Origin of the sequence: Pantoea allii (assembly GCF_002307475.1) — a bacterium.
Lineage (GTDB): Bacteria > Pseudomonadota > Gammaproteobacteria > Enterobacterales > Enterobacteriaceae > Pantoea > Pantoea allii.
The window spans coordinates 1-57,671 of the sequence record NZ_NTMH01000012.1 but is presented as its reverse complement, the minus strand read 5'-3'; the positions used below and the strand labels follow the sequence as shown (position 1 = coordinate 57,671).

General features: G+C 53.8%; 48 protein-coding genes and 1 other annotated feature (1 of these 49 running past the window's edge). Of the genes, 18 read left to right on the top strand and 30 right to left on the bottom strand.

Annotated features, from left to right (window positions below; genetic code table 11):
* Positions 1-1,383, top strand: partial view of a thiamine/thiamine pyrophosphate ABC transporter permease ThiP gene (gene thiP, locus CMR03_RS05050; protein ID WP_096010969.1) — the 3' portion only. Its footprint begins 228 nt before the window's first position; the window shows 1,383 of its 1,611 coding nt (coding positions 229-1,611); its start codon lies beyond the left edge, outside the window; its stop codon occupies positions 1,381-1,383.
* A complete protein-coding gene (gene thiQ, locus CMR03_RS05045; protein ID WP_096010968.1) occupies positions 1,367-2,068 on the top strand; it encodes a thiamine ABC transporter ATP-binding protein ThiQ in 702 nt (233 codons plus the stop codon). Before thiP ends, thiQ begins: the two co-directional genes overlap by 17 nt.
* Here the strand turns inward: thiQ and CMR03_RS05040 are convergent.
* The gene (locus tag CMR03_RS05040) at positions 2,065-2,829 is read right to left on the bottom strand and encodes a DedA family protein (protein ID WP_096010967.1); all 765 of its coding nucleotides are present in this window, start codon (positions 2,827-2,829) and stop codon (positions 2,065-2,067) included. The two genes, thiQ and CMR03_RS05040, sit on opposite strands and share 4 nt — an antisense overlap.
* A 168-nt stretch (positions 2,830-2,997) precedes the next feature.
* On the opposite strand from CMR03_RS05040, the gene polB reads away from it, so the two are divergent.
* The 3 genes from polB to rluA all read left to right on the top strand — a co-directional run bounded on the left by polB (position 2,998) and on the right by rluA (position 9,111).
* Positions 2,998-5,358: a DNA polymerase II gene (polB, locus tag CMR03_RS05035; protein ID WP_096010966.1), complete on the top strand. Its 2,361-nt coding sequence runs from the start codon at positions 2,998-3,000 to the stop codon at positions 5,356-5,358.
* A 155-nt stretch (positions 5,359-5,513) separates the two neighbouring features.
* Entirely contained in the window at positions 5,514-8,420 is a 2,907-nt protein-coding gene (gene rapA / locus CMR03_RS05030; RefSeq protein WP_063881107.1) for an RNA polymerase-associated protein RapA, read from the top strand.
* A 37-nt stretch (positions 8,421-8,457) separates the two neighbouring features.
* Positions 8,458-9,111 carry a bifunctional tRNA pseudouridine(32) synthase/23S rRNA pseudouridine(746) synthase RluA gene (gene rluA, locus CMR03_RS05025; protein ID WP_096010965.1) on the top strand — a complete coding sequence of 218 codons (654 nt, stop codon included), beginning with the start codon at positions 8,458-8,460 and terminating at the stop codon, positions 9,109-9,111.
* A gap of 61 nt (positions 9,112-9,172) precedes the next feature.
* Here the strand turns inward: rluA and djlA are convergent, their stop codons facing one another.
* Positions 9,173-9,988 (bottom strand): co-chaperone DjlA, encoded by an 816-nt coding sequence (gene djlA / locus CMR03_RS05020; protein ID WP_063878376.1) that lies wholly within the window; start codon positions 9,986-9,988, stop codon positions 9,173-9,175.
* A gap of 182 nt (positions 9,989-10,170) precedes the next feature.
* Here djlA and lptD point away from each other — a divergent pair, with 182 nt between their 5' ends.
* The 6 genes from lptD to apaH are packed head-to-tail and all read left to right on the top strand — an operon-like array spanning position 10,171 to position 16,982.
* Positions 10,171-12,543, top strand: a complete 2,373-nt coding sequence (gene lptD, locus CMR03_RS05015; RefSeq protein WP_164484301.1) for an LPS assembly protein LptD — start codon at positions 10,171-10,173, stop codon at positions 12,541-12,543.
* A gap of 54 nt (positions 12,544-12,597) precedes the next feature.
* Positions 12,598-13,893 (top strand): peptidylprolyl isomerase SurA, encoded by a 1,296-nt coding sequence (surA, locus tag CMR03_RS05010; RefSeq protein ID WP_063878375.1) that lies wholly within the window; start codon positions 12,598-12,600, stop codon positions 13,891-13,893.
* Positions 13,883-14,875: a 4-hydroxythreonine-4-phosphate dehydrogenase PdxA gene (gene pdxA, locus CMR03_RS05005; RefSeq protein WP_096010963.1), complete on the top strand. Its 993-nt coding sequence runs from the start codon at positions 13,883-13,885 to the stop codon at positions 14,873-14,875. The genes surA and pdxA overlap by 11 nt, the downstream gene beginning before the upstream one ends.
* Positions 14,868-15,689 (top strand): 16S rRNA (adenine(1518)-N(6)/adenine(1519)-N(6))-dimethyltransferase RsmA, encoded by an 822-nt coding sequence (rsmA, locus tag CMR03_RS05000; protein WP_063878373.1) that lies wholly within the window; start codon positions 14,868-14,870, stop codon positions 15,687-15,689. The genes pdxA and rsmA overlap by 8 nt, the downstream gene beginning before the upstream one ends.
* A 3-nt stretch (positions 15,690-15,692) precedes the next feature.
* Positions 15,693-16,070: a Co2+/Mg2+ efflux protein ApaG gene (gene apaG / locus CMR03_RS04995; protein ID WP_063878372.1), complete on the top strand. Its 378-nt coding sequence runs from the start codon at positions 15,693-15,695 to the stop codon at positions 16,068-16,070.
* Between the two features lie 54 nt (positions 16,071-16,124).
* On the top strand, positions 16,125-16,982 hold the full coding sequence (apaH, locus tag CMR03_RS04990) for a bis(5'-nucleosyl)-tetraphosphatase (symmetrical) ApaH (RefSeq protein WP_063878371.1): 858 nt from the start codon (positions 16,125-16,127) through the stop codon (positions 16,980-16,982).
* Between the two features lie 58 nt (positions 16,983-17,040).
* Here apaH and folA read toward each other — a convergent pair whose 3' ends face one another.
* The 3 genes from folA to CMR03_RS04975 all read right to left on the bottom strand — a co-directional run bounded on the left by folA (position 17,041) and on the right by CMR03_RS04975 (position 20,040).
* Complete coding sequence (folA, locus tag CMR03_RS04985) at positions 17,041-17,523, bottom strand: type 3 dihydrofolate reductase (RefSeq protein WP_063881105.1); 483 nt, start codon at positions 17,521-17,523, stop codon at positions 17,041-17,043.
* 230 nt (positions 17,524-17,753) lie between these two features.
* Complete coding sequence (locus CMR03_RS04980) at positions 17,754-18,893, bottom strand: porin (RefSeq protein ID WP_063878370.1); 1,140 nt, start codon at positions 18,891-18,893, stop codon at positions 17,754-17,756.
* Positions 18,894-19,152: 259 nt separating this feature from the next.
* Positions 19,153-20,040, bottom strand: a complete 888-nt coding sequence (locus CMR03_RS04975; protein WP_096010962.1) for a LysR family transcriptional regulator — start codon at positions 20,038-20,040, stop codon at positions 19,153-19,155.
* Between the two features lie 95 nt (positions 20,041-20,135).
* On the opposite strand from CMR03_RS04975, the gene CMR03_RS04970 reads away from it, so the two are divergent.
* Entirely contained in the window at positions 20,136-21,194 is a 1,059-nt protein-coding gene (locus CMR03_RS04970) for an SDR family oxidoreductase (protein WP_063878368.1), read from the top strand.
* Positions 21,195-21,391: 197 nt separating this feature from the next.
* On the opposite strand, the gene CMR03_RS04965 is transcribed toward CMR03_RS04970, so the two are convergent.
* The 10 genes from CMR03_RS04965 to ribF form a co-directional block, all read right to left on the bottom strand.
* A complete protein-coding gene (locus tag CMR03_RS04965) occupies positions 21,392-22,291 on the bottom strand; it encodes a GNAT family protein (protein WP_096010961.1) in 900 nt (299 codons plus the stop codon).
* Between the two features lie 366 nt (positions 22,292-22,657).
* A complete protein-coding gene (locus tag CMR03_RS04960; protein ID WP_096010960.1) occupies positions 22,658-22,942 on the bottom strand; it encodes a hypothetical protein in 285 nt (94 codons plus the stop codon).
* An 84-nt stretch (positions 22,943-23,026) separates the two neighbouring features.
* Entirely contained in the window at positions 23,027-26,257 is a 3,231-nt protein-coding gene (gene carB / locus CMR03_RS04955) for a carbamoyl-phosphate synthase large subunit (RefSeq protein ID WP_096010959.1), read from the bottom strand.
* A 13-nt stretch (positions 26,258-26,270) separates the two neighbouring features.
* Positions 26,271-27,419 carry a glutamine-hydrolyzing carbamoyl-phosphate synthase small subunit gene (carA, locus tag CMR03_RS04950; RefSeq protein ID WP_063878364.1) on the bottom strand — a complete coding sequence of 383 codons (1,149 nt, stop codon included), beginning with the start codon at positions 27,417-27,419 and terminating at the stop codon, positions 26,271-26,273.
* 466 nt (positions 27,420-27,885) lie between these two features.
* Positions 27,886-28,701: a 4-hydroxy-tetrahydrodipicolinate reductase gene (dapB, locus tag CMR03_RS04945; protein ID WP_096010958.1), complete on the bottom strand. Its 816-nt coding sequence runs from the start codon at positions 28,699-28,701 to the stop codon at positions 27,886-27,888.
* A gap of 210 nt (positions 28,702-28,911) precedes the next feature.
* A complete protein-coding gene (gene ispH / locus CMR03_RS04940) occupies positions 28,912-29,862 on the bottom strand; it encodes a 4-hydroxy-3-methylbut-2-enyl diphosphate reductase (RefSeq protein WP_063878362.1) in 951 nt (316 codons plus the stop codon).
* Positions 29,843-30,313: an FKBP-type peptidyl-prolyl cis-trans isomerase gene (gene fkpB / locus CMR03_RS04935; RefSeq protein ID WP_096010957.1), complete on the bottom strand. Its 471-nt coding sequence runs from the start codon at positions 30,311-30,313 to the stop codon at positions 29,843-29,845. Before fkpB ends, ispH begins: the two co-directional genes overlap by 20 nt.
* A 3-nt stretch (positions 30,314-30,316) precedes the next feature.
* The gene (gene lspA / locus CMR03_RS04930) at positions 30,317-30,820 is read right to left on the bottom strand and encodes a signal peptidase II (RefSeq protein ID WP_063878360.1); all 504 of its coding nucleotides are present in this window, start codon (positions 30,818-30,820) and stop codon (positions 30,317-30,319) included.
* Positions 30,820-33,639, bottom strand: coding sequence for an isoleucine--tRNA ligase (ileS, locus tag CMR03_RS04925; protein ID WP_063878359.1), 2,820 nt, complete (start codon positions 33,637-33,639; stop codon positions 30,820-30,822). Before ileS ends, lspA begins: the two co-directional genes overlap by 1 nt.
* Before the next feature lie 29 nt (positions 33,640-33,668).
* Positions 33,669-34,595, bottom strand: a complete 927-nt coding sequence (gene ribF / locus CMR03_RS04920; RefSeq protein ID WP_063878358.1) for a bifunctional riboflavin kinase/FAD synthetase — start codon at positions 34,593-34,595, stop codon at positions 33,669-33,671.
* A 316-nt stretch (positions 34,596-34,911) separates the two neighbouring features.
* Between ribF and rpsT the strand changes: the two genes are divergently transcribed.
* On the top strand, positions 34,912-35,175 hold the full coding sequence (gene rpsT, locus CMR03_RS04915) for a 30S ribosomal protein S20 (protein WP_006117633.1): 264 nt from the start codon (positions 34,912-34,914) through the stop codon (positions 35,173-35,175).
* A gap of 408 nt (positions 35,176-35,583) precedes the next feature.
* Here the strand turns inward: rpsT and nhaA are convergent, their stop codons facing one another.
* The 6 genes from nhaA to tal form a co-directional block, all read right to left on the bottom strand.
* Positions 35,584-36,762, bottom strand: coding sequence for a Na+/H+ antiporter NhaA (gene nhaA / locus CMR03_RS04910; protein ID WP_063878357.1), 1,179 nt, complete (start codon positions 36,760-36,762; stop codon positions 35,584-35,586).
* 259 nt (positions 36,763-37,021) lie between these two features.
* Positions 37,022-38,164, bottom strand: coding sequence for a molecular chaperone DnaJ (gene dnaJ / locus CMR03_RS04905; protein WP_096010956.1), 1,143 nt, complete (start codon positions 38,162-38,164; stop codon positions 37,022-37,024).
* Between the two features lie 102 nt (positions 38,165-38,266).
* A complete protein-coding gene (gene dnaK / locus CMR03_RS04900) occupies positions 38,267-40,177 on the bottom strand; it encodes a molecular chaperone DnaK (RefSeq protein ID WP_063878355.1) in 1,911 nt (636 codons plus the stop codon).
* Positions 40,178-40,635: 458 nt separating this feature from the next.
* Positions 40,636-41,943 (bottom strand): MFS transporter, encoded by a 1,308-nt coding sequence (locus CMR03_RS04895; RefSeq protein WP_096010955.1) that lies wholly within the window; start codon positions 41,941-41,943, stop codon positions 40,636-40,638.
* Between the two features lie 104 nt (positions 41,944-42,047).
* Positions 42,048-42,635 carry a molybdopterin adenylyltransferase gene (gene mog / locus CMR03_RS04890; protein WP_063878353.1) on the bottom strand — a complete coding sequence of 196 codons (588 nt, stop codon included), beginning with the start codon at positions 42,633-42,635 and terminating at the stop codon, positions 42,048-42,050.
* A gap of 118 nt (positions 42,636-42,753) precedes the next feature.
* Complete coding sequence (tal, locus tag CMR03_RS04885) at positions 42,754-43,707, bottom strand: transaldolase (RefSeq protein WP_063878352.1); 954 nt, start codon at positions 43,705-43,707, stop codon at positions 42,754-42,756.
* Positions 43,708-43,913: 206 nt separating this feature from the next.
* Between tal and yaaA the strand changes: the two genes are divergently transcribed.
* Entirely contained in the window at positions 43,914-44,687 is a 774-nt protein-coding gene (yaaA, locus tag CMR03_RS04880) for a peroxide stress protein YaaA (protein ID WP_096010954.1), read from the top strand.
* Between the two features lie 70 nt (positions 44,688-44,757).
* On the opposite strand, the gene thrC is transcribed toward yaaA, so the two are convergent.
* From thrC to CMR03_RS04855, 5 genes are all read right to left on the bottom strand, one after another.
* Positions 44,758-46,041: a threonine synthase gene (gene thrC / locus CMR03_RS04875; RefSeq protein WP_063878350.1), complete on the bottom strand. Its 1,284-nt coding sequence runs from the start codon at positions 46,039-46,041 to the stop codon at positions 44,758-44,760.
* 3 nt (positions 46,042-46,044) lie between these two features.
* Positions 46,045-46,974 carry a homoserine kinase gene (gene thrB, locus CMR03_RS04870; RefSeq protein WP_096010990.1) on the bottom strand — a complete coding sequence of 310 codons (930 nt, stop codon included), beginning with the start codon at positions 46,972-46,974 and terminating at the stop codon, positions 46,045-46,047.
* Between the two features lie 2 nt (positions 46,975-46,976).
* Entirely contained in the window at positions 46,977-49,439 is a 2,463-nt protein-coding gene (gene thrA, locus CMR03_RS04865; protein WP_096010953.1) for a bifunctional aspartate kinase/homoserine dehydrogenase I, read from the bottom strand.
* A 25-nt stretch (positions 49,440-49,464) separates the two neighbouring features.
* Positions 49,465-49,589: a sequence feature (Thr leader region), on the bottom strand.
* Positions 49,522-49,596 carry a thr operon leader peptide gene (gene thrL / locus CMR03_RS25835; RefSeq protein WP_109707012.1) on the bottom strand — a complete coding sequence of 25 codons (75 nt, stop codon included), beginning with the start codon at positions 49,594-49,596 and terminating at the stop codon, positions 49,522-49,524. (Overlaps the previous feature by 68 nt.)
* A 195-nt stretch (positions 49,597-49,791) precedes the next feature.
* The gene (locus CMR03_RS04855; RefSeq protein ID WP_096010952.1) at positions 49,792-50,490 is read right to left on the bottom strand and encodes a tRNA/rRNA methyltransferase; all 699 of its coding nucleotides are present in this window, start codon (positions 50,488-50,490) and stop codon (positions 49,792-49,794) included.
* A gap of 606 nt (positions 50,491-51,096) precedes the next feature.
* Between CMR03_RS04855 and arcA the strand changes: the two genes are divergently transcribed.
* Positions 51,097-51,813 carry a two-component system response regulator ArcA gene (gene arcA / locus CMR03_RS04850; RefSeq protein ID WP_013024548.1) on the top strand — a complete coding sequence of 239 codons (717 nt, stop codon included), beginning with the start codon at positions 51,097-51,099 and terminating at the stop codon, positions 51,811-51,813.
* Between the two features lie 47 nt (positions 51,814-51,860).
* On the opposite strand, the gene creA is transcribed toward arcA, so the two are convergent.
* Positions 51,861-52,334, bottom strand: coding sequence for a protein CreA (gene creA / locus CMR03_RS04845; protein ID WP_063878346.1), 474 nt, complete (start codon positions 52,332-52,334; stop codon positions 51,861-51,863).
* Between the two features lie 195 nt (positions 52,335-52,529).
* On the opposite strand from creA, the gene robA reads away from it, so the two are divergent.
* Positions 52,530-53,396: an MDR efflux pump AcrAB transcriptional activator RobA gene (robA, locus tag CMR03_RS04840; protein WP_063878345.1), complete on the top strand. Its 867-nt coding sequence runs from the start codon at positions 52,530-52,532 to the stop codon at positions 53,394-53,396.
* A 39-nt stretch (positions 53,397-53,435) separates the two neighbouring features.
* On the opposite strand, the gene gpmB is transcribed toward robA, so the two are convergent.
* Positions 53,436-54,083 carry a 2,3-diphosphoglycerate-dependent phosphoglycerate mutase GpmB gene (gene gpmB / locus CMR03_RS04835; protein ID WP_063878344.1) on the bottom strand — a complete coding sequence of 216 codons (648 nt, stop codon included), beginning with the start codon at positions 54,081-54,083 and terminating at the stop codon, positions 53,436-53,438.
* A gap of 60 nt (positions 54,084-54,143) precedes the next feature.
* Between gpmB and yjjX the strand changes: the two genes are divergently transcribed.
* Entirely contained in the window at positions 54,144-54,662 is a 519-nt protein-coding gene (gene yjjX, locus CMR03_RS04830) for an inosine/xanthosine triphosphatase (protein ID WP_096010951.1), read from the top strand.
* Here yjjX and trpR read toward each other — a convergent pair whose 3' ends face one another.
* Both trpR and sltY read right to left on the bottom strand, forming a co-directional pair.
* Positions 54,663-54,983, bottom strand: a complete 321-nt coding sequence (trpR, locus tag CMR03_RS04825; protein WP_096010950.1) for a trp operon repressor — start codon at positions 54,981-54,983, stop codon at positions 54,663-54,665.
* Between the two features lie 44 nt (positions 54,984-55,027).
* Positions 55,028-56,947 carry a murein transglycosylase gene (sltY, locus tag CMR03_RS04820; protein ID WP_096010949.1) on the bottom strand — a complete coding sequence of 640 codons (1,920 nt, stop codon included), beginning with the start codon at positions 56,945-56,947 and terminating at the stop codon, positions 55,028-55,030.
* A gap of 270 nt (positions 56,948-57,217) precedes the next feature.
* On the opposite strand from sltY, the gene CMR03_RS04815 reads away from it, so the two are divergent.
* The coding region (locus CMR03_RS04815) for an amidase family protein (protein ID WP_244181339.1) at positions 57,218-57,671 on the top strand (454 nt) is incomplete at its 3' end.

Here is a 57,671-nt window from a genome sequence, read left to right as displayed (position 1 = left end):
CTATCCCGCGCCCTTTATCGACGCCGCTTTCCTGGCCGCCAGTGGTTGCTGCGCCTGTGCGCTATGACCCTGGTACTGCCCGTGCTGGTCGCGGTGTTTGGCCTGCTTACCGTTTATGGTCGGGTGGGCTGGCTGGCACAGCTTTGCGCATGGCTTGGTGTGGACTATCACTTCTCACCTTACGGGCTGCAGGGCATTTTACTGGCGCACGTATTTTTTAATCTGCCGTTGGCTACGCGCCTGATGCTTCAGTCACTGGAAAGCATTCCTGCCGAACAGCGGCAGCTGGCTGCCCAGTTGAACATACGTGGCTGGCATCAGTTCCGGCTGCTTGAGTGGCCCTGGCTGCGCCGCCAGCTGCTGCCCACGGGCGCACTGATCTTCATGCTCTGCTTTGCCAGTTTTGCCACCGTACTCTCGTTGGGCGGTGGCCCCCAGGCAACCACTGTCGAACTGGCCATCTTCCAGGCGTTAAGTTATGACTACGATCCTGGCCGGGCTGCATTGCTGGCGCTTATTCAGCTCTGCTGTTGCCTGATGCTGGTGCTCCTCAGCCAACGCTTCAGTAAAGCCATTCCGGCTGGCAGTCCACAGCTGCAGGGCTGGCGCGATCCTCAGGACTCCACGCTGTCACGCGTCAGTGACGCCGTGATGATTGTTTTCGCGCTGCTGCTGCTGCTGCCTCCGCTGCTGGCGGTGATTGTGAATGGTCTGGAGGGCGGGATTCAGGGCGCGTTACAGCAACCGGCCCTGTGGCAGGCCACCCTGACCTCGTTGCGGATCGCGCTCGGTGCCGGGCTGTTATGTGTGGTGCTGACCACGATGTTGCTGTGGAGCAGCCGGGAGCTGCGCCTGCGGCAGCGTAATGTCGCCGCACAAGCCATGGACAGCAGCGGTATGTTGATTCTGGCGATGCCCGGTATTGTACTGGCAACCGGCTTTTTCCTGCTGCTGAACGCGACGGTCGGTTTGCCCGACGCCCCGGATGGCGTGGTCATTTTTGCCAATGCGTTAATCGCCATTCCCTACGCGCTGAAAGTGCTGGAAAACCCCATGCGAGATATCGCTGAACGTTACACCCGCCTGTGCGGCGCACTGGGCATCAGCGGCTGGAACCGTCTGTGGCTGATTGAACGGCGAGCACTAAAGCGTCCACTGGCGCAGGCGCTGGCATTTGCCTGCATCCTGTCAATTGGTGACTTCGGCATTGTCGCGCTGTTTGGCAACGCGGATTTCCGCACGCTGCCGTTCTACCTTTATCAGCAGATAGGTTCCTATCGCGGCGCAGATGGGGCCGTGACTGCGCTGATACTGCTGTTACTCTGCCTGTCTCTGTTCACTCTGATGGAAAAATTACCGGGTCGCCATGCTGACACTGAATAATCTGACTTACCTGTATCAGCATTTGCCGATGCGTTTTTCTCTGAACGCCGTTCGCGGCGAACGGCTGGCTATTCTCGGCCCCAGCGGCGCGGGTAAAAGCACGCTGTTAAATCTGATAGCCGGCTTTCTGCCTGTCAGCCAGGGCAGTCTGACGATCGACGGTGTCGATCACACCCACAGCGTACCCGCTCAGCGACCGGTGTCGATGCTGTTTCAGGAAAACAACCTGTTTCCACATCTTAACGTTGAACAAAATCTGGGGCTGGGCTTACATCCAGGATTGAAGCTTAATTCAGTGCAACTTCAGCAGGTCGCGGCTATCGCCCACCAGGTGGGGTTAAGCGATATGCTGACGCGCCTGCCGGGTCAGCTCTCGGGTGGACAACGCCAGCGCGTTGCGCTGGCGCGCTGTTTACTCCGCGATCGCCCGCTGCTGCTGCTGGATGAACCTTTTTCGGCGCTTGACCCGGCCCTGCGCGGTGAGATGCTTCATCTGGTGCGTACCGTCTGCGAAACCCGCGCGATTACGTTGCTGATGGTGTCGCACAGCCTTGAAGATGCGCAGCAGATTGCGCCACGCAGTGTTGTCGTGGTGGACGGACGGGTTTACTGGGATGGCGCGACGGACAGACTGTTATCAGGCGAAATACGGGAAGCCGATGTGCTCGGCATCCCGCTTCGTTAGCCAATAAAGACCTGCCACAAAAGGTGGCGGAAAATCGGCATCATCGGGTGAAACTGGATGCCGATAAAGGCTGCAACGGCGACGACAAAACTCAGCGGTGCCAGCCAGCGCAGGCGTTGCGGCGGCAAATACGCCGTCGCCCAGTCGCGGGTTTTACCGCTGCGCCACCAGCGCCAGCACAGCCAGCATCCCAGCCACACCAGAATAGCAACGCCCAATAACAGCCAGATGAAATGACCGCCCCTGGCTTCTTTCGGTACATCAATCGCGACGCCTGCCAGAATACCCGGCAATAAATAGAGCGGTGGCCATAAAATGCAGCCGATCAGGTTGGGGGGCAGAAACTTACGCACCGGCAGTTCCAGCATGCCCGCCACCAGCGGGATTAACGGTCGGGTTGGTCCCACAAAGCGCCCGACCAGAATCGTAAACATGCTGTGCTGATACAGCGCATGTTCGGTCTTATCCAGTAACCCTTTGTACTTTTGCAGGTATTTCCAGCGATGGAGCGGCCCCTGAAATTTCCAGCCAATGCCATAAGATACCCAGTCGCCCAACAGGCAGCCGACGAAGCCCGCCGCCCAGGCCGGATACAATCCTATCTGCCCACTACCGACCAGCGCGCCCAGGCTTGCCATCATCACGGTTCCAGGGAGTAACAGCCCCACGAACGCTAATGACTCCAGAAATGTCACCAGCGCCACGGCAAACAGCGCCCACTCCAGCGACTGTGTAATCAGGTGTTCAACCCAGGCTTCCATATCAATCCTCAGAAAAAGCAGAAGGCTGGATTGTCCAGAGCAGACATCACAGCGTCAAGGCAAGAATTGTAGGTCAATATTGACAAAACGCACCGGCAGACACTGTATAAATATCCATGTTATACTTTTTAACCTACACTTCCGACTCGCTGTCTGCCTGGAGAATACGTGAATAAGCCCCGCGCAGGGTTTCTGCTCAGCCGTCACTGGCGCGATACGCCGCAAGGCACTGAAATTACGCTCTGGCTGGCCACCGATTCAGGTGCTCAGCGCGTCGTGCTGCCCGCGCAGGAATCGGTAACCTTTATTCCCGTTGAATATCAGGCCCAGGTGGAATCGCTGTTGCAGGACGAGCGTCAGCTGCGCATCCAACCTTTGCAGTTAAAAGATTTTCGCCGCCGTCCGGTATTTGGCCTTTACTGCCGCCAGCACCGTCAGTTGCAGTGGATTGAAAAAAAACTGCGTGAAAACGGTATTCCTCTCTATGAATCCGATATCCGTCCCCCCGAGCGCTACTTGATGGAACGGTTTATCACCGCGCCCGTGTGGTTCGATGGAGATATTCAGGGCGATTCGGTGGTTAACGCTCGTCTTAAACCTCATCCTGATTACCGCCCGCCGCTAAAGTGGGTATCGCTGGATATCGAAACCACTCAGCACGGGGAGCTTTACTGCATCGGCCTGGAGGGCTGCGGTCAGCGCCAGGTTTACATGCTGGGGCCGCCTAACGGTGATGCCAGCGCACTGGATTTCGAACTCATCTACCTTGAAAGCCGCCCGCAGTTGCTGGACGCGCTTAATCGCTGGTTTGCCGACAACGACCCGGATGTGATCATCGGCTGGAACGTGGTGCAGTTTGACCTGCGTGTGCTGCAAAAACACGCCGACCGCTACGGCATTCCATTGCGTCTTGGCCGACAGCAGGCCGTGCTGGAGTGGCGAGAACACGGTTTTAAACCCGGCGTTTTTTTTGCCCAGGCCAGCGGACGCCTGATTATCGATGGCATTGATGCGCTGAAATCCGCCTTCTGGGACTTTCCCTCCTTTAGTCTGGAGGCCGTCTCGCAGCAGCTGCTTGGTGAAGGCAAAGCCATTGATAATCCGTGGCAGCGCATGGAAGAGATCAACTGGCGTTTTGCCAACGATAAACCGGCGCTGGCGCGCTATAACCTGAAAGACTGCGAGCTGGTGACGCGCATCTTCCACAAAACCGAGATTATGCCATTTTTGCTGGAGCGCGCAGCCGTCAACGGGCTGGCAGTCGATCGCCACGGCGGCTCCGTCGCCGCCTTCAGTCATCTGTATATCCCCCGCATGCATCGGGTCGGCTTTGTTGCGCCTAATCCTGGCGATGTTGCACCAGAGGCCAGCCCCGGTGGTTACGTAATGGATTCCCGTCCCGGCCTGTATGATTCGGTGCTGGTGCTGGATTATAAAAGCCTGTACCCGTCGATTATCCGCACTTTTCTAATCGATCCCGTCGGCCTGATTGACGGCCTGGCGCACCCTGCTGACGCTGACTCCGTCACCGGTTTCCGCGAGGCACGCTTCTCCCGCACAACGCACTGCCTGCCGGCTATCGTTGAACAGATTTGGCAGGGACGTGAAACCGCAAAACAGCAGGGTAATAAACCGCTGTCGCAAGCGCTGAAAATCATCATGAATGCGTTTTACGGCGTGCTGGGCACCAGCGCCTGTCGCTTTTTTGACCCACGGCTGGCTTCCTCCATCACCCTGCGCGGTCACGCCATCATGCAGCAAACCCGCGAACTCATTGAAGCCGAAGGCTATGATGTGATTTATGGCGATACCGACTCAACTTTTGTCTGGCTCAAATCCGCCCACAGTGAAGCCGATGCAGAAGCCATTGGCCGCTCGCTGGCGGTGAAGGTTAATCACTGGTGGCGCACGCATCTGCAACAGCAATACGGCCTGACCAGCGCACTGGAGCTGGAGTATGAAAATCACTTTTGCCGCTTCCTGATGCCCACCATTCGCGGTGCCGAACAGGGCAGTAAGAAACGTTATGCCGGCTTAATTCGGGAGGCCGAAGGTGAACGTATGGTGTTTAAAGGGCTGGAATCGGTACGTACCGACTGGACGCCGCTGGCGCAGCAGTTTCAGCAGGCGCTTTACAGCCGGATATTTCATCGCCAGCCTTGGGAGGAGTATGTCCGCACTACGGTGGCGCAATTACTGGCGGGCGAGCTGGACGATCAGCTGATTTACAAAAAGCGCCTGCGCCGCCCGCTGAACGAGTATGAACGAAACGTGCCGCCGCACGTTCGCGCCGCCCGCCTGGCTGATGAACAGAACCGTAAACTGGGCAGGCCGCTGCAATACCAGACCGGCGGCCGCATTCGCTATGTGATTGCCACCGGCGGTCCTGAGCCCGTGGAGGCCCGAACCACGCCGCTGGACTACGATCATTACGTCACAAAACAGCTGCAACCCGTAGCCGAAGGCATTCTGCCCTTCGTCGAGGGTGACTTTGCTACACTCATTACCGGGCAGTTAGGGCTTTTTTGACAGGTGACGAATGCCCTGCCATCCAGTACCATAATGCCCTTCCTCAAAACTCACTGCTCTGAAATGACGTACCAGGCCCTTTTGCCTGGTTGACATGCTATTGCCTGAGAATGGGGAACACCTTCAAAAACGTTAAAAATTCGAGCAAAAATTATATGGTTTTTACATTAGGTCAGCGTTGGATCAGTGATACAGAAAGTGAACTGGGATTAGGCACCGTGGTGGCGATTGATACTCGCATGATCACGTTGATTTTTCCGGCCACAGGGGAAAATCGCCTCTACGCTCGCAACGACTCGCCGGTCACTCGCGTGATTTTTAATCCGGGTGATACCGTTACCAGCCACGAAGGCTGGCAGATGCAGGTCGATGAAGTCCGCAATGACAATGACCTGATAACCTATATCGGTACGCGCCTTGATACCCAGGAAACCGACGTTATGCTGCGCGAAGTGATGCTCGACAGCAAACTGGTGTTCAGTAAGCCTCAGGACCGGTTATTCGCAGGCCAGCTTGATCGTATGGATCGCTTCGCCCTGCGTTTTCGTGCACGTAAATACCAAAGTGAGCAGTATCGTCTGCCTGTCAGTGGCCTGCGCGGCATGCGCACCAACCTGATTCCACACCAGCTGCACATTGCCCACGATGTGGGTCGTCGCCATGCGCCGCGCGTTCTGCTGGCGGATGAAGTGGGCTTAGGTAAAACCATTGAAGCCGGCATGATTATCCAGCAGCAACTGTTAGCGGGCCGGGCTGAGCGCGTGCTTATTGTGGTGCCGGAAACCCTGCAACATCAGTGGCTGGTAGAAATGCTGCGCCGCTTCAACCTGCGCTTTGCCCTGTTCGATGACGATCGCTATGCCGAAGCACAGCATGACAGTGATAATGCCTTTGACACCGAGCAGTTGATTATCTGCTCGCTGGACTTTGTCCGTCGTAATAAGCAGCGTCTGGATAAGCTGGCGGAGGCTGACTGGGATTTAATGGTGGTCGATGAAGCTCATCACCTGGCCTGGTCCGAAGGCGAACCCAGCCGTGAATATCAGGTTATCGAAAAACTGGCCGAAAAAACGCCGGGCGTCCTGTTACTGACGGCAACGCCAGAACAGTTGGGCATGGAGAGCCACTTTGCGCGTCTGCGCCTGCTCGATCCTAATCGTTTTCATGATTTTGCCGCCTTCGTTGAAGAGCAGCAGCACTTCCGTCCGATTGCGGACGCGGTCACCTCGCTGCTGGCCGATCATGCCATCTCCCAAAGCGAGATGAATATGATCAATGAGCTGGTCGGCGAGCAGGACATTGAACCGCTGCTGCAGGTGGCAAACAGCGACCGTGAAGGCAAGCAGGACGCGCGCAAAGAACTCATTTCTATGCTGATGGATCGCCACGGCACCAGCCGCGTTCTGTTTCGTAATACGCGGAACGGTGTGAAAGGCTTCCCTAAACGTGAGCTGCACCAGATCCGTCTGCCGCTGCCTGCGCAGTATCAAACCGCCATTAAAGTGTCCGGTATTATGGGAACGCGCAAAAGCGCAGAGGCGCGTGCGCGCGACCTGCTTTACCCGGAGCAGATTTATCAGGAATTCGAAGGCGATACCGGCACCTGGTGGAACTTCGATCCACGCGTTGAATGGCTTATGGGTTATCTCACCAGTAACCGTAAAGAGAAGGTGCTGGTGATCTGCGCTCAGGCCGCGACGGCGCTGCAGTTGGAACAGGTCTTGCGTGAACGGGAAGGGATTCGCGCTGCGGTGTTCCACGAAGGCTTGTCGATTATTGAACGCGATCGGGCCGCTGCCTGGTTTGCTTCAGACGAGAACGGTGCGCAAGTGCTGCTGTGTTCCGAAATTGGCTCCGAAGGCCGTAACTTCCAGTTCGCCAGCCGTCTGGTCATGTTCGATCTGCCGTTTAACCCGGATCTGCTGGAACAGCGTATTGGTCGTCTGGATCGTATTGGTCAGGCACACGATATCCAGATTCTGGTGCCGTGGCTGGAGAAAACGGCGCAGGCCGTGCTGCTGCGCTGGTATCACGAAGGGCTGGATGCGTTTGAGCACACCTGTCCGACCGGCAGAGCAATCTATGACAGCGTTCACGCAGAGCTGATCAACTATCTGGCTGCGCCGGAAAACAGCGACGGTTTTGATGATTTCATCATTGAATGCCGCAAGCAGCATGACGCGCTGAAATCCCAGTTGGAACAGGGCCGCGATCGTCTGCTGGAACTGAACTCTAACGGTGGCGACGCCGCTCAGGCGCTGGCGAATACCATCGCCGAGCAGGACAATGATACTGAGCTGGTTAACTTTGCCCTCAACCTGTTCGACATCGTGGGAATCAATCAGGAAGACCGCAGCGATAACCTGATAGTGCTGACGCCATCGGATCATATGCTGGTGCCGGATTTTCCGGGCCTGCCAGAAGATGGTTGCACGATCACCTTCAATCGCGATCAGGCCCTTTCGCGTGAAGATACGCAGTTTATCACCTGGGAACATCCGTTAATCCGTAATGGGTTGGATCTGATCCTGTCAGGTGATACCGGGAGCTGTGCGCTGTCATTGCTGAAGAATAAGGCCTTACCCGTGGGAACGCTGTTGGTCGAAATGATCTATGTGGTGGAAGCGCAGGCGCCGAAACATCTGCAACTCACCCGTTTCCTGCCGCCAACGCCCGTGCGTCTGCTGTTAGATCGCAACGGTACGAATCTGGCCGGTAAAGTGGAGTTCGAGAGTTTCAACCGTCAGTTGAATGCGGTTAACCGCCATACCGGCAGTAAGCTGGTGAATGCCGTACAGCAGGATGTTCACGCGATTCTTACGCTGGCCGAAAAAGAAGTCGTCAGTGAAGCGCGCGCCGTCATTGACGCGGCGCGGCGTGAGGCAGGCGAAAAGCTGGGGGCCGAGTTATCCCGTCTTGAAGCCCTGAGAGCCGTGAACCCCAACATCCGTGACGATGAAGTCGAGGCGTTAGAAAGCAATCGCCAGCAGGTGCTGGAGAGTCTGGATGAGGCCAACTGGCGACTGGACGCGCTGCGTCTGATTGTGGTTACGCATCAATAAGTTCAGGGCCGCAAGGCCCTCTTTTTTGGAATAACCTATGGAACCCTATAATCCGCCGCAGGAGCCCTGGCTGCACATCCTGTATCAGGATGCCCACATCATGGTGGTGAATAAGCCCAGCGGCCTGCTTTCGGTACCCGGCCGGCTTGAAGAGCACAAAGACAGCGTGATGACGCGGATTCAACGCGATTATCCCGAGGCTGAGTCCGTGCACCGGCTGGATATGGCGACCAGCGGCGTGATAGTGGTTGCCCTGACAAAAGCCGCCGAACGCGAGCTTAAACGCCAGTTTCGCGAGCGCGAACCCGCGAAGACCTATGTGGCCCGGATCTGGGGCCATCCGGCCAACGAGAAAGGCGTGGTGGATTTACCGCTGATTTGCGACTGGCCAAATCGCCCGAAACAAAAAGTGTGTTTCGAGACCGGCAAGTCGGCACAAACCGACTATCAGGTGATTGAATATCGCGAAGATAACAGCGCCCGCGTTGTACTGAAGCCGATTACCGGGCGGTCGCACCAGCTGCGCGTGCATATGCTGGCGCTGGGCCATCCGATTCTGGGGGACGGTTTTTATGCCCATCCGGAAGCAAAAGCCATGGCAGAGCGCCTTCTGCTGCATGCCGAATCATTAACCATTACGCACCCAGCGTTTGGTAATGCCATGACCTTCAGGCAGCCTGCCGATTTTTAACCCGCGCGTCATGCCGGGTATTCGCGCGCCCTGGCCATTCGCCCGGGCGCGCATCAACCGCTTACTTAAACCCTTTTTCTTTGCGAATCAGATCGTAAGCTGACTGAATGTCCTGCGCTTTCTGTTTGGCCATTTCCATCATTTCTGGCGGCAGGCCTTTCGCCACCAGCTTATCCGGGTGATGTTCACTCATCAGCTTGCGATAGGCGCGTTTAATGGTGGTGGCATCATCCGTCGTTTTCACGCCCAACACATTGCAGGCATCCGAGAGCGTCGGGCCACGTTGCGCCTGTTGAAAGCCACCCTGTTGCGAGTAGCTGCGGCCGCCACCGAACTGCTGGCCCCCTTCCATCATGCGCAGAAACTGGTCGAACTGGCTGCGTGAAATCCCCAGTTCTTCACCAATCACATACAGCACCTGACGTTCATTGGGATGCAGTGAGCCATCGGCAAAGGCCGCCTGAATCTGAATTTCCAGAAACATCCTAATCAGATCAAAACGGCCGAAGCAGGCGCTGCGTAATTCACGCAATTTATTACGTAACGGATACTCGCCCTGTTTGCCTTCACGAAAAGCACGCTGAGCAGCCGTTCGGGCCTCTCCGTGCAACTGCATGCGATCCATAAACAGCGAGGCAATCTGGATATCCGCTTCGGTTACGCGCCCTTTGGACTTGGTTAAGTGCCCCATGACCTGAAAAGTCGTACTGAAAAACAGTGACTGCCGGGTCTGATTATTTGAGAAGTAAGCCTTGCTCTGCGCACCGCGAACCTTATCAAATCCATGCCCAACGATCAGACCAATTACAATTCCCCAAAAGCCTGCGCCGGACAGCAATCCAAGCACTAAACCTATAACTTTTCCCCAGTAGCGCATAAACTCCTCAATTCGCCATGCTTACGGCTGAAAATTGCATTATCATACCTGTCATTTATCTCAGCGCCTAACGGCAGCGCGGACAGAAAAGGATTAACACTGGCACAACGCCAGGCAGTGCGTTAGTCTCTGACCCGATTGTCGGCATGATGCCAGTTTTCATGGAATTTTCGATACCGCGTATGAAAAAACATATACCTACTCTGCTGGCCACCATGATCGGCGCAGCCATTAGCCAGCAAGCCTTCGCCGACGATTTAATGTCGCAGTGTATGTTGGGCGTACCCAGTTACAATCGTCCCCTGGTTAACGGCGATCCTAATCAGCTGCCCGTTACTATTCACTCGGATTCACTGAAAGGCAACTACCCTGACGATGCGGTATTCACAGGTGATGTGGATGTTAAGCAAGGCAACAGCCGCATGCTGGCAGACGAAGTCCAGCTTCATCAACGCCAGCCCGAAGGGCAGACGGTTCCCGTCCGTACTGTGGATGCGCTAGGTAATGTGCACTACGATGACAATCAGGTCATCCTGAAAGGTCCGAAAGCCTGGTCAAATCTTAATACCAAAGATACGAACGTCTGGAACGGCGATTATCAGATGGTAGACCGCCAGGGGCGAGGCACTGGCGATCAAATGAAGCTGCGCGGAGAAAACCGCTACACCATTATGGAAAACGGAACCTTCACCTCCTGTCTGCCTGGCAGTAACAGCTGGAGCGTTGCTGGTTCTGAGATTATTCAGGATCGTCAGGAAGAGGTTGCTGAAATCTGGAATGCGCGCTTTAAGCTCGGTTCGGTTCCCGTGTTCTACAGTCCCTATATGCAGCTGCCGCTGGGCGACCGCCGCCGTTCAGGCTTCCTGATCCCCAACGCCAAATACGGCAGCAGCAACGGTTTTGAATTCATTCTGCCCTATTACTGGAATATCGCGCCGCAGGCGGATGCCACCATTACGCCGCATTACATGAGTAAGCGCGGGCTGCAATTGCAGAATGAATTCCGCTACCTGACCCAGGCGGGTGCAGGCATCGTTGAGTTCGACTATCTGGCATCGGATAAGCAGTACGACAACGATAAAGCCGCGCGCGGCATCGCCCAAGACGACAGTTCCGACCGCTGGTTATTTTACTGGCGCCATTCAGGTGTTTATGACCAGCACTGGCGTTTTAGCGCTGACTACACCAAAGTCAGCGATCAGTATTATTTCAACGATCTGACCTCACCTTATTACACCTCGACTGACGGTTACGCCTCGCAGAAATTTAGCGTGGGCTACGCGGATACCAACTGGGACGCAACCCTGTCGACCAAAGACTTCCAGATTTTTGGTAATACCAGCAACAGCAACGTCTATCGCGCCTTCCCGCAACTGGATGTGAACTGGTATCAGAACGATGTCGGCCCGTTTGACACCCATATTTATGCGCAGGCCGTGAAGTTCACCAACGTAAACAGTAGTTTCCCTGAAACCACACGTTTACATGTTGAGCCCACCATCAATCTGCCGTTATCAAACGGCTGGGCCAGCCTGGATACCGAAGCCAAGTTTCTGGCGACGCACTACCAGCAAAAAGATGTTGATTACTACAACACTAACTTTGCACCGAGCAGCACCACGAGTGGTGTGCTGAAAGACTCCGTCAACCGCACCTTGCCCCAGTTTAAGGTCGACGGTCGCATGGTGTTTGACCGTGATATGGACTGGGCGCAGGGTTATACCCAGACGCTGGAACCCCGTGTTCAGTACCTCTATATCCCGTATCGTGACCAGAGTGATATCTATCCTTACGACTCCACCCTGTTGCAAACCGACTATACCGGCCTGTTCCGCGATCGCTCATACAGCGGTCTGGATCGCATCGCATCGGCCAACCAGGTTGCAACCGGTGTGACGACGCGAATTTATGATACCGATCTGGTTGAACGTTTTAACGTTTCTGTGGGTCAAATCTATTCGTTTACGCCTTCTCGTACGGGCGTTAACCAGGTCAACAAAGAAGATGATACAGGCAGTCTCCTGTGGGCAGGTGACAGCTACTGGAAGATAAGCGATCGTTGGGGCGTGCGTGGCGGGCTGCAATACGATACCCGCCTGAATAACGTCGCGCAGGGTAATACCGTGCTGGAATACCGTCGTGACGCTGACCGTATGGTGCAGTTGAGCTACCGTTACAGTAGCCCGGAGTATGTTGCTTCTGCGCTGAACAACAGTTCACTGGTGAATAACCCGATTTATAAAAACGGGATTTCGCAGGTTGGTACGACGGCGAGCTGGCCGATCCATGACGCCTGGTCGGTGGTTGGCGCGTATTACTATGATACGCGTAATAATCGTCCTGCATCACAGTTGGTGGGTCTGCAGTACAGCTCATGTTGCTACGCGATTCGTCTGGGCTATGAACGCAAAATCAACGGTTGGGAAAACAACGACAGTAAGTATGACAACCAAATCTCATTCAACATTGAGTTACGTGGCCTGAGTTCAAATTATGGGCTGGGCACCGGCCAGATGCTGGCTCAGGGAATCATCCCTTATCAGCATGCATTCTGATGTTGTGATGTTTGACAGGCAATCCCGCAGTGCGGAACCAATAATGGATAAAGTATGAAGAACTGGAGAATGCTGATTCTTGGTGTGGCGATAAGTGCCAACACCGTGTTCGCAGCACCACAAGTGGTTGATAAAGTTGCAGCTGTAGTGAATAACGGTGTGGTCCTGGAGAGTGATGTGGACAGCATGATGAGCACCGTTAAATCTCAGGCGAAGCAAGCAGGTCAGCAGTTGCCCGATGACAAAACGTTGCGCCATCAGATCCTCGAACGTGAGATCATGGACGCGATTATTATGCAACTGGGCGATAAAGCCGGTTTGCAAATCAGCGATCAGCAACTGGATCAGGCTATCCAGAATATTGCCGCGCAAAACCGCATGAGCGTTGATCAACTGCGTAGCCGCCTGGCTTATGATGGAATGAACTACAACACCTATCGGGCTCAGATTCGTAAAGAGATGCTGATCTCGGAAGTGCGCAATAATGAAGTACGCCGTCGGGTCACGATCCTGCCGCAGGAAGTGGATACGCTGGCGCAGCAGGTTGGCGCGCAGAACACCCAGGGCACGGAAATGAACATCAGTCACATTCTGCTGCCACTGCCGGAAAACCCGACGCAGCAGCAGGTTGACGATCAGGAAAAGCTGGCAAAACAGCTGATGACTGAACTGAAAGGTGGTGCGGACTTTGGCAAGCTGGCCGTAACCTACTCCGCCGACTCTCAGGCGCTGAAAGGCGGTAATATGGGCTGGGCGAAAATCGAAGAGCTGCCTACCCTGTTTGCTCAGGCGCTGACCACGGCGAAGAAAGGCGACATTGTTGGCCCTATCCGCTCAGGTGTAGGTTTCCATATTTTGAAAGTGAACGACCTGCGCGGCGAGAGCAAAAACGTCTCTGTGACCGAAGTACATGCGCGTCACATTCTGTTGAAGCCTTCTCCGATCATGACCGACGATCAGGCTCGCGCCAGGCTGGAGCAGATTGCTGCCGATATTCGCAGTGGTAAAACCACCTTTGCCGCGGCAGCCAAGCAATTCTCTGACGATCCAGGTTCCGCGAATCAGGGTGGCGATCTGGGCTGGACCTCACCAGAAGCGTACGATCCGGCTTTCCGCGATGCGTTGCTACGTCTGAAAAAAGGCGAAACCAGCCAGCCGGTTCACTCCTCTTTTGGTTGGCACCTGATTCAACTGCTGGATACTCGCCAGGTTGATAAAACCGATGCGGCCCAGAAAGAGCGCGCCTATCGCATGCTGTTTAACCGTAAGTTTGCGGAAGAAGCGCAGACCTGGATGCAGGAACAGCGCGCCGGGGCTTACGTGAAAATTCTGGATAACAATGCGCAGTGATTTTCGTGTGGTGATCACGCCCGGCGAACCCGCCGGGATTGGTCCCGATCTTGCCGTTCAACTGGCCCAGCAGGCCTGGCCCGTTGAACTGGTTGTCTGTGCGTCCCCTCAGCTGTTGCTGCAACGTGCCGCACAGCTGGGGTTGCCGTTGACGTTGCGCGTTTACGATCCCGCCCGCACAGCCGAACCGCAACAGGCCGGCACGCTTACCGTCCTTCCCGTTGAGCTACCGCAGCCGGTCACGCCAGGCACGCTATGCGTCGCCAACAGCAACTACGTGCTGGAAACCCTGGCCCGCGCCTGTGACGGGTGCTTATCCGGGGAGTTTTCGGCCTTAATTACCGGCCCCGTGCACAAAGGCGTGATTAACGACGCGGGCATTCCGTTTACCGGCCATACCGAATTTTTTGCCGATCGTGCAGGTGCTCAGCGCGTGGTGATGATGTTGGCGACTGAGCAGCTCCGTGTGGCTCTGGCCACCACCCATCTGCCGTTAAAAGATGTTGCCGCCGCCGTTACCCGTGATTGTCTGCATGAAGTGATCACGATCCTGCATCAGGATCTCAGAAATAAGTTTGCCATTGCCCAGCCGCATATTTTTGTCTGCGGACTGAATCCTCATGCGGGAGAAGGCGGCCACATGGGGCGGGAAGAGATAGATACGATCATCCCGGCATTGAATGAACTTCGTCAGCAAGGCATACAACTGACCGGTCCGCTGCCTGCGGATACCCTGTTCCAACCGAAATATCTGCAACATGCCGATGCAGTGCTGGCGATGTACCACGATCAGGGTTTACCGGTACTCAAGTTTCAGGGATTTGGTCGGGCGGTCAATATTACCCTCGGCCTGCCGTTTATCCGCACCTCAGTTGACCACGGCACCGCGCTTGAATTAGCCGGCCTGGGTCAGGCTGACGCGGGCAGCTTTATCACGGCGCTTAACCTCGCCATCACTATGATCAAGAGCAGTAATGAATAATCGCGTCCATCAGGGGCACTACGCCCGTAAACGTTTCGGGCAGAACTTCCTGAACGATCAATATATTATCGACAGTATCGTCTCCGCCATTCACCCACAACGCGATCAGGCGATAGTGGAAATCGGCCCCGGCCTTGGTGCACTCACTGAACCGGTAGGCGAACGCCTCGACAGTTTAACGGTGGTGGAGTTAGATCGCGATCTTGCTGCACGCCTGCAAACCCATCCGTTTTTGGGCCCCAAGCTGACGATTTTTCAGCAGGATGCCATGACGTTTGATTTCGCCGCGCTGGCCAAAGAGAAAGGCCAGCCACTGCGTGTCTTTGGTAACCTGCCGTACAATATCTCGACCCCGCTGATGTTCCATCTGTTCAGCTATACTGGTTCGATTAAAGATATGCACTTTATGCTGCAGAAAGAGGTGGTTAATCGTCTGGTTGCCGGTCCTGGCAGTAAAGCCTATGGTCGTCTGAGCGTCATGGCTCAGTACTATTGTCAGATCATTCCGGTGCTGGAAGTTCCGCCGCACTCCTTTACCCCACCACCGAAAGTGGATTCGGCGGTCGTGCGGTTAGTGCCTTATATGGCACCGCCTCATCCGGTTAAAGACGTGCGTATTCTGAGCCGTATAACCACTGAAGCATTCGGTAAACGCCGTAAAACACTGCGCAACAGCCTGAGCCATATGGTAGAGGCAGGCGCGCTGGACGCGCTGGCGATCGATACCGGCTTACGTGCCGAGAATGTTTCGGTTGCACAGTATTGCCAGTTAGCAAACTGGCTGGCAGACCATCTGGATAAAACCCAGGAGTAACCCATGAGTGAACCGGCCCGCGTATCGCTACACGTACAAAGTCTGTATGTCGCCTCTCAGTCCTCACCGGACGAAGAGCGCTATGTCTTTGCTTATACCGTCACGATTCGCAACGTAGGCCGGTCTTCTGTGCAGCTGCTCAGGCGTTACTGGCTAATTACGAACGGTAACGGCCGTGAAACAGAAGTTCAGGGTGAAGGCGTGATCGGCGAACAGCCGCATATTGCGCCGGGAAATGAATATCAGTACACCAGTGGTGCTGTTCTTGAAACCCCAATGGGCACCATGCAAGGTCACTATGTGATGGTCGATGAGCAAGGCGACGAATTCCACGTTGAAATCCCGGTATTCCGCCTCGCGATTCAAACCCATATTCATTGATATTGATGTCTCTCGCCCGTGTCTCGGGCGACTGTTTTAGTTGGATAACCCTTTATGAATACTTACCTGATTGGCGACGTTCACGGTTGTTACGATGAATTACGTGCTCTGCTAAACCAGGTTAACTATGATCCCAGTCAGGATACATTATGGCTGACGGGTGATCTGGTCGCGCGGGGCCCTGGCTCGCTGGACGTTCTGCGCTACGTCAAGTCACTGGGTGACAGTGTTCGTCTGGTGCTGGGTAATCACGATCTGCATCTGCTGGCTGTCTATGCCGGTATCAGCCGTAATAAGCCTAAAGATCGCCTGACGCCGCTGCTGGAAGCGGAAGATGCTGATGAGCTGATCAACTGGCTGCGCCGTCAGCCGCTGCTTCAGGTGGATGAAGAGAAAAAGCTGGTGATGGGCCATGCCGGGATTACCCCGCAGTGGGATTTGGATACAGCGCAACGCTGTGCACGCGAAGTGGAAGCCGTGCTGTCCAGTGACAGCTATCCGCTGTTTCTTGATGCGATGTATGGTGACATGCCTAACAACTGGAACGACTCCCTGACCGGTCTGGCACGCCTGCGTTTCTCCACCAACGCCCTGACCCGGATGCGCTTCTGCTTTCCCAATGGTCAGTTGGATATGATCTGTAAGGATGCGCCGGAATCCGCGCCACCACCTTTAAAGCCCTGGTTTATGATTGAAGGCCCGGTCGCACGCGATCACACGATTGTCTTTGGTCACTGGGCGTCACTTGAGGGTAAAGGCACGCCGGCAGGTATTATCGGTCTGGATACCGGTTGCTGCTGGGGCGGTAACCTGACGCTCCTGCACTGGGAAACGCAACGCTATTACGTTCAGCCATCGAACCGCCAGTTATCCTTACCGGACGACCTTGCTCCGCAGCAGTCAGCCCGCTAACCCGCAGCCATAAAAAAACGCCTTGTTATGACAAGGCGTTTTTTTTACTGCGTATTCATTAACGGCGGCGTTCAAGAATCTCGAAGCAGTAACTGTGGGAGTTCTGCGCATCCGCATCATGAAACTCACTGAACGTCGAGTGCCACTCATCCGGTTCGTAATCCGGGAATTGCGTATCACCTTCGACTTCCGCATCAATGTGCGTCAGATAAAGACGGTCGGCGCGCGCCAGCATTTGCGCATAGATACGACCACCGCCAATTACCATGATCTCTTCAGCGTCACCCGCCGCGTTAATCGCATCATCCAGCGATGTCACCCAGGTGACGCCTTCCGCTTTACCCGGCTTACTGCTGACCACAATATTCAGCCTGCCAGGCAACGGACGACCAATCGATTCAAAGGTCAGTCGGCCCATAATCACAGGTTTTTTCAGGGTGTTACGCTTAAACCACGCCAGATCTGCAGGCAGGTCCCACGGCATGGCGTTTTCCATTCCAATAATGCGATCTGCTGCTAATGCCGCGATAAGACTAATCATGTTAAAAGGCTCGCTGAAAAAAACAGGCGCCATGATACGTAAAGGTTAAACCTTCGTCGATAGGCGAAAGGGGGTTATTGCATAAAGCGGCATTGCCACCGTATTTCAGACTTTGTGCAGGGTTTTACTCCGTAAGACGGGCCACGCGCCCCAAAAGTCGCCAGATAATGGTGCCATGTCGCGATAAACAGAGAGAATAAAACGGCTCCCGTGGGAGCCGTGGCAGGTCATCAGAAATCGTAGCGGAAACGAACCAGATTCATATCGCCCTGATTGTCCGTGCTCGACGTGAAGACATGTTCGTAATCAACACGGAATCCATAGTCCAGGAACAGGGTTACGCCCAGACCGTTATCAATGCGCTGGTAATTGCGGCCATTCACATATTCTAAGCGGTCACCCATGACATAAGGCTGAACGGCTTTGACGCCATACTGCGCAACCGGAATTTTATAACCGGCATAATATTCAATGCCCCAGGCATCATCAGCAAAATAGTTATTCACATCGCGCTGTCTGGTCGTCAGGAAATTCTGGTACCAGCCGCCTCCTGCTGACAGGGTCCAGTTGCCTGGCGTCCAGCTTAATGCGGTACCAAAGATGTTCTGGTCGTAATCTTTATTGTCGCCGGTGACAGGATTACGCATGGTGGCGCGGGTGTAGTTCCACGCGGTGCCCCAGGCCAGATTGTTCGTGATGTTGTAATTCACACCCAGCGAGCCGCCACCCTGACGCTTATAGCGCAGTCCGTTGCCCGGCAAATATTCGTTATCGCTAAACAGGTAAGAGGCATAAACATCAAATGCACCATAACTGTTTTTGTATTTCAGCTGCTTGCGAGAACGGTATGAACCGTCGTAATCACCGTTAATGCCGTTACCCGGTGCCTGGGCCAGCATGTCGTAATCCCAGATATCCGTCTTGGCACCCACAACGTCGTAATACACGCTGTTCTGCTGACCGAAGGTCAACTGGCCCCAGGTTTTACTTTTCAGGCCGGTATAGAGCTGGCGACGCGTGGTTTCATGCGCCCCTTCAGCGTAGTGATTATCCCAGTTGAATACAGCCGGAATGTTAACGCCCAGCTCGTAGTAGCTGGTCCAGCTGATATCGTCGAACAGGTAGTAATCCGCGCTAAAGCGGAAACGGGAACCACCGTCAAAGCCGTTACGCTTGTAGGACTGATCCTTCCCGCCGGTTTGATGGTTGAACTGAGGACGAATGCTGCCACCGAATTTAAAATCGAGACGGCTAAGGGGATCGCCTGCTTGTGGGTCTTGTTTAAGAAGAGTGATTTCAGCCTGGCTGGAAAAAGACACCAGGGCCAACAGTGCAGCCACTGCACTCAGTGAAAAAAAACGCGCTTTCATTGTTATTAATATCCTGTTTAGGCTCTATTAATGAGCGAGCCGGATATTACAACGGTGAATGTCAGCCTGGTAGTTTTTTATATTATAGATTTGTGCGAATCAGCGGATTAGGCATGATTGGCTAAAAATTAAATCAAATTAACTTAAGCATATTAACGTCAAGCTGGCAGGATGCCACGCATACCGGGTTTGTCCTGTGCGATTCCCCCCTCAGGCCGCTCTTATCTCCCGCCGCTTCATGCCGTCCGCACAGAGACGTTCAGTTTACCCCGGGCAGGTTGGCCAGCACCTTTTCGATTAACGTGGCGATGCCTCTTACCCTGACAGGAATAAAGCGTGCATCCGGAAAAACGGCATACAGAAAGCGGTCAGGATGGCGATAAGCGGGTAAAACCCTGACAAGCGAGCCGGATTTCAGTGCCTCCATTGCAAGCGGTAGCTGCATACCACCGACACCGATGTCCGCCTGCAATGCCTGCAATAATCCCTCACTGCTGTTTGCCCTGAAGACCGTATTCACCGCCAGCTCCACGGTTTCATCATCTCTGACAAGCCGTAATGGCGCAGACTCGTCGATGCTGCTAAAGCGAACATGCGGGTGAAGCGCCAGCGCATCCAGCGAAACGATTGGCGGAAAACGCGGTGACGCGAAAAGCGGCGTTTCAATTCGGGCGATCTTCCTTGCCGGAAACACATCCGGTGCGTCATGGGTCAGTCGGAAGGCAATATCCACGCCTTCTCTGGCCAGGTCAGATATCCGGTCGTCGAGCGACAGCGTCAGATTCAACCCCGGATTCGCCTTTTGCAGCGCGAGCAGGTGGGGAAGAAAAAGCCGCCCTAACCCGCCGGGCAACTGGATGTTTACCTTGCCTTGCCACTGCTGCGTGGCAGAAGACAACTGGCTCTCGACTGCCAGCATCGCCTCAAGTATCGGCCGCATCTGGCCACGGTAATATTCCCCTTGCGCCGTCAGTACCATCACGCGCGTCGTTCGGTGCAGCAAGACGACGCCCAGCTCGGCCTCAAGTGCGACGATCTGCTGACTGACCGCTGACTGCTTGATACCCAACTGGCGCGCGGCGGCAGAGAAGGAACCGGCCTCGGCTACACGTAAAAAGGTGCGAATGGCATTGAGCTTGTTATTCATTTACGCATTTCTCTTATAAGTGACATCAGCTTGCGGGGATATCGGCGAAAAGAAATTTATATCACGCTGTCTGCAACCTAACCGGAGGAAAGAAAATGTCACAGAAGCCTCAATCTAAAGTTGCACTGGTGGCTGGCGCAAGCGGTATTGTCGGCAGCCAGTTGGTCAAAACGTTGTTGCAGAATGCGTGGCAGGTTATCGGACTGTCACGTTCAGGCACCGATCGGCACGGCGCGGTCCCGTTTGTAAAAGTCGATCTGCTGGATGAGAAAGACAGCGCGCGTGCCCTTACGCCACTAAGTAACGTGACACATATTTTCTATAGCGCCTGGCTTAATGCCGCCAACTGGCAGGAGATGGTTGAACCCAACGTGACCCTGCTGCGTAATCTGGTCACCCAGGTTGAGAAAGTTGCCCCGCTGGAAACGGTGAGCCTGATGCAGGGCTACAAAATTTACGGCGCTCACCTTGGCCCCTTTAAAACGCCCGCCAGAGAAAATGATGCTGCCATTCCCGGCGCGGAATTCAATACGGCGCAACAGGCCTGGCTAAGCGACTTTCAGCGCAATAAAACCTGGAACTGGCATGCGCTTCGCCCCGGCGTGGTTGGCAGCGCATTACCCGGCAATACCATGAATCTTGCGCTGAGTATCGCGATATATGCCTCACTGTGCAAAGCGCAGAGCCTGCCCCTGCGCTTTCCCGGGTCACAAACAGCCTGGCATAGCATTGTCGATCATACGGATGACGGCTTACTTTCTGCCGCCACGCTATGGGCCTCGACCGCCCCTGCCGCCAGAAATCAGGCATTCAATGTTAACAACGGTGACATCTGGCGGTGGAGTGAACTCTGGCCGGTCATTGCGGGCTGGTTTGAACTGGAGATGGCCCCGCCGGTCCAGCTGTCGTTTCAGCAACTCTTTAGCGATTACCGCAAGACCTGGCAGGCTCTGGCTGAAAAAACGCTGTTGGTCGAGCCTGATATCATGAAGTTGAGTAACGGTCAGTTCGCAGACTTTGTGTTTAGCTGGGATTACGACATGTTTGGCGATGGCAGCAAACTGCGGCGGGCGGGCTTTACGGGTTTTCGTGCGACCGATGAGATGTTTATCCGTCTCTTTACTCAGTTCAGAACGGCGAAGATTATTCCCTGACAGATGTGGCAGGCACGTTTCCCCTGCCACCGCGCTGGCAGGGGAAAGTGTGCAGAATAATGCGAAAAAGGCCTGTTTGGCGGGCAACGCCCGATGGCGCGGGCGTGAATAAAGGGCGTTTCGCCTCGCGCAGTCGCATTCCCAATATCATCGACTGACTCAGACGGGCAACAATGCGGCCTTGCCGATCTGAGCAATCAGATAATGACTCGACCATTATTGACCGAATGGCACCACCGGTTTTTATAGTCCCCGGACATCGATCCATAGGAGTAATAGAGCGGAAGCTGGATATCGGCAGCGTCCTGATACACAGACGTCAGGTTCTTCCACATCAACATCGTACCCACAGCGCCTGCGTTGCTGTCCATCCGGTAGCCGATATTAATAAAATCAACGAACATCCCGGCGCAGCTGGATACAGATAACAGCAGCTGCAGCGCAACAGGTTCATTATTCAGGAACATGATGTAGCCTTTGAAACAAGGCTGAAATTCCCGGAAGAACGCTTTATTGATTTCCCTGTCAGCGATAGCCTGATTTCGTCTCGCCTGGTAAAGGGTCTCAAATACGTCAAAAATGTGTTCGCCATCCAGCTGGCTGACGTTGAGAAAACTGCCCCCGTCATTAAGAAACTTTCGTAACTCACGTTCCCGCGTGGAGACGGTTTTCCGGGAAAAGTCGGCAGCAGGGTTCTTGGTAAAAGCAGCATGGCTTTTACTCAACAGGCCATAAGACGTATTAAGAAACCGCTGACTCTGCAAGTGATGCAGCGACTTACAACGGAAAGGTAAAAGCACCTTTTGCGGAACCTCGTTGCAAAAAGGCACATAGACGGATGTTGACGGTGTAAGCAGTGCGGGAAGAGAACGTTGCCGGTGTCTGCCGTCATTGGCAAGCCAGCCATTTTCGACGCAAACGCTCCCCACTATTTTGCCTTTACGTTTATAAGCATAAAACTCAAAGGACTGCTCATGTCGCATTTTAAATGCAATAAATCCCGGCGCTGACTCGCAGTTGTAACCAAAACTATTACAGGCTATTTGATAATCGTCAAAAGAGCACTGTCCCCACCTGAAAAATTTGGGAATAAACATATTAAACACGAGCTCTTAATTAAGTCTTTAAAATTCAGAAAAACGAGGCTGTTCTCTGAAAACGTAAAACCATGCAAAACACAGGGCATCATAAAGTTAAGCGGAACAACTGAACAGTTGATTATCAGGCGTGATCGACAGCAATGCAGGTTCGTTTAAAATCTGTTTAATAACAGTCAAATGGTCAGGAGAAGGCAGAGAAAGAGGAATCAACAGGGAATGAGTTGATATTATTAACAAGTATTTAAATGACAACATATCCCTATTTAGTGCGCCACGTTTCGCAAAGCAGGATTAAACATCTTTTTATTCGTAATTTGTCATAATTTTGAAAAGAACAGGTAAAACCAAATACAGAACAGCGTGTTATTCAGCACCAGCCATCATGATTAACAGCCTGTATTGCGCTGAATTTAAATAGGGTTTAACAGAGTTTGTCTGAATGGCTATGAACAGCGGTCTGATAAAACCCATCCCCAGCAATAATGCCTGCAGCACCTCACCTTGATGAAGTCTTCGCTTGCCACTGACCGCTGATAGCAGGAACCGTATTTCCGCCATCTGTAAAACAGCCGCTGACGCCGCTCTTTGCGCGCAATGCAACGGCCTGCTGGCCGATGTTGTCCCGACAGGCTTCCTGGGATTAAACACGAAAAAGCCCCTGCAGGCAGGACGGTCTGTCAGCCTACTGACAGAGATCCCCCCACAGGGGCGATGACGCGCGATCAGCCTGCGCTATTTCTGCGCAAGGATTTGTGCGTGCATCTCCTGGACTGAAATCACTTTTTCCGTTGGGTCCGCATTGAGCGCCATTGCCGTTGCAAAACCCCCGTTCAACGTGGTGTCGTAATGCACTTTGTATTGCAGCGCACTGCGGCGAATCAGCTTGGAGTCTTCAATCGCCTGGCGACCTGCTGTGGTATTCACGATGTAGGCATATTCGCCGTTCTTCAGGCGGTCCTGAATATGTGGACGACCTTCATGAACCTTGTTAACCAGACGAGGATTAATGCCCGCCTCGCCCAGCACCACAGCCGTACCGTGAGTGGCATCCAGCTCAAAGCCAAACTTCTGCAGCTTAGCGGCCAAATCGACGATACGTTTCTTATCGCCCTCACGCACGGACAACAGGGCACGTCCGGTTTTCTTCATGTTGCTCTGCGCGCCCAGCATCGCTTTGGCAAAGGCTTCAGCGAAGGTCCGGCCCACGCCCATGACTTCACCGGTTGAACGCATTTCCGGACCGAGAATCGGGTCAACACCCTGGAACTTGTTAAAGGGCAGTACGACTTCTTTAACAGAGTAATAAGGTGGGATTACCTCTTTGGTTACGCCCTGCTCTGCCAGCGTTTTGCCTGCCATCACGCGCGCGGCAACCTTCGCCAGCGGGACGCCTGTCGCTTTTGACACGAAAGGCACGGTACGCGCGGCACGTGGGTTCACTTCGATCAGGTAGACTTCGTTGTCTTTTACCGCGAACTGCACGTTCATCAAACCGCGCACGCTCAGCTCAAACGCCAGTTTTTCGACCTGCTGACGCATCACGTTTTGAATCTCTTCGCTCAGCGTATAGGCCGGCAGAGAACACGCGGAGTCACCCGAGTGGACGCCTGCCTGCTCGATATGCTCCATGATGCCGCCAATCAGCACGCGTTCGCCGTCGCAAATGGCATCGACATCAACTTCTACGGCGTCATCAAGGAAACGATCCAGCAAGACTGGTGCATCATTGGAAACCGACACCGCTGTCTGGAAGTAACGTTTCAGATCGATTTCGTCATAGACGATTTCCATTGCACGTCCGCCCAGCACGTAGGAAGGACGCACCACCAGCGGATAACCAATGCCGGCGGCTTTCTCCACGGCCTGCTCCAGCGTGGCAACGGTGGCGTTAGCCGGCTGCTTCAGGTTCAGACGGTCAACGGCCTGCTGGAAGCGTTCGCGATCTTCTGCCCGGTCGATAGCGTCCGGGCTGGTACCGATGACCGGTACGCCTGCCGCTTCCAGTGCGCGAGCCAGTTTCAGCGGCGTCTGACCGCCGTACTGCACGATCACCCCTTTCGGTTTTTCGATGCGTACGATTTCCAGCACGTCCTCAAGCGTAACCGGCTCAAAGTAGAGACGGTCAGAGGTGTCATAATCCGTCGAGACGGTTTCCGGGTTACAGTTCACCATGATGGTTTCAAAACCATCTTCACGCAGCGCCAGCGCCGCATGAACGCAGCAATAGTCAAACTCAATGCCCTGGCCAATACGGTTTGGTCCGCCACCCAGCACCATGATTTTGTCGCGATCCTGATTAGGATTCGCTTCGCACTCTTCTTCATAGGTGGAGTACATGTAAGCCGTATCGGTAGAGAATTCTGCCGCACAGGTATCGACACGCTTATAAACCGGGTGCAGATTATGTTGCTGACGCAATTTACGAATTTCACCTTCCGCTACGCCCGCCAGTGAAGCCAGACGCGCATCCGCAAAACCTTTACGCTTCAGTGCACGCAGGAAATCCACGTTGAGGCCGTTCATGCCTTCACGCGCGACCTGCTCTTCCAGGCGCACCAGCTCTTCAATCTGCACCAGGAACCAGCGGTCAATGTTGGTGAGGTTAAATACGCCGTCTACCGACATCCCCGCGCGGAAGGCATCGGCGATATACCAGATACGATCCGAACCGGCATCTTTCAGCTCACGGCGGATACGGGTTAACGCCTCTGCGTCGTCCAGGTGAACTTTCGGGTCGAAGCCATTCGCCCCGACTTCCAGGCCGCGCAGCGCTTTCTGCATCGACTCCTGGAAGGTACGACCGATCGCCATGACTTCACCCACGGATTTCATCTGCGTGGTCAGGCGGTCATTCGCACCGGCAAATTTTTCAAAGTTGAAGCGAGGGATCTTCGTGACGACGTAATCGATTGAAGGCTCAAACGAGGCCGGCGTGCGTCCACCGGTAATGTCGTTCATCAGTTCATCCAGCGTATAGCCAACCGCCAGTTTCGCTGCCACTTTCGCAATCGGGAAGCCGGTCGCTTTAGAGGCCAGTGCCGAGGAGCGCGACACACGGGGGTTCATCTCGATAACGATCAGGCGACCATTTTTTGGGTTCACCGCAAACTGTACGTTGGAACCGCCGGTTTCGACACCAATCTCACGCAGTACCGCCAGCGAGGCGTTACGCATAATCTGGTATTCCTTATCGGTCAGCGTCTGTGCTGGCGCAACCGTAATGGAATCACCGGTGTGAATGCCCATGGCGTCAAAGTTTTCAATGGAGCAGACGATAATGCAGTTGTCGTTTTTGTCACGTACCACTTCCATCTCGTACTCTTTCCAGCCAATCAGCGATTCGTCAATTAACAACTCGTTGGTAGGAGAAAGGTCGAGGCCGCGTTCGCAGATCTCTTCAAACTCTTCGCGGTTATAGGCGATACCGCCGCCGGTGCCACCCATGGTGAAAGACGGACGGATAATGCAGGGGAAGCCGACGTCTGCAGCCACCGCCAGCGCTTCATCCATGGTGTGCGCAATACCAGAGCGCGCCGTATCCAGGCCAATGCTTTTCATCGCCACATCGAAGCGACGACGGTCTTCTGCTTTATCAATGGCATCGGCGGTCGCACCTATCATGGTGACGCCGAACTCTTCCAGTACGCCCTGACGTTCCAGTTCCAGCGCACAGTTCAGCGCTGTCTGGCCGCCCATGGTGGGCAGCACCGCATCCGGGCGCTCTTTTTCAATGATTTTACGCACCACTTCCCAGTGAATCGGCTCGATGTAGGTCGCATCGGCCATTTCCGGGTCGGTCATAATGGTTGCCGGGTTTGAGTTGACCAGAATAACCCGGTAACCCTCTTCACGCAGGGCTTTACAAGCCTGGGCACCGGAATAGTCGAATTCGCAGGCCTGACCGATCACAATCGGACCGGCACCAAGAATCAGGATGGATTTTATGTCTGTACGTTTTGGCATGATTAGCTCCTGATTACTTTGCTTTCGAACGGAATGCGTCAATCAACTCAATAAAGTGGTCAAACAGCGGTGCGGCATCACCCGGTCCCGGGCTGGCTTCCGGGTGACCCTGGAAGCTAAACGCTGGCTTATCGGTGCGGTGAATGCCCTGCACGGTCTTATCAAACAGGGAGATATGGGTAACACGCAGGGTCGCGGGCAGATCGGTTTCATCAACGGCAAAACCGTGGTTCTGCGCGGTAATCATTACGCGGTTGTTATCCAGATCTTTCACCGGGTGGTTACCACCATGGTGGCCCAGCTTCATCTTGACGGTCTTCGCACCGCTGGCCAGAGCCAGCAACTGATGACCAAGGCAGATACCGAATACCGGAATATCCGTTTTCAGAAAGGCCTGAATGGCTTCAATCGCATAGTCGCAGGGTTCAGGATCGCCAGGGCCGTTAGACAGGAAGATGCCATCCGGATTCATCGCCAGTACCGTTTCGGCTGGTGTTTTGGCCGGCACAACCGTCAGGCGGCAGCCACGGTCTACCAGCATACGCAGGATATTGCGCTTCGCACCGTAATCGTAAGCCACGACATGGTAAGGCAGGGCTTCCGCCGGTGTCTGTTCCGGTAAATCCCCTTCCAGTGTCCAGCTCCCCTGCTGCCAGGCGTAGGTTTCCGCCGTTGTCACTTCTTTCGCCAGATCCATACCTTTCAGGCCGGGGAAAGCCTGCGCTTTTTGTAAGGCCAGTGCGGCATCCAGGTTGTCGCCCGCGATGATACAGCCGTTCTGCGCCCCTTTTTCCCGCAGCAGACGCGTCAGCTTGCGGGTATCAATATCGGCAATCGCGACGATGTTATTGCGCTGCAGATAAGCCGATAAGCTCTCTTCGCTGCGATAGTTACTGGCAATCAGCGGCAGGTCACGAATCACCAGGCCCTGCGCATGAATTTGACTGGATTCTTCGTCGGCGGCGTTTGCACCAACATTGCCGATATGGGGATAAGTAAGAGTAACGATTTGGCGAGAATAGGAGGGATCAGTGAGGATTTCTTGATAACCGGTCATTGACGTATTGAAAACGACTTCCCCCACTGCCGACCCTGTAGCCCCGATGGCCCGACCGTGGAATTGGGTTCCGTCTTCCAGAACCAAGAGCGCTGACTTAATCAAAACATCCTCCAGGGAATAAACAGTCACAATATCTGCATATTAATTCATAATAGTGATCTGAATCAATGCAAAAACTGCCTGAGTGGTCAATTTTTGGCAAATTGCGCGCATTCTAATGATCGTCCTGATACTTGTCCACCCTGAAGCAACATTTTTAACATCTTTTCGGGCTCAGAACGAAAATGCAGAGGATAAGCGGCAAAAACAGGGGTAAACACAGCCGAATAATCGTTTGCCAATCGCAATCAACGTTTATTCTGATAGTGCACACGATTAATTTTGACCAAATGGTCAAAATTAACAGGTTTATGACAAAAACAGGGACGCGATAACCATTCTTTTGAGCCACTCACTGAAAAAATTAGCCAAAGACCTTATTTTAAATAAAATTAAGGGCAATTAAAAAATTGCCCTTTTCAATCAATTCATTAGCGATTGAAATAACCACATCACACAGGTAAACCCATTACAAACTCGATAAATCCAGCACGTCGCGCATGTCATAAAGCCCAGTTTTCTTCTCACTCACCCATAACGCTGCTTTTATCGCGCCCTTTGCAAAGGTCATGCGGCTGGAAGCCTTGTGGGTTATCTCAACGCGCTCACCGTCATCGGCAAACATTGCCGTATGTTCCCCGACAATGTCGCCTGCTCGCACGGTGGCAAAACCAATAGTGTTCGCATGACGCTCGCCGGTATGGCCTTCTCGGCTGTAAACGGCATGTTCATCCAGTTTCCAGTCCATTGCCTCTGCAATCGCCTCGCCCATCGCCAGGGCGGTCCCTGAAGGCGCATCGACTTTGTGGCGATGGTGGGCTTCGATAATCTCAATATCCGCATAATCGCCCATGACTTTGGCCGCTTTCTCCAGCAGCTTGAGTACCAGGTTAACGCCAATGCTGAAGTTGGCGGCAAACACAATGCCAATCTCTGCCGCAGCATCACGAATCGCTGCCTTGCCTGCTTCGTCAAATCCTGTGGTACCAATGATCATGGCCTTACGGTGCTCACGACAAATGGCCATGTACTCCAGCGTTCCTTCGGGGCGGGTAAAATCGATCAAGACGTCAAAATCATCGATTACGGCGCGTAAGTTATCGCCCAGGATAACGCCCACGTTGCCGGTACCGGCCAGTTCGCCTGCGTCGCTGCCGATCAACGACGATCCGGGACGGGCTAACGCAGCGCCCAGTTCAACACCTTCCATCTGCGCAACCGCCTGGATGAGATTGCGCCCCATACGCCCCGGTGCGCCCACGATGGCAATGCGGATATTCTTCATATTTATTCATTCCTAAAACAAAACTATGCATGCAAGCGCAATCAGGTTAACGATGAGATAACAACTGCGCCACTCTTTATCAGGGATAATAAGAATTTTTATGCCAGGCAAGGCGGATTATCAGTAAAAGCAATTTCAGCTGCCGCAGGCCTGGTCTGAAAAGCAAAAAGGCCGAACAGAGTCGGCCTTTTGATAACTGCAAGTGTGCGGTTACTGCACATTGCGGACGTCAACCCGCAACTCTTTGGGGACTTCAAACACAATGTTTTCTTCCCGCCCTTCCAGCACTCTCGCTTCGCCACCGCCCAGTTCCTGCAGGCGAGCAATCACGTTCTGAACCAGAATATCGGGCGCTGACGCACCGGCCGTAACGCCAACACAACCTACAGAGACTACCCACTCAGGCTGAATGTCCGCCGCATCATCAATCAGATAGGCAGCTTTACCCATGCGCTGTGCCAGCTCGGCCAGGCGATTGGAGTTGGACGAGTTTTTCGATCCGACCACCAGCACCACATCGGCCTGTTGCGACATTGCCCTTACGGCTTCCTGACGGTTGGTGGTGGCATAGCAAATATCGTCTTTGCGTGGCCCCACGATTTTCGGGAAACGGGCGCGCAGCGCATCAATCACGTCTGACGTATCATCCACCGACAACGTGGTTTGGGTCATAAAGGACAGGCGGTTGTCATCTTTAACGTCCAGTTTCCAGACGTCGTCCGGCGACTCCACCAGATACATCCCGCCCTTGGGGTTATTGTACTGCCCCATGGTGCCTTCCACTTCCGGATGGCCTGCGTGACCAATCAGCACCGACTCTTCACCCCGACGGCTGGCACGGGCGACTTCCATATGAACTTTAGTGACTAAGGGACAGGTGGCATCAAAGACGGTGAGCTCACGCCCCTTCGCCTCATTGCGCACCGCCTGAGACACGCCGTGGGCAGAGAAGATCAGGATAGCGCCATCGGGCACTTCCGCGATCTGCTCAATAAAAATGGCCCCGCGCTGACGCAGGCTGTCCACCACGTAGCGGTTATGTACCACTTCATGACGCACATAAACCGGCGCGCCAAACAGGGTGAGTGCGTTTTCAACAATGCTGATGGCACGATCGACACCCGCACAAAAACCACGTGGATTAGCCAGCAGAATTTGCATTGTTCGCCTCCAGTGCCGGATCGATATCCAGCACCTCAATATCAAACTGAACGCGGTGGCCTGCCAGCGGATGATTGAAATCCACAGTGATTGAATCACCGGAAATCTCCCGAATCACGCCCGGCATTTCACTACCGCCCATTCCGGTAAACAGCATGATGGCACCGATCTCCGGCTCACCCGTATCGATAAAATCACGACGGGAAAAGTACTGGATAAGATCGGGACTGACGCTGCCAAAGGCATCTTCTGGCGCCAGCGTGAAATGATGTTTTTCACCCGCTTTTAATCCCAACAGTGCCTGCTCCAGCGGGCCAGACAGGCTACCGTCGCCGAGCCGAAACAGCGCAGGTTTACCGTTGGCGCGGGTGGATTCTGCCACAGAGCCGTCTTCCAGCTTCATGACGAAATGCAACAACACCGCGCTGTCGCCCTGTACAGACTCAGTCATGCTTTACCCTTTTTTAACCTGCTTGCTGGAAGGGTTGAAAAAGCCCTCCAGCACCACCAACGCGGCACCGATACAGATGCCGCAGTCAGCGATATTAAATGTAGCAAAGTGCCAGTTACCGACATAGAAATCGATAAAATCCACCACGAAGCCATGATACGAACGGTCAAACAGATTGCCCACTGCGCCGCCAATGATCAATGCATAGGCGATATTGGCTATCTTCTGACTGGCGCTGTTGCGGTACATCATCACCAGCAACGAGATCACAATTGCCAGCGCAATACCGGCAAAGAACCAGCGCTGCCAGCCGCCTTTATCAGCAAGGAAACTGAACGCTGCGCCGTAGTTGTGCGCATAGAACAGGTTAAGGAACGGCATTAGCGGCTGCGTTTCATGCAGCATCATGTTGTTCATTACCCACTGCTTGCTGACGAAATCAACAACGATAACTAACAGCACCAGCCACAGCCAGCGCAATCCGGTGGAGAAAACAGGTTTACTCATCAGGCAAACTTACGCTCTTCGCCGTTTCCGGCTACGTTGGTGTAACAGCGACCGCACACCGCAGCGTGCTCGGGATTCTGACCGACGTCAGTAGTGTAGTGCCAGCAGCGAGGGCATTTCTCGCCTTCTGCTTTATTCAGGCCGATTTTCAGACCTTTTAACAGTTCGCTCTGCTGCGCGTCACCGCCTGCCTGGGCGTAATCAGCAACCTGTGCGCCAGAGGTCAGCAGCACAAAACGCAGTTCGTTACCTAACGCCTGCAGTTTCGTCGCCAGGTCCGCATCGGCATACAGCGTCACGGACGCTTCCAGCGCGCCGCCGATACGTTTGTCGCTACGCGCCTGCTCGATCACCTTGTTCACTTCACCACGTACTTTAAGCAGTTCTGCCCAGTACGCATCGTTCAGCGCTTCGTTTTCTGGCAGACCAAACAGGCCGGTATACCACTCTTCTGTGAACACGTACTTCGCCCGATCGCCTGGCAGATAGCCCCAGATTTCGTCGGCCGTGAAAGACATGATCGGTGCCATCCAGCGCACCAGCGCCTCAACAATGTGCCACAGTGCCGACTGGCAGCTGCGACGCGCCAGGCTGTCGCCTTTCGCGGTGTACTGGCGGTCTTTGATGATATCGAGGTAGAACGACCCCATTTCCACGGAGCAGAACTGCATCAGGCGCTGAATCACCTCGTGGAAATCGTAGTTCTCGTAGGAGGCAACGATATCAGCCTGCGCAGCCTGCGCACGTCCGACAGCCCAGCGATCGACCACCACCATCTCTTCCGGCTTAACCAGATCGGTTAGCGGATTAAAGCCGCTCAGGTTGGCTAACAGGAAGCGCGCCGTATTACGGATGCGACGGTAGGCATCCGCAGAACGTTTCAGGATTTCGTCCGATACCGCCATCTCACCCGAGTAATCGGTAGAGGCGACCCACAGGCGTAAAATGTCCGCACCCAGTTTGTCCATCACATCCTGCGGCGCAACGGTATTGCCAATGGATTTCGACATCTTGCGGCCCTGACCATCGACGGTGAAACCGTGCGTCAGCACCTGACGATAAGGCGCTTTGCCCTTCATCGCCGTGGAAATCATCAGCGAAGACATAAACCAGCCACGATGCTGATCCGAACCTTCCAGATACATATCCGGTGTATTGCCGCCAAACTCCGGACGGGCATCGACAACCGAATAGCTGGTTGAACCGGAATCAAACCAGACGTCCAGGGTGTCCGGCACTTTAACGTAGTGATCGGCATCGTCGCCCATCAGATCGCGCGGATCGAGATCCCACCAGGCCTGAATGCCCTCTTGCTCAACACGCTGGGCCACTTTTTCCATCAGCGCCAGGGTTTCAGGATGCAGCGCTTCGGTCTCTTTATGCACGAACAGCGCCATGGGCACGCCCCAGGTACGCTGACGGGAAATACACCAGTCAGGGCGGTTGGCAACCATGGATTCAATTCGCGCCTGGCCCCAGTCCGGAATCCACTGAACGCCTTTGATCTCCTGCAGTGATTGAGCACGCAGGCCTTTCTGATCCATGCTGATAAACCACTGCGGCGTGGCACGGAATATAATCGGGGTTTTATGACGCCAGCAGTGCGGGTAGCTGTGCAGCAGTTTTTCAACATGCAGCAGGGCACCCTTCTCTTTCAGCAGTTCAACGATCATGTCGTTGGCTTTAAAGACGTTGATGCCGTCAAGACCGGGATAAGTCCCTGGCAGGTAGGCGCCATCGGGGCCGACCGGATTCGCCGTCTCCAGACCATATTTCTGACCAATCACGTAGTCATCCGGGCCATGACCGGGGGCAGTGTGAACGGCACCCGTACCGGCATCCAGCGTGACGTGTTCGCCTAAGACGACTTTGGACTGAATCTGCTCAAGCAACGGATGCTGGAACAGTTGCAATTCCAGTGCCGCGCCCTGGCACTCACCCAGCACGGTCCAGTCGCTGATGCCTGCGCGTTTCATCACGCTCTCAACCAGATCTTTTGCCAGGATCAGGCTGCGGCCATCAATCTGCAGTAGCTGGTATTCGAACTCAGGGTGCAGTGAAATGCCGCGGTTAGCCGGAATGGTCCATGGTGTTGTGGTCCAGATCACCAGCGAAACCGGGCCTTCTGAGGCGGTGACGCCAAAGGCTGCACGCACCGCATCGGCATCAAGGGCATTGAACATCACGTCGATGGACGGCGAGGTTTTGTCGTAGTATTCCACTTCGGCTTCGGCCAGCGCAGAACGGCAATCCATGCACCAGTGCACCGGCTTCGCGCCTTTATGCAGATGGCCATTGCCGATAATTTTACCCAGCGCACGAATGATATTGGCTTCGGTGGTGAAGTCCATGGTGAGGTAAGGACGATCCCAGTCACCCAGCACGCCCAGGCGAATAAAGTCGGCTTTTTGCCCCTCAACCTGTTCGGCGGCATACTGACGGCAGGCGGCGCGGAATTCGGCGGCGCTGACTTTTTCGCCCGGCTTGCCGATCATCTGCTCAACTTTATGCTCGATAGGCAAACCGTGACAGTCCCAGCCCGGCACATAAGGCGAGTCGTAACCTGCCATGCCTTTAGACTTCACAATAATGTCTTTCAGAATCTTGTTAACGGAGTGACCAATATGAATGCTGCCGTTCGCATAAGGAGGGCCATCATGCAGGATAAAGGTTTTTTTCCCTTTCTTGGCTTCGCGGATGATGCCGTACAGATTGTCATCATACCAACGTTGCAGCATTCCCGGTTCGCGCTTGGCCAGATCGCCACGCATGGGGAACCCCGTTTCCGGCAAATTCAGGGTTGATTTATAGTCACTCATCAGATTCTCGATTCCGTTTTTCGCTCAGGTTACAGACCAAAAAATTGTCGGGCCGTTACCGTATCTTTCGCAATTTGCTCTTTCAACGCATCCAGTGAAGCAAAGCGCTGCTCGTTTCGTATTTTCTGCTTCAACACCACATCAATGTGGCGACCATAGAGATCCATATTGATGTCCAACAGGTGAACTTCAAGCTGTTGGCGTAAACCTTTTACCGTTGGGCGCGTACCAATATTGGCCACGCCGGGCAGCGGCGTTGGCCCCAGGCCCTCGACTTCAACCGCATAAACGCCTTTGACCGGCGATACGCAGCGCCGTAACGGGATATTGGCCGTAGGGAACCCCAGTGTCCGTCCCAGTGCATCACCGTGCACGACGCGCCCTGAGATACTGAAAGGATGGCCCAATAGCGACTGCGCCAGCGCTAAGTTGTCCTCAGCCAGTGCCTGACGCACCGCTGTGCTGCTGATGCGCTTACCGCCATCACAAAACGTTTCTGTGCTGACCACATCAAAACCATACTGGGCACCGGCTTTCTGTAATAGCAGGAAATCCCCCTGGCGACCAGCGCCAAAGCGGAAATCATCCCCGACAGCCAGATAGTTGACGCCCAGTTTGTTCACCAGCAGTTCGCTGATAAAACTCTGCGCCGATAACGCGGCAAAGCGATGGTCAAAACGCACACACAGCACGTAATCCACGCCAATTTCTGCCAGGTATTTTAGCTTTTCCCGCAAGCGGGTGAGCCTGGCGGGTGCGCTTTCGCCCGCAAAGAGTTCTAGCGGCTGCGGTTCAAACACCATGACCATCACTGGCAAATTACGTTTGCGTCCTTCTTCCAGCAACCGCCCCATCAGCGCCTGATGACCGCGGTGCACACCATCGAAATTACCGATGGTCAAAACGCAGCCGTGATGCTGCGCATTAAGATTATGAATACCGCGGATAAACTTCATGGCTGACTCAAACCTGTGGAAATCGGCGGATTATACCCTCGAAAGCCGTCAAGGTTAACCCGTGAACACGCCTTTCATGCGTAACAGGCCGTAATTACTGACATGCAGAGCCGTTGAGAGAATTTTGTTGCGAAATACTGTATTCAGGGAGCGGAAGCTGGTAGAATCTTGCGCCATCAAATACGTAACCGAGTGTCGTACAGGTTATCACGAGTAACGACGCTTATTTGCACAAATCCATTGACAACAGAAGGTCCAAAAGGCATAGTCCTCGGCCTTTGATTTGTCTCTATCGAACATATTTGGGAGTTGGACCTTGGCTAATATCAAATCAGCTAAGAAACGTGCCGTAACATCTGAGAAACGTCGCAAGCATAATGCAAGCCGTCGCTCTATGATGCGTACCTTCGTTAAGAAAGTATACGCGGCGATCGCTTCAGGCGACAAAGCTGCTGCGCAGAACGCATTTAATGAAATGCAACCAATCGTGGACCGTCAGGCTGCTAAAGGTCTGATCCACAAAAACAAAGCTGCACGTTATAAAGCAAACCTGACTGCACAGATCAACAAACTGGCTTAATCGCCATTTGTTCATCGCTTTGTTGAAAGAACCGGCGCTACGCCGGTTTTTTTATGCCTGCTATTTAGCGCCGCCAGGCGACTGTCTCTTCCTGACTTTATCTTCCTGCCCTGCCAGACAACCCACCGCCTCTGCACTGTTCTCAACCTGCCGAACCATGCTGCCCCAGGTTCAGGCCCGTAGCGCCCCGGACAGCCTCTCTCACGAGCCCTCTGTCGGGTTATCAGGCCCAGGGTTAACAGAGAAGGTCAATCACGGCGTGCTTGCGAGTTCAGACCGGCCGCAGAGCAACACGATAACAGCCAGTCAATGCGCGATGTCATCGTGGATCACAGGCCATATTGAGATGTTGAGACAGGAACCAGCATTGCTGCAACACCGGATGAATGTGTTGCAGCAATGGCTTTTTTATCGCAGCTTGATGCGCAATAAGGTGTAGCCCAGCACGGCGGAGAGCAGTGAACCACTAAGGATACCGAGCTTAGAGAACGTCACTAACTGCTCGTGGGCAGCGTCAAAGGCTAGCGAACTGATAAATATCGACATGGTAAAGCCAATGCCGCACAGCACGCCAATCGCCATGATATCGCGAATAGTCGTACCGCCAGGCAAGGCTGCCAGCCTCAGCTTCACCGCCAGCCAGCAAAACAACGTAATCCCCAGTGGCTTACCGATTAACAGGCCCAGGATGATACCCAGCGGCTCCGGCGACAGCACGTCGCCAAAGGTGATGCCCGTCAGCGAAATGCCAGCGTTAGCAAAGGCAAACAACGGCAGAATCAACCAGTTCACCCACGGCATTAAACCGTGCGCAAGGTGTTCCGCTGGCGAATGACCGTTTTTCTCTTCCAACGGCACGAAGAAGCCCACAATGACGCCCGCCAGCGTGGCATGCACGCCAGACTTCAGAACTGCGGTCCACAACACCATCCCAACCAGCATGTATACCGCGATGTTCCGCACGTTACAGCGGTTCAGCACGGCCAGCACCACGATAGCGCCTGCCGCCACGCTCAGGGACATCACAGACAGGTCGCTGGTGTAAAACAGCGCGATGATGACGATGGCACCCAGGTCGTCGATAATCGCCAGCGCCATCAGGAACACCTTCAGGGCGGGCGGAACACGACTGCCAAGCAGGGCAAGCACGCCGAGCGCAAACGCGATATCAGTAGCAGTAGGAATCGCCCAGCCATTTCGGGCAATCTCATCACCATGGTTAAACAGCAAAAACACAATGGCAGGTGCTGCCATGCCACCGACTGCGGCGATAACCGGAAAGATGGCCCGATCGCGACTGGCGAGTTCACCAGAGATCAGTTCGCGCTTCACTTCCAGACCAATCAGCAGGAAAAAGAGCGCCATGAGCGCATCGTTTATCCACAGAAGCAGATTTTTACTGATATCCAGTTCGCCGAAGCGAATCTGTACCGGTGTGTCCAACAAAGCCTGGTAGCTCTGGGCGGTGGAAGCGCCATTAGCGAGGATCATAGCGACGACCGCAGCCAGAATGAGCACCATGCCGTTACTGGCATCACTCTCAATAAAACTTTTCAGTAAATGCTTGATACGACGAGGTTTTGACAAAACGCACTCCTCCTGAGCGGAAAACACAATGCCGAGCAGTGTAACGATTCACTGAACCCGAGAAAAAGCTTATTTATCCGCTTTTACATTAAGTCCGACGTTTTGTTACATCAAAGGGTGAGCCAGAGCAGGCCGGAAAGAGGACAATATCGGTGAAAGTGGCAGCATAAAGTGCGCGAGAAACCGTGTCAGCCGCGCAGAGCGCATAAAAAAACGGAGAGTCTCCTCTCCGTTTTTAATCACGCCAGACCGCTGTGAATTAACGGGTTAAGTCGTCGAAGAATTTCTTCACGCCGTCGAAGAAGCTTTTGGATCGCGGGCTGTTATGTTCGCCGCTGGGTCCACCAAAGCTCTCTTCCAGCTCACGCAGTAACGCTTTTTGCTTGTCGTTGAGGCTGACAGGGGTTTCCACCACCACACGACACAGCAGATCGCCTACCGCACCGCCGCGCACCGATTTCACACCGCGTCCACGCATGCGGAACAGCTTGCCGGTTTGGGTTTCTGCCGGCACTTTCAGCTTCACCCGACCATCCAGCGTGGGCACTTCAATCTCACCGCCCAGGGCAGCCATCGCAAAGTTAATCGGTACTTCACAGTACAGGTTATTCTCTTCACGCTCAAAGATCGGGTGTTTTTTCACCGACACCTGAACGTAGAGATCGCCCGCTGGCGCGCCCTGCTCACCGGCTTCGCCTTCACCGCTCAGACGAATACGGTCACCCGTATCCACACCAGCAGGAATTTTCACCGACAGGGTTTTCGATTTCTCTACACGACCGTGGCCGTGACAGGCATTGCAGGGATCTTTAATCACCGAGCCGCGACCGTGACAGGTCGGACAAGCCTGCTGGACGGTGAAGAAGCCCTGACGCATCTGTACCTGACCTGCACCATGACAGGTTGAACAGGTTTGCGGTTTGGTGCCCGCTTTTGCGCCGCTGCCATGGCACACGTCGCACTCTTCCAGCGTCGGAATACGGATCTCTTTGGTCACGCCGCGAACCGCTTCTTCCAGCGTCAGCTCCATGTTGTAGCGCAAATCTGCACCACGGGATGCACGCTGACGGCGGCCACCACCAAAGATGTCACCGAAAACGTCGCCAAAGATATCGCTGAAATCTGCACCGCCGCCAAAGCCGCCACCGCCGTATCCGCCACCGCCCATACCACCTTGTTCAAAGGCAGCATGACCGTACTGATCGTAGGCCGCACGCTTCTGCGGGTCGGTCAGAATTTCGTAGGCTTCTTTCGCTTCTTTAAATTTGGTTTCCGATTCTTTATCACCGGGATTGCGGTCCGGGTGATGTTTCATCGCCAGGCGTTTGTAAGCCTTTTTGATTTCACGCTCGTCTGCAGATTTGGCGACGCCTAAAATCTCGTAGTAATCACTCTTCGCCATTTATTTAGCCCTTAACATGATCGCACGGGCGTGGAGAAAACTCCTACGCCCGTGCTGGTTTCAACGGCTGTCAGGGCAACCGTCGCGCCCGGTCAGGGGCAATTATTTCTTATTGTCTTTCACTTCTTCGAATTCAGCATCGACAACGTCGTCATCTTTTTTCGCTGACGCTTCGCCGGCTTCCGCTGCACCCGCCTGAGACTGCTGTGCTGCTTCCATCAGTTTGCTGGAGACTTCCATCAGCGCCTGCATTTTCGCGTCGATTTCTGCTTTATCTTCGCCTTTCAGCGCAGTTTCCAGCGCACTCAGTGCAGCTTCGATAGGCGCTTTGTCGTCGGCTGACAGTTTATCGCCCACTTCGTCCAGTTGCTTACGTGTGCTGTGAGCAATCTGGTCGCCCTGGTTACGGGTCTGCACCAGCTCTTCGAACTTACGGTCAGACTCAGCGTTAGCTTCCGCATCACGTACCATTTTCGCAATTTCATCTTCATTCAGACCTGAAGAGGCTTTGATGGTGATCTTCTGCTCTTTACCGCTGTTTTTGTCCTTCGCCGATACGTGCAGGATACCGTCCGCATCGATGTCAAAGGTTACTTCAACCTGCGGCATACCGCGTGGCGCAGGCTGGATGCCGTCCAGGTTAAACTGGCCCAGTGACTTGTTGTCATTGGCACGCTTACGCTCACCCTGCAGCACGTGAATCGTTACCGCAGACTGGTTGTCTTCTGCCGTTGAGAACACCTGACTGTGCTTAGTCGGGATGGTGGTGTTCTTGCTGATCAGCGAGGTCATCACGCCGCCCATGGTTTCGATACCCAGCGACAGCGGGGTTACGTCCAGCAGCAGAACGTCTTTAACATCACCACCTAACACACCGCCCTGTACCGCAGCACCCACGGCAACCGCTTCATCCGGGTTAACGTCTTTACGTGGTTCTTTACCAAAGAATTCCGTTACTTTTGCCTGAACCAGTGGCATACGCGTCTGACCACCCACCAAGATGACGTCGTTGATGTCAGAAACGGACAGACCGGCATCCTGCAGAGCGACTTTCAGCGGCTCGATAGAGCGTGCAACCAGATCTTCAACCAGTGATTCCAGTTTCGAACGCGTTACTTTAATGTTCAGGTGCTTAGGACCGGTTGCATCCGCCGTGATGTACGGCAGGTTAACGTCAGTCTGCTGCGCAGAAGACAGCTCGATCTTCGCTTTCTCTGCGGCTTCTTTCAGACGCTGCATCGCCAGCGGATCGTTGTGCAGGTCAATGCCCTGATCTTTCTTGAATTCCGCAACCAGGTAGTTAATCAGACGGCTGTCGAAGTCTTCACCACCCAGGTGGGTATCACCGTTGGTCGCCAGTACTTCAAAGGTTTTTTCGCCATCAACTTCATCGATTTCGATGATAGAGATATCAAACGTACCACCACCCAGGTCATACACCGCGATAGTGCGGTTGCCCTGGCCTTTATCCAGACCGTAGGCCAGCGCCGCGGCGGTAGGTTCGTTGATGATACGTTTTACTTCCAGACCTGCGATACGGCCGGCGTCTTTGGTCGCCTGACGCTGCGCATCGTTAAAGTAGGCTGGAACAGTGATAACCGCTTCAGTAACGGGCTCACCCAGAAAATCTTCAGCCGTTTTCTTCATCTTTTTCAGGACTTCCGCAGAAATCTGCGGTGGTGCCATTTTCTGGCCTTTGACTTCCAGCCATGCGTCGCCGTTATCGGCACCCACAATTTTGTATGGCATGATTTTGATATCACGCTGTACTTCTTCGTCCTGGAAGCGACGGCCAATCAGGCGCTTGATCGCAAACAGGGTATTCTGCGGGTTGGTGACAGCCTGACGTTTAGCCGGTTGTCCGACCAGAGTTTCCCCGTCCTGGGTGTAAGCGATGATCGAAGGCGTGGTGCGATCGCCTTCCGCGTTTTCAAGCACACGCGCTTTCGTGCCGTCCATGACCGCAACACAAGAGTTGGTTGTACCCAGGTCAATACCAATAATCTTACCCATCTAAACATCTCCCACTTAAATTCGTTGCCAGTTTGGGTTGTGAACCTTTTATGTGGGCGGGTTGCTTACATTCAACCCATCCTCACATGCTTTTTTTTACAACGTTCACAACGCTCGATGACAAGTAAATGGGGTCGCTTAGAAGCGCATCAAGGGTTAAATGAAAAAAAATTTTCAGTACCTGTCAGACCAGGATCAAAGACGGTGATGATTACGCTGAAGATTATGCGGCTCGCCGCGCTCATTCTGCGTTAAGCCGCCCACCCGATTATCGAGGAGAATTGCGCTGAGTAACGCTGACAACAACAATGGCTACCCTGCCCCTGAGAGTTAACAGGATGTGGCATGAGCTGTTGTTTGCCACGCAACAGTACACAGGACGCAAGTGTACCCTTCTGCCGACTGGCGCGCACGCCGCCCGCTTAAAGCAACACGCGAAGCCAGGCTCCGCGTGTGATTTATGCCTGTTTTATCCCGTCGTACAGGTCCGGCTCATGATTGATATCTTCTCTGAGCCAGAGACCGGTCAGCAATCCCACCAGCGCAAGCGCCATGACATACCAGCCAGGCGCCATAGGGGAGACCGCTGTCAGCAGCGTCACGCAAATCGGCGTCAGGCCGCCAAATACCGCATAAGAAAGGTTGTAAGAGAAGGATAATCCGGTGAAACGGACCTCAGCGGGGAACGCGCGAACCATGATAAAGGGCACAATCCCGACCACGCCAACGCTAAAACCCACCAGCCCATACAGCGGAAACAGATAGTCGGGATACTGGGGAGCCAGGGAATAGAACATCCAGCTACACAGCGCCAGCAGCAGGCTTCCGATGCTTAGCGTCCGGCTGGCCCCGAAACGGTCCACCAGCAGCCCGGCAACGATGCAGCCCACACACAACATGATAATCGCCAGGCTGTTCGCCTTTAAGGTGAGTGCGGGGGCCATACCATGCTGTTTCTGCAGCCAGACCGGCGCCATTAAAATCACCACCACGATGCAGGCCGACAGCATCCAGGTAAGCAGAATCGAAATCACCACCGATTTTTGATGCTTCATCACCACGGTTTTCAGCGGTAGCTCCTGTGCAAGGGTTTTACGCTGCTGCATTTCGACAAAAACCGGGGTTTCATGCAGCCAGCGGCGTAAATACATTGCGCCGAGGCCAAACAATCCGCCCAGGAAGAACGGAATGCGCCAGCCACCATCATGAATGGCCTGCTGGGTCATAGAGGTATTAATTAAAGTCGCCACCACCGAGCCCAACAGGATGCCGATAGTGAGTCCGGCGGTCAGCGTACCGCAGGCGATGCCAATCCGTTTGTAAGGCACATGCTCCGCCACAAAAACCCATGCTCCAGGAACTTCGCCGCCAATGGCCGCGCCCTGCAACATGCGCATCAGCAACATCAACAAAGGTGCAGCCAGGCCAATCGTGTCCCAACCCGGCAGCGCGCCCATGGCAAGCGTTGGCAGCGCCATTAACAAAATGCTCAGGCTAAACATTTTTTTGCGCCCGACTTTGTCGCCAAAGTGGGCCATGACAATCCCGCCCAGCGGACGTGCCAGATAACCCGCAGCAAAAATGGCAAACGTCTGTAGCTGGCGGAGCCATTCAGGAATGTCGCTGGGGAAGAAGATCTCGCCAATCACGGCGGCAAAAAAAACGAAGATGATGAAGTCGTAAAATTCCAGCGCGCCACCCAGCGCCGCGAGGGCCAGCGTTTTATAATCCTGGGGTTTCAGGCGGGGTGTCTCAAGTGTGGTCATAAGCGTCCAGAGAAAGTGAAAGCAGTTGTAAAGCTGCGCTTACTATACCGTCAATTGATCACCACACCAGCGAGCCTGTAGCTTATTCCTGAAAAGCAGAATATTTAGTTATTTATCTCACGTATCGCGCTTTTGGGGCGAAAAGCTGCTACTACATCGGCGTTCGTTTCAACATAGGGACCTTCGAGCAACTGTAAACAATAAGGTACGGCGGCAAAGATACCCGGTACCTTTACCTTGCCCTGCGCGTCTTTAAGCCCTTCCAGGGTTTCCTTGATCGACTTCGGCTGGCCTGGCAGATTAAGAATAAGTGACTGCTTACGGATCACCCCCACCTGACGCGACAGAATGGCGGTAGGCACAAACTGCAGGCTGATTTGCCGCATCTGCTCACCAAAACCCGGCATCTCACGATCGGCCACGGCGAGCGTGGCATCGGGCGTGACATCTCGTCGCGCCGGGCCGGTCCCGCCGGTGGTCAAGACCAGATGGCAAAAGCGTTCATCGACCAGTTCACAAATCGCCTGTTCGATCATGGGCTGTTCATCAGGGACCAGGCGCGTTTCCACTTCAAAAGGGGTGCCGATCGCGCTGTTGAGCCAGGCTTCCAGGGCAGGAATCCCCTGATCCTGATAAATCCCGTTCGCGGCGCGATCGGAAACCGAGATCAATCCGATACGTAATGTGTTCATGATGATATTCGCTGTGATTTACCGCAGGGCGGTGGATGAGAAAGGACGTACTAAGAAGAATAACAAACGGTGGCGGAAAGGGAAAACCGTGGCGACAGTGCCGCCACGGTAGAAAAGATTACAGCATTTCTGCCAGCATCTTCTCAAGCTTGCCCTGGTCGATGGCAAAATTACGAATGCCTTCGGCCAGCTTGCTGACGGCCATTGGGTCCTGGTTGTGCTGCCACAGGAACTCAGATTCGGTCATCCGGGCCGGACGCGCTTTGACTTCGCCGCTATAGCTCAGCTTACGCTCCAGGGTCCCTTCACTTTCCGCCAGCTCTTTCAGCAGCGCAGGGGAAATGGTCAAACGGTCACAGCCAGCCAGTTCAATGATTTCGCCGACGTTACGGAAGCTTGCGCCCATCACCACGGTTTCATAACCATGCTGCTTGTAGTAGTCATAGATTTCAGACACGGAAACCACGCCTGGATCTTCGTGTGGCGCGTACTCTTTCTTGTCCGTGTTCGCTTTATACCAGTCGAGGATACGGCCCACAAAGGGTGAAATCAGATACACGCCCGCTTCAGCACAGGCACGCGCCTGAGCGAAAGAGAACAGCAGAGTCAGGTTACAGTTGATGCCTTCTTTTTCCAGCTGTTCTGCCGCGCGAATGCCCTGCCAGGTTGATGCCAGCTTGATCAGGATACGATCGTTGCTGATACCGGCGTCGTTATACAATTTGATCAGGCTGCGTGCTTTCGCGATGCTGGCGTCGGTGTCATAAGAAAGGCGAGCATCCACTTCGGTGGAAACACGGCCCGGCACCAGCTTAAGAATTTCCAGACCAATGTTAACGGCCAGCTTGTCGGATACCAACTGCAGCTGCTGTTCTTTGTCGCTGCTCTGCTGGCGCGCCCAGGCGATCGCTTCATCAATCAGTTTGCGGTATTCAGGGATTTGAGCAGCGTTGAGAATCAGAGAAGGGTTGGTGGTCGCGTCCTGGGGCTGATACAGCTTCATCGCTGCGATATCACCGGTGTCGGCCACTACGGTGGTCAGTTGACGCAGGGAGGTCAGTTTGTCCGTCATGTTTTTTCTCTTAGTTAACTGTCAGGGTGATAAAAGGCTGTTGGGATAATATCACGCGGTAACGGTGGTGCAAGGTCAGGGAATGCCGTTTACGATAGCGCGAACAAATAGGAGTGATTTGCCGATCCTTGCGGCTTTTTTGCTACACTGCGGGCGACAATTACAGGCTAACCCCTTAAAAAAAGGGACTCATTGAGGACGCGACGATGTTGATGGTGATCTCTCCCGCCAAGACGCTGGATTATGAAAGCCCCCTGGCGACACAGCGCTTTACCCAGCCTGCGCTGTTAGAAAAGTCACAACAGCTGATTAAAATTGCGCGCAAGCTGTCGCCTGCGCAGGTCGCGTCATTGATGAGTATTAGCGACAAGCTGGCGCATTTAAATGCTGAGCGTTTTAACAGCTGGCAGCCCGATTTCAGCCTGGAGAATGCCCGTCAGGCCATTCTGGCGTTTAAAGGCGACGTCTATACTGGTTTGCAGGCCGAAACCTTTAGTGAAAAAGACTTCGACTTTGCTCAGGATCATCTGCGCATGCTGTCTGGCCTGTATGGCCTGCTGCGTCCGCTGGATTTAATGCAGCCTTATCGGCTGGAGATGGGCATCAAACTGGCTAACCCGGCAGGTCAGGATCTCTACAGTTTCTGGGGCGATCTGTTAACGGAAAAACTTAACGACGCGCTGGCAAGCCAGGGGGATGACGTGTTGATTAATCTGGCTTCCGATGAATACTTCAAAGCGATTAAGCCGAAGAAGCTACAGGCGCGCCTGATTAAACCGGTCTTTCTGGACGAGAAAAACGGCAAGTTCAAAGTGATCAGTTTCTACGCGAAAAAGGCCCGGGGATTGATGAGTCGCTATATCATTCAGCACCGCCTGACGAAGCCAGAGCAGTTAACGCGGTTTGACGTTGATGGCTATGCGTTTGCCGCTGATGAAAGCCGTGAGAACGAACTGGTGTTCAAACGCGCCGAACAGTAAGACTGCCCGACGTATCGGTCTTTCAAGACGCAGAGGGGGTGAGTGCCCCCTCTGCGTGATGACCTGAACACTACTTAAGCAAAAATGCCCGCAGTTGAGCAAAGTCCGCGTTCATCTTGTGCGACAGCAAGGGCAAATCCGCACGCTCAGCCAGTTCTGCAGGCAAGGCCAGTTTCTGATCCAGGATGCTTTCCACGCTCTCCAGGAACTTAGCCGGATGCGCCGTGCCAAGGAATAAACCAAACTCCCCGTCCTGCAGTTGATCACGTAACAAACGCCAGGCAATTGCCGCATGTGGCTCAGATACGTAACCCAGTTTAGCCAGTTCGCGCATGGCTTCCCGCGTCACATCGTCCGTTACCGCGCCGTAAGCCAGATCGCCCAAACGCCAAGTTTTGCGGCGGAACAACTCTTCCACACGCGGCCAGTTGTTTGGCTGGCTGACGTCCATCGCATTCGACAGCGTCGCGACGGTGGCGTTAGGCTGCCATTCGCCGTTGCCAAGGAAACGTGGCACGGTGTCGTTGGCATTGGTCGCGGCGATAAAACGCTTAATCGGCAGGCCCAGTGACTTCGCCAGCAGACCGGCCGTTAAATCACCAAAGTTTCCGCTTGGCACTGACACGACCAGTTGATTACGTTTCTCCTGCGGCAGTTGGGCAACCGCTTCGAAGTAGTAACAAATCTGCGCCAGCAGGCGGCTGATATTAATTGAGTTGGCGGAGTTCAGGCCGATGGCCTTCTTTAGTTCCTGATCGTCAAACGCCTGCTTAACCAGCGACTGACAGGCATCAAAATCCCCCTCAATGGCGATGGTTTCGATGTTGCCGCCAAGGGTACAGAACAATTTTTCCTGTAACGGGCTAATTTTTCCCTGCGGATAGAGAATAACGACACGCACGTTTTCCATACCGTAAAACGCGTGGGCCACGGCGGCACCGGTATCCCCGGAGGTTGCTGTCAGAATGGTGATCTGCTCATCTGAACCGCTGACGTAGGCCAGCATTTGCGCCATAAAACGACCGCCAAAGTCTTTGAACGCCAGCGTCGGACCGTGAAACAGCTCAAGACAGGCGATATCGTCGCTCACTTCTTTCAGCGGGGCCGGGAAGGTAAAGGCGGTTTTAAGACGTTCGGTCAGATGCTGCGCCGGGATTTCATCACCAATATAGGCCGACAGGATTTTACTACTGCGCGTAACAAAATCCATTTCCAGCATGGCATCAATGTCGGTCAGTTCAAATTCCGGCAGTTCGAGCGGGAAAAACAGCCCTTGCTGTGAACCCAGACCCTGTTTCACCGCCTGGGCGAAGCTGACCTGCTCGTTATGATCCTTAAGATTGTAGAGTTTCATGCGTTATCCCAGTTTACGTGCGCCAGCCGTATCAAGACGGCAGATATGGACGAAGCCTTCATCGTTCTGCAGATAGTGCTGGCTCAGCCAGTCGGCCACCTGCTGTGCCGTTTCCATTTGGTTGCAAATGGCGAATAGCGTGGGGCCTGAGCCCGAAATCCCGCAGGCCAGCGCCCCAATGTCCAGAGCGGCCTGGCGAGCCTGGGCAAAGCCCGGTAACAGCTGAGTACGATAAGGCTCAGCAATGACATCCTGCATCAGTTTAGCGGCCAGCGCAGGTTGGCGCGTATGACAGGCGTGAACGAAGCCTGCCAGCAGACGACCGTGTTTGATGCAGTCCTGTTTAGCATACTGCGCCGGTAAAATCGCCCGCGCTTCAGCGGTCGAGACTTTAATGCCCGGATAGGCCATCACCCACAGCCAGTCGTCAAATCCCGGTACTGGCTGACTGATAATACCGTTTTCTTGCAGAATCAGCTGAATGCCGCCAAGGAAACAGGGCGCAACATTATCGTAATGGACGCCACCGGAGACGCGCCCTTCCAGTTCGCCCATCAGGTCCAGAAGCCGGGTATCATCCAGGGGTTTACCGCAAAACTCGTTCATCGCCATCAGTCCTGCCACTACAGAGCAGGCGCTGGAGCCAAGGCCCGAGCCAATCGGCATATTTTTTTCCAGCGTCATCGTCACCGGCACCGTTTTGCCAATCGCTTCACAGAAGCGCTGCCAGCACTGATAAACGATATTCTCTTTGGGGTCGCTGGGCAGTTTACTGACAAACCGACCCGAATTGATCAGGCTAAAACTGTCAGCGGCCTCAACGGACACGCAATCCCCCAGCAACGAACCATCGGCTGGCGATACCGTGGCGCCCAACACGTCAAACCCCACGCTGACGTTACCGATTGAGGCTGGCGCATAAATTTTTACCATCATTACACTCCCAACTTCCATGACAGTGTGCGCAGCAGATCGGCGAAAACGCCTGCGGCTGTCACATCATTTCCTGCACCGTATCCGCGTAATACTAACGGAATCGGCTGATAATAGCGGCTGTAAAAAGCCAGCGCGTTTTCGCCATTTTTGACTTTGAAAAGCGGATCGTTACCGTCAACCGCATCGATCTTCACTTTGCAGGCTCCGCCCTCTTCGATCACGCCAACCAGACGTAACACTTTCCCTTCAGCACGCGCCTGTTCCACTCTGGCGGCAATCGCCGCATCGGCGTCGGGTAACTGCTGCATAAACTGTTCAACATCGGCAATCGCGTTCAGGTGCGCGGGCAGCAGCGGTTCGATATCAACATCGCTCATCTCCAGCGAATGGCCTGCTTCACGTGCCAGAATCAGTAGCTTACGCGCAACGTCCGTACCAGAAAGATCGTCACGTGGATCGGGCTCAGTAAAGCCCATCTCGCGTGCCATACGCGTCGCTTCTGACAACGATACACCTTCGTCCAGCTTACCAAAAATATAAGACAGTGAACCCGACAGAATACCGGAGAACTTAATCAACTCATCGCCTGCATTCAGCAGGTTCTGCAGGTTCTCGATCACCGGTAATCCCGCGCCGACGTTCGTGTCATACAGGAACTTACGACGCGAGCCGGCCGCGGCAACACGCATCTTCTGATAGTATTCCCACGACGAAGTATTGGCCTTTTTATTTGGCGTGACCACGTGAAAACCTTCGGCCAGAAATTCCGCGTACTGGTCGGCAACCGCCTGACTCGATGTACAGTCCACAATCACCGGATTCAGTAGATGGTACTCTTTGACCAGGCGGATTAAGCGTCCCAGATTAAACGGCTCTTTGGCCTGTGCCATTTCGCCTTTCCAGTTGCTGAGATCGATACCGTGGACGTTGGTTAACAGCGCACGGGAATTGGCGATGCCGCAAACACGCAGATCAATATGCTTTTGCTTGAGCCACGCCTGTTGACGATGCAACTGATCCAGCAATGCACCGCCGACACCGCCGACGCCTACCACAAAGACTTCAATCACCTGGTCGGTGGCAAACAACATCTGGTGCACGACGCGCACGCCCGTGGTGACGTCATCATTATTGACCACGACCGAAATGGAGCGTTCAGACGATCCCTGAGCAATGGCGATAATATTAATGTTGGCGCGCGCCAGCGCAGAGAAGAACTTCGCTGAAATTCCGCGCAGGGTGCGCATCCCGTCACCCACGACCGAGATAACCGCCAGATTTTCGATAACGTCCAGCGCATCCAGTAAGCCATCTTTCAACTCAAGGTAGAATTCCTCTTCCAGCACGCGGCGCGCACGCGCCTGCTCGCTCTGCGGCACGCAGAAGCTGATGCTGTATTCAGAGGACGACTGCGTGATTAACACCACCGAAATGCCGGTACGCGACATGGTGGCGAACACGCGGGCCGCCATGCCGACCATACCTTTCATTCCCGGGCCGGAGACGTTAAACATCGCCATATTATTCAGGTTAGTGATGCCCTTAACCGGGAAGTCGTCCTGTTCGCCATGACCGCTAATCAGCGTGCCGGGGGCTTGCGGGTTAGCCGTATTTTTGATCAGGCAAGGGATTTGAAACTGTGCGATAGGCGCGATAGTGCGTGGATGCAGGACTTTAGCCCCGAAATAGGACAGCTCCATGGCTTCCTGATAAGACATGGATTTAAGCAGACGAGCATCCGGCACCTGGCGCGGATCGCAAGTATAAACCCCGTCCACATCGGTCCAGATCTCACAGCAATCGGCGCGCAGGCAGGCAGCCAGCACCGCCGCCGAGTAGTCAGAACCGTTACGTCCCAGCACGACCAGCTCACCCCGCTCATTACCGGCGGTAAAACCGGCCATCAGGATCATATTTTCTGCGGGAATTTTACTGGCTTCAATGCGGCGGGTTGATTCGGCGATATCGACAGTCGACTCAAGATAGTGGCCAATGGCTAAGAGTTTCTCGACCGGATCGATAACGCTGACGCCATAGCCTCGCGCCTCAAGCAGCTTTTCCATAATGGCGATAGAGAGCTTCTCACCACGACAAATAATGGCGGCATTGACGCTGTCCGGGCACTGTCCCAACAGGCTGATACCGTGCAGCACCTGTTTGAGTTGGGCAAACTCGCTGTCCACGCGGCTTTTGAGGCCGTCATAGTCAAAACCGGGTTGAGCCTCGGCCAGGCCCTGCAACAGTTCAGCAAAGATGCGCGTAGCGTCACTGATATTCGGCAGCGCATCCTGGCCGCTGATGGTTTTTTCAATCATCGCGACCAGATGGTTGGTGATCTTAGCAGGCGCAGAAAGCACGGTGGCAACCTGTCCTTGTTGCGCATTACTTTCCAGAATATCGGCCACGCGCAGAAAACGTTCTGCATTCGCAACCGAGGTCCCACCGAATTTCAGCACTCGCATGATGTCAACTCTCCTGATTTTGAGTCAAAAAAAAACCCGCACTCGTGAGGTGCGGGCTTCTTTTCTGTTTTTCCTGGATGCGTCAGCCCGCCCCTTTACCGATGGTAATGGTAATGGTGGTGGTAATAATTGTGGTGTTCAGGCTGTGATTACGCATTCAGATTTATTTTTTTCTGTCTGTCATTGATTGTCTGTCTGCGTCAAGAAGTAAAGCAAAGCGCACATCAAGTCAACGGTTTTATCCTTTGCGCAAATATAAACCACAATGTTTAGCATCCTGTTAAACAAAAAAAACCTGGCGAATCGTTTGGCATACCGCGCTTCATTAACATCTGTCACTAGATAGTCAGGTTTAACCCGAGGATTTATCTGCCAGCTTTTTTTCCACGTCATGCAGTAAACGATGCAGCATGGCACTGTCGCGCTGCTCCAGTAGGCCAATGCGCTGGTTAATCCAGTCTGACATTTTGCTGTCGTCACTGACCTCTAACTGCAACAGTAGCTGTTCAAAACGCTGGCGCAGCGCATGGAGCTGTTGCGCATCGGCAGACGGTGCCACCGGCGCGGCCACCTGGTTGAGCGCCGACAGCTGGTAGCAGTAAACCATGACCGCCTGCCCCAGGTTCAGTGAGGGATAGTCATTTGCCATCGGAATACCGGTGAGCAGGTCGACCTGTTCAAGCTCTTCGTTGGTCAGGCCGCTGTCTTCACGGCCAAACACCAACGCCATGCTGTTCACCCACTGCCGTTTCTCAAGCAACTGGGCCTCAACCTGTTGTGGCGTCGCATAATAGCGGAACCGGGCCCGGCTTCGCGCAGTGGTGGCGACGGAAAAATCGATATCCGCCAGCGCGTCGGTCAGTGTCTCAAAGGTTTTTACCCTATCCAGAATGTCTCCCGCACCATGTGCCACGCGCCGTGCTGCCGGGTCCTGCCATGCATCGCTGGCAACAATCCGCAATTCGCTGAATCCCATGGTTTTCATGGCGCGGGCAGCCGCACCGATATTTTCGGCCCGGGCAGGTGAAACGAGGATAAGAGGAAAAAGCATGATTGTTCCATCAGTTAATGTGTACGCCAGTAGTGTAACATGGCCCCATATTATTAAGGGATATAGGCAGTCAGGTTAAAACCCTGAAATACATGTTAAAACACGTTAAAAAAGGCCGAAGAGTGTGTTTTTATCATAAAGTGCACATTATCAGAATAGTCCAAATAAAAGCCTTTCATTTCAGTCCACTGTAATAGTAAGTTCCTAACATCATATTTTGTGACAACCCCGTCTCACCGGCACAAAGATGATGCTTTATGTCAGCCAGCACGCTATTTTTTGAGATGTTTTTCACAGAAATGTTAACGTGCTACAATTGCATTTGATATAAGTCAACGAAGCGTTGTTTTTATGCTTACCAGTTGTTGTTATTGCTGTTAGGTTGCTGTTAATACAGTTAGTATATGTTTCAAATTATTTATTCCGCAGGGCATGGAATCTTTATCCCGGCTGGCTGAGCTAACACTGTTGTTGACATTGATAAAAGCTTATCAAAATTTACTTTCGTACAACGGTTCAGCAAAGCTTGCCGTTCTCCGCACTGGAGAGCACCTAACCGCTGTACGCCCTGTTTTCAATTTAGTTGGCAAAATTAGGTAGCTAAACATGCAGACCCCGCACATTCTCATCGTTGAAGACGAACTGGTCACGCGTAATACCCTCAAAAGTATTTTTGAGGCGGAAGGTTATGTCGTATATGAAGCCACCGACGGTGCAGAAATGCATCAGGTGTTGACCGACAATGATGTCAATCTGGTTATCATGGACATCAACCTGCCAGGCAAAAATGGCCTGTTACTGGCGCGTGAACTGCGTGAGCAAGCTAATGTGGCATTGATGTTCCTGACCGGACGCGATAATGAAGTCGATAAGATCCTTGGGCTGGAAATTGGTGCAGATGACTACATCACCAAACCGTTCAACCCACGTGAATTAACTATTCGTGCCCGTAACCTGCTGTTGCGCACCATGAATTTGCCTTTGCCTAATGAAGAGCGCCGCCAGGTTGAAAGCTACAAGTTCAACGGCTGGGAGCTGGACATCAACAGCCGATCGCTGATCAATCCCAACGGTGAGCAGTACAAACTGCCGCGCAGTGAGTTCCGTGCCATGCTGCACTTCTGCGAAAATCCGGGCAAGATTCAGACACGTGCTGATTTGCTGAAGAAGATGACCGGACGCGACCTCAAGCCACACGATCGTACCGTTGACGTGACGATCCGTCGTATCCGCAAACATTTTGAATCCACGCCAGATACCCCGGAAATCATCGCCACCATTCATGGTGAAGGCTATCGTTTCTGCGGCGACCTGCAGGATTAATCTGTCGTTTTTTAAACGCCCTCACGGGCGTTTTTAATGTCCTGGCCTTAATGCCACGGCATAATCGGTACGGCGCTCAACGCATTTTTGGGTGAGCCATCCACCACTTTGTCTGAGTACGCCAGATAGACTAATGCGTTACGCTTGCTGTCAAAGAAACGCACAACCTGCAGTTTCTTAAAGATCAGCGACGTCCGCTGGCGGAACACCACGTCCCCTTCTGCTTTGCCTTTGGCAATTTTTTCACTCAGTTCAATCGGCCCAATTTGCTGGCACGAAATGGCCGCGTCAGATGTATCCTCCGCTAATCCCAGCCCGCCCTTAATGCCGCCTGTTTTAGCCCGGCTAATGTAGCAAGTGACATTTTTTACGTCAGGATCGTCAAACGCTTCCACCACAATTTTATGGTCAGGTCCAAATATCTTAAACACGGTGTTGACGGAGCCAATCTCTTCAGCCAACAGCGGACCGGAAAACAGTAAACCTGCGAAGGTGAGGATTACAAGACGAAGTGTTGTCATTGAGTTACCATTGCAAATGTAATAGATGAGCATGTAATGTACTGTTAATTGATGCAATCACCAACGTAAAAAGGGTAGAAATTCCCGCGTAGATAGCACAACAATCCCTGTCAAAACCGAACATGTCTTTTAAGCAATAAGTGCTATTATTCGTCGACTTCATTTAGCTGCGCCACCAGAGTATGAGGATGTTTTATGGACCAAGCCGGTATCATTCGCGATTTGCTTGCCTGGCTGGAGAGCCATTTGGATCAACCACTTTCACTGGATAATGTTTCCATTAAAGCGGGTTATTCTAAATGGCATCTACAACGGATGTTTAAAGACGTTACCGGACACGCCATTGGCGCTTACATCCGGGCACGACGTCTTTCCAAAGCAGCGGTAGCACTTCGCCTGACCAGCCGCCCGATTCTCGATATTGCTCTGCAGTATCGTTTTGATTCACAACAGACCTTTACGCGAGCCTTTAAAAAGCAGTTTAATCAAACACCTGCATGGTATCGCCGTTCGTCAGAATGGAACTCCTTTGGTATCCGCCCGCCGATTCGGTTAGGGAATGAACAGCAGCCAGAATCGCAGTTCGTGACGCTTCCGGAAACCGTGCTGATGGGACAGACACAGAGTTATACCTGTACCCTGGAACAAATCTCCAGCTACCGTGATGAGATGCGTGTTCATTTCTGGAAACAGTTTCTGCTGGAAACGGATACGGTTCCGCCCGTGCTTTATGGGTTGCACCAGGTCCGTGCCAGTCATGAAAAGGATGATGAGCAGGAGATTCTGTACACCACGGCCGTTCCTGCCGACAGCGCAACCACGATGTATTCAGGGCAGAAGGTGATTCTTGAAGCGGGAGATTACGTTCAGTTCAACTACAATGGCCCGCGCGTGGAACTGCAGGAATTTATTCTGTTGCTGTACGGAACCTGTATGCCAACGCTGGGCCTGACGCGCCGTATGGGGCAGGATATTGAACGCTTTATTACCCATGGCGGCAAAAAGCGCAGCGAGCCGCCAACAGAGATTCACTGTGAATATCTGATTCCGATTCGCCGTTAAACGCTTGCGGTTATGCCGTCATCATGACGGCATAATCGATTAACGCTGAAGCTCGTCCATCGCAGGCGCGTCGAGATGGGTGATATCACCCGCAGTCTCCACGACCCAACCCTGCGCCAGCCACGCGCTCTGCTGATGATCGACGCGTGAGATCGAACAGTTGCGCAGGCGAAGACGACGCTCGGCATAAGCCGGCAGCCCCAGAATCGTGCTGACCAGAACACCCAGCGCCATACCGTGGCTGACCAGTAATGGACGGCTACCGGCTGGCAGCGCAAGACAGGCATCCAGAGCAGCCTGCATACGTTGCGCCAGCTCCGTCATTGACTCGCCCTGAGGAATACGGCCACCCTCGGTTCCGTTAACCAGCGAAGCGCGCCAGCGCTCTTCTTCCGCGCTCAGTTCGTCAAGCAGACGCTTTTCCAGTACGCCCATATTCAGCTCCCGCAAACGCGGGTCGAAGGTAATGTCACATCCACAGGCATCAGCAATGATTTCAGCGGTGCGCCGGGTGCGCCCTAAATCGCTGGAAATGATATGTGTGATACCTGCGTTTTTGATACGTTCACCGACCTGACGGGCTTGTTGCTCACCTTTTTCCGTCAGCGGACTGTCGGAGTGCCCTTGAATGCGACGCTCTGCATTCCATACCGTTTCACCGTGACGAACAAGATAGACCTGTAGCATGCTTAGTTTCCGTTATACTGCGACCAAAATCGCCTTTATTACCTGAGGGTTCAATTGATTATGTACCATGTTGTCGCAGCTACCATTAATCCAGCAAAGATTCGTGCAATTGCTCAGGCATTCAACGACGTTTTCGGCGAGGGATCCTGCCATATTGAAGGGGTCGAGGTCGAGAGCGGCGTTGCCGCACAGCCATTAACCAATCACGAAACGCGAACTGGCGCACGTCAGCGTGTCATGAATGCCCGTCAGGTTCGCCCGGAAGCCGACTTCTGGGTGGCGATTGAAGCAGGTATTGAAGAAGAGTCTGCCTTTGCCTGGATGGTAGTGGAAAACCAGAAACAGCGTGGCGAGTCGCGTTCGGCCAGTTTTACCCTGCCGCCGGTTGTGATGGCCGGATTACGTGAAGGTCGCGAACTGGGCGAAGAAATGGCACGTCTGACCGGGGTCGAAAACATTAAACACAAAGGTGGCGCGATCGGTACCTTGACCAATGGCCTGCTTAGCCGCACCAGCGTCTACCACCAGGCCTTGATTTTGGCGCTCTGTCCGCTCACACATCCGTTCTATCAGCAATAATCAGCGGCGATGAAGTTGCGCTTCCAGCCAACGCTTCAGCTCTGGAGGGGCTTCTTTCAGGCTGTTTGAACCACGGGTTATCGTGGCAATTCCCACGCCCAGTTCATTTTTCAACTCACGCTGGCTGATATCGCCATTCAGCAAGGATTCAATGATACGCAAGCGTGTACCAAAAGCCTCTCGCTCATCAGGCGTCATCATCAGTTGCAACAGCGGCAGCGCGTGATGGTCCGCAAAAGCCTGATGCATCAGGTCAACAAAACGCAGCCAGTCAGCGTCCGCAGCCGGTTCAGTGTTGGATGGCACAGAGGGTTGATTCATGAAAGGCTTCCGTACTCGCTAAAGAGTACGGAAGCTTAACACAGCTAGTAGCGGCGATTCCACTCAGCATCTGACAGGATCTTGTCAGGCTGGCCCATGAAATACCGGTAGTAGGCATCATAAGCCAGCACGTTCTTCACGTAACCTCGGGTTTCGGAAAACGGAATGGTTTCGATAAAGGCGACCGCGCTCAGATTCCCTGCGGTACTGCCCTGCCACGTCCGTACCCGACCCGGCCCGGCGTTGTAAGCCGCGGACGAGAAAATCCGGTTCTTATCAAACTGCTGGTAAACATACTCCAGATACTGCGTCCCGATCTGGATATTGGTTTGCGGATCGAACAGCTGAGACGGATTGACATAGCCGGGTATGTTGAACATCTTCACGGTGTGCGTCGCTGTCGCGGGCATAATCTGCATCAGCCCACTGGCTCCCACCGGTGAACGTGCTTTGGGGTTCCACGCACTTTCCTGACGGGAAATGGCCATCGCATAACTTTGCGGAATGGTTTTCCCCTGGGTGTTCTGCTTATACAGATCCTGCCATGCCAGCGGGAAACGTTCTTTCAGGCTGTCCCACATTTTCGCGGTAATCGTCGCCTGTACGCTCAGATCCCACCAGTCCTGTTCGCTGGCATAACGCGCCAGCATCTGCTGCTGCACATGGGTTTTGCTGCCAATCAGGTTAGCCCATTCGCTGCGTGCCAGGTTGTCCATCCCCCAGTACATCAGCTCACGCACGCGTGCCAACTCCGGCCCCTGGATTGTTGCACTGTCCGGTTTTGGAGCGGCATCCACCTGAAGTGGATACTCCACGCCCAAACGTTGCGCGGCGACCATGGGATAAAAACCGCGTGACTTCATCAGCTTATGCAGTATTTCATCCGCTTCTTCTTTTCGATCTTTTGAATAAAGCAGATCGGCCTGCCAGTATTGCCACTCATCTTTCTCTTTTGCCTCAACCGGCAGACGAGCAATCCAGGTGTTCAGACCACGGCGATCGTTTTCAGTGAGCGCCAGGCGCACCCGCCGCTCTATTAACGCGGTAGACTCACTGTCCATCACCACCGCATCGCGCCAGCGCGCCTGCTCTGACGTCAGATCGCTCCCCATCATGCGCCAGACCACAATTTCTTTCAGCGCCTGCTCATCTTCGGGGCCCATTTTTTGCGCCCGCACCAGTTGCGGGATCATGCTACGGGCATTTTCCATATCGGCACGCGCGACGCGGGTGAACGCAAAAATCGTGGCCTGCCGTGTGAAATCGGTCGCACCGACGCTGTTGGCAAAGGTTGTAACGGATTGGGGATCTTTCTGCAGCGCCAGCAGCGCATCCGACATCGTCTTATAATCGGCGGGCAGCGTTTTCGCCAGGTAGCTGACCAGGCTGTCATTGCCCGCTTTCATCGCCAGACGGATACGTTCAAGAATGGTGATGGGAGAAAGCTGACCGCTGGCCTGCCAGACAGAAAATAACTTGTCACAGTCATTCGGCAGGGCCGTACCGCGTAGCCAAATCGCTTTTGCACCGTCAAAGGCGACCTGCTGCTGACCGGTTGACCATTTGGCATAGTACCAGTTACAGCGCGCCTGAACCGGCGTGGGTTCATCGGGGCTGAAGTTGAGCACGCCTTGCCAGTCCTGACGATGTGCCAGTACGTTAACAAAACGCGTTTTCAGCGAGCGGGCGGGCGGTAACGTGGGATACTTTTGAATGAAATTCTGTACCGCCAGGCTGGTTTCCTGATCGAGATCCTGCGCCAGCAGACGATATTCTAAATACGGGTAAAGCGGATAATCCTGCAGCGTCGGTAACAGCTGTTCGACTGTCGCCATTTGATTACTGTCCCACGCCTGCTTAATCTGTTGATATCGTTGCCGTTGTTGATCAAGCGAATCAGCCCATGCGCTGCCTGCCGTGCTGACCAGGCAGATCCCTATCATCCAGTTACGCCACTTCTCCACGTAAATCTCCTCTGTTGCTGGGCGCTGGCTACGTGCCAGGCGTTATTCATGCTAACCAGGGGAAGCCACTCTTGCCATGTTCTTCACAAAATTTACCTTAGCAGACGTTCAACGCACCGCGATGTCACAATGCCTGCGCGACAACTGTGCATTTTATCATCACATATACTTATGGATGGCCGAATTATCTTATTGATTCATATAATTAAAATTCTGGCACAGGCTTTGCTTTGTTGAATCCCATCTTGTATACCTGTTGGAATTCACTGCATGGCTTCGACATTTGGCTTAACCCTAAAAGAGTGGCAGCAACGCGCTCAGCAGCACCCTGAGCAGATCCACACGCTGCTGGCGGCCCACCTTTCTGAGCTGGACCCGGAAGATAATGCCTGGATCTACCTTGCCACGCCGTCCCAGTTAATGGCGCAAACTGAGCCGCTCCTGGCGCGCTACCAGCAGGACCCGAACTCGCTCCCACTGTTTGGTGTGCCCTTTGCAGTGAAAGACAACATTGACGTGGCAGGCTGGCCGACAACCGCCGCCTGCCCTGCTTTCAGCTACACCGCTGTTGATGATGCATTTGTGGTGGCGCGACTCAAAGCGGCGGGCGCGGTGGTGATGGGAAAAACCAACCTCGACCAGTTTGCTACCGGCCTGGTCGGCACACGTTCACCCTACGGCGCGGTATGTAATACCTTTGACCCGGATTTTGTCAGTGGCGGTT

Excerpts from the sequence above, each read along its gene's own strand:
- ribF (WP_063878358.1), bottom strand. The coding sequence starts at position 34,595 with ATGAAGTTTATCCGCGGTATTCATAATCTTAATGCGCAGCATCACGGC.
- ispH (WP_063878362.1), bottom strand. The coding sequence starts at position 29,862 with ATGCAAATTCTGCTGGCTAATCCACGTGGTTTTTGTGCGGGTGTCGAT.
- thrA (WP_096010953.1), bottom strand. The coding sequence starts at position 49,439 with ATGCGAGTGCTGAAATTCGGTGGGACCTCGGTTGCGAATGCAGAACGT.
- thrB (WP_096010990.1), bottom strand. The coding sequence starts at position 46,974 with ATGGTAAAAATTTATGCGCCAGCCTCAATCGGTAACGTCAGCGTGGGG.
- CMR03_RS04980 (WP_063878370.1), bottom strand. The coding sequence starts at position 18,893 with ATGAAAGCGCGTTTTTTTTCACTGAGTGCAGTGGCTGCACTGTTGGCC.
- creA (WP_063878346.1), bottom strand. The coding sequence starts at position 52,334 with ATGACAACACTTCGTCTTGTAATCCTCACCTTCGCAGGTTTACTGTTT.
- CMR03_RS04965 (WP_096010961.1), bottom strand. The coding sequence starts at position 22,291 with ATGTTTATTCCCAAATTTTTCAGGTGGGGACAGTGCTCTTTTGACGAT.
- apaH (WP_063878371.1), top strand. The coding sequence starts at position 16,125 with ATGAATACTTACCTGATTGGCGACGTTCACGGTTGTTACGATGAATTA.
- rapA (WP_063881107.1), top strand. The coding sequence starts at position 5,514 with ATGGTTTTTACATTAGGTCAGCGTTGGATCAGTGATACAGAAAGTGAA.
- rluA (WP_096010965.1), top strand. The coding sequence starts at position 8,458 with ATGGAACCCTATAATCCGCCGCAGGAGCCCTGGCTGCACATCCTGTAT.
- trpR (WP_096010950.1), bottom strand. The coding sequence starts at position 54,983 with ATGAATCAACCCTCTGTGCCATCCAACACTGAACCGGCTGCGGACGCT.
- CMR03_RS04975 (WP_096010962.1), bottom strand. The coding sequence starts at position 20,040 with ATGAATAACAAGCTCAATGCCATTCGCACCTTTTTACGTGTAGCCGAG.
- folA (WP_063881105.1), bottom strand. The coding sequence starts at position 17,523 with ATGATTAGTCTTATCGCGGCATTAGCAGCAGATCGCATTATTGGAATG.
- CMR03_RS04895 (WP_096010955.1), bottom strand. The coding sequence starts at position 41,943 with ATGACCACACTTGAGACACCCCGCCTGAAACCCCAGGATTATAAAACG.
- carB (WP_096010959.1), bottom strand. The coding sequence starts at position 26,257 with ATGCCAAAACGTACAGACATAAAATCCATCCTGATTCTTGGTGCCGGT.
- mog (WP_063878353.1), bottom strand. The coding sequence starts at position 42,635 with ATGAACACATTACGTATCGGATTGATCTCGGTTTCCGATCGCGCCGCG.
- lptD (WP_164484301.1), top strand. The coding sequence starts at position 10,171 with ATGAAAAAACATATACCTACTCTGCTGGCCACCATGATCGGCGCAGCC.
- fkpB (WP_096010957.1), bottom strand. The coding sequence starts at position 30,313 with ATGACTGAGTCTGTACAGGGCGACAGCGCGGTGTTGTTGCATTTCGTC.
- yjjX (WP_096010951.1), top strand. The coding sequence starts at position 54,144 with ATGTACCATGTTGTCGCAGCTACCATTAATCCAGCAAAGATTCGTGCA.
- pdxA (WP_096010963.1), top strand. The coding sequence starts at position 13,883 with ATGCGCAGTGATTTTCGTGTGGTGATCACGCCCGGCGAACCCGCCGGG.
- rsmA (WP_063878373.1), top strand. The coding sequence starts at position 14,868 with ATGAATAATCGCGTCCATCAGGGGCACTACGCCCGTAAACGTTTCGGG.
- robA (WP_063878345.1), top strand. The coding sequence starts at position 52,530 with ATGGACCAAGCCGGTATCATTCGCGATTTGCTTGCCTGGCTGGAGAGC.
- ileS (WP_063878359.1), bottom strand. The coding sequence starts at position 33,639 with ATGAGTGACTATAAATCAACCCTGAATTTGCCGGAAACGGGGTTCCCC.
- surA (WP_063878375.1), top strand. The coding sequence starts at position 12,598 with ATGAAGAACTGGAGAATGCTGATTCTTGGTGTGGCGATAAGTGCCAAC.
- CMR03_RS04855 (WP_096010952.1), bottom strand. The coding sequence starts at position 50,490 with ATGCTTTTTCCTCTTATCCTCGTTTCACCTGCCCGGGCCGAAAATATC.
- dnaK (WP_063878355.1), bottom strand. The coding sequence starts at position 40,177 with ATGGGTAAGATTATTGGTATTGACCTGGGTACAACCAACTCTTGTGTT.
- CMR03_RS05040 (WP_096010967.1), bottom strand. The coding sequence starts at position 2,829 with ATGGAAGCCTGGGTTGAACACCTGATTACACAGTCGCTGGAGTGGGCG.
- dapB (WP_096010958.1), bottom strand. The coding sequence starts at position 28,701 with ATGAAGAATATCCGCATTGCCATCGTGGGCGCACCGGGGCGTATGGGG.
- gpmB (WP_063878344.1), bottom strand. The coding sequence starts at position 54,083 with ATGCTACAGGTCTATCTTGTTCGTCACGGTGAAACGGTATGGAATGCA.
- apaG (WP_063878372.1), top strand. The coding sequence starts at position 15,693 with ATGAGTGAACCGGCCCGCGTATCGCTACACGTACAAAGTCTGTATGTC.
- thrC (WP_063878350.1), bottom strand. The coding sequence starts at position 46,041 with ATGAAACTCTACAATCTTAAGGATCATAACGAGCAGGTCAGCTTCGCC.
- yaaA (WP_096010954.1), top strand. The coding sequence starts at position 43,914 with ATGTTGATGGTGATCTCTCCCGCCAAGACGCTGGATTATGAAAGCCCC.
- lspA (WP_063878360.1), bottom strand. The coding sequence starts at position 30,820 with ATGAGTAAACCTGTTTTCTCCACCGGATTGCGCTGGCTGTGGCTGGTG.
- dnaJ (WP_096010956.1), bottom strand. The coding sequence starts at position 38,164 with ATGGCGAAGAGTGATTACTACGAGATTTTAGGCGTCGCCAAATCTGCA.
- tal (WP_063878352.1), bottom strand. The coding sequence starts at position 43,707 with ATGACGGACAAACTGACCTCCCTGCGTCAACTGACCACCGTAGTGGCC.
- djlA (WP_063878376.1), bottom strand. The coding sequence starts at position 9,988 with ATGCGCTACTGGGGAAAAGTTATAGGTTTAGTGCTTGGATTGCTGTCC.
- thiQ (WP_096010968.1), top strand. The coding sequence starts at position 1,367 with ATGCTGACACTGAATAATCTGACTTACCTGTATCAGCATTTGCCGATG.
- CMR03_RS04970 (WP_063878368.1), top strand. The coding sequence starts at position 20,136 with ATGTCACAGAAGCCTCAATCTAAAGTTGCACTGGTGGCTGGCGCAAGC.
- arcA (WP_013024548.1), top strand. The coding sequence starts at position 51,097 with ATGCAGACCCCGCACATTCTCATCGTTGAAGACGAACTGGTCACGCGT.